The 57,671-nt window shown below is 55.2% G+C and carries 50 protein-coding genes (1 of these 50 only partly in view); 16 read left to right on the forward strand and 34 right to left on the reverse strand.

Going from position 1 to position 57,671, the window contains the following annotated elements:
• Window positions 1-70 precede the first annotated feature (70 nt).
• From AC58P5_RS23925 to AC58P5_RS23940, 4 genes are all read right to left on the reverse strand, one after another.
• Complete coding sequence (locus tag AC58P5_RS23925) at window positions 71-1,264, reverse strand: cytochrome P450 (RefSeq protein WP_497391073.1); 1,194 nt, start codon at window positions 1,262-1,264, stop codon at window positions 71-73.
• 159 nt (window positions 1,265-1,423) lie between these two features.
• Window positions 1,424-2,365 carry a LipP1 family hormone-sensitive lipase gene (gene lipP1, locus AC58P5_RS23930; protein WP_497391075.1) on the reverse strand — a complete coding sequence of 314 codons (942 nt, stop codon included), beginning with the start codon at window positions 2,363-2,365 and terminating at the stop codon, window positions 1,424-1,426.
• 397 nt (window positions 2,366-2,762) lie between these two features.
• Window positions 2,763-3,314 (reverse strand): DNA-3-methyladenine glycosylase, encoded by a 552-nt coding sequence (locus tag AC58P5_RS23935; RefSeq protein WP_497391077.1) that lies wholly within the window; start codon window positions 3,312-3,314, stop codon window positions 2,763-2,765.
• 14 nt (window positions 3,315-3,328) lie between these two features.
• Window positions 3,329-3,805: a hypothetical protein gene (locus AC58P5_RS23940; protein WP_497391079.1), complete on the reverse strand. Its 477-nt coding sequence runs from the start codon at window positions 3,803-3,805 to the stop codon at window positions 3,329-3,331.
• 179 nt (window positions 3,806-3,984) lie between these two features.
• Between AC58P5_RS23940 and AC58P5_RS23945 the strand changes: the two genes are divergently transcribed.
• Window positions 3,985-4,383, forward strand: a complete 399-nt coding sequence (locus AC58P5_RS23945; RefSeq protein WP_497391081.1) for a DUF4183 domain-containing protein — start codon at window positions 3,985-3,987, stop codon at window positions 4,381-4,383.
• A gap of 47 nt (window positions 4,384-4,430) precedes the next feature.
• Here the strand turns inward: AC58P5_RS23945 and AC58P5_RS23950 are convergent, their stop codons facing one another.
• Window positions 4,431-5,336: a polysaccharide deacetylase family protein gene (locus tag AC58P5_RS23950; RefSeq protein ID WP_497391083.1), complete on the reverse strand. Its 906-nt coding sequence runs from the start codon at window positions 5,334-5,336 to the stop codon at window positions 4,431-4,433.
• Between the two features lie 64 nt (window positions 5,337-5,400).
• On the opposite strand from AC58P5_RS23950, the gene AC58P5_RS23955 reads away from it, so the two are divergent.
• Window positions 5,401-5,982, forward strand: coding sequence for a TetR/AcrR family transcriptional regulator (locus AC58P5_RS23955; protein WP_497391085.1), 582 nt, complete (start codon window positions 5,401-5,403; stop codon window positions 5,980-5,982).
• A 61-nt stretch (window positions 5,983-6,043) separates the two neighbouring features.
• Entirely contained in the window at window positions 6,044-7,915 is a 1,872-nt protein-coding gene (locus tag AC58P5_RS23960) for an alpha/beta fold hydrolase (RefSeq protein WP_497391087.1), read from the forward strand.
• A gap of 203 nt (window positions 7,916-8,118) precedes the next feature.
• On the opposite strand, the gene AC58P5_RS23965 is transcribed toward AC58P5_RS23960, so the two are convergent.
• From AC58P5_RS23965 to AC58P5_RS23975, 3 genes are all read right to left on the reverse strand, one after another.
• Window positions 8,119-11,064, reverse strand: a complete 2,946-nt coding sequence (locus AC58P5_RS23965; protein ID WP_497391089.1) for a hypothetical protein — start codon at window positions 11,062-11,064, stop codon at window positions 8,119-8,121.
• Window positions 11,065-11,599: 535 nt separating this feature from the next.
• Window positions 11,600-13,615, reverse strand: coding sequence for a glycoside hydrolase family 35 protein (locus AC58P5_RS23970; protein ID WP_497391091.1), 2,016 nt, complete (start codon window positions 13,613-13,615; stop codon window positions 11,600-11,602).
• A 44-nt stretch (window positions 13,616-13,659) separates the two neighbouring features.
• The gene (locus AC58P5_RS23975) at window positions 13,660-13,833 is read right to left on the reverse strand and encodes a hypothetical protein (protein WP_497391093.1); all 174 of its coding nucleotides are present in this window, start codon (window positions 13,831-13,833) and stop codon (window positions 13,660-13,662) included.
• Window positions 13,834-14,387: 554 nt separating this feature from the next.
• Here AC58P5_RS23975 and AC58P5_RS23980 point away from each other — a divergent pair.
• Both AC58P5_RS23980 and AC58P5_RS23985 read left to right on the forward strand, forming a co-directional pair.
• Window positions 14,388-14,519 carry a hypothetical protein gene (locus AC58P5_RS23980; protein WP_497391095.1) on the forward strand — a complete coding sequence of 44 codons (132 nt, stop codon included), beginning with the start codon at window positions 14,388-14,390 and terminating at the stop codon, window positions 14,517-14,519.
• 18 nt (window positions 14,520-14,537) lie between these two features.
• Entirely contained in the window at window positions 14,538-14,864 is a 327-nt protein-coding gene (locus AC58P5_RS23985; protein WP_497391097.1) for a hypothetical protein, read from the forward strand.
• A gap of 68 nt (window positions 14,865-14,932) precedes the next feature.
• Here AC58P5_RS23985 and AC58P5_RS23990 read toward each other — a convergent pair whose 3' ends face one another.
• The 8 genes from AC58P5_RS23990 to AC58P5_RS24025 form a co-directional block, all read right to left on the reverse strand.
• Window positions 14,933-15,238, reverse strand: a complete 306-nt coding sequence (locus AC58P5_RS23990) for a hypothetical protein (RefSeq protein WP_497391099.1) — start codon at window positions 15,236-15,238, stop codon at window positions 14,933-14,935.
• Between the two features lie 149 nt (window positions 15,239-15,387).
• Window positions 15,388-16,149 (reverse strand): MerR family transcriptional regulator, encoded by a 762-nt coding sequence (locus tag AC58P5_RS23995; RefSeq protein WP_497391101.1) that lies wholly within the window; start codon window positions 16,147-16,149, stop codon window positions 15,388-15,390.
• A 237-nt stretch (window positions 16,150-16,386) separates the two neighbouring features.
• Complete coding sequence (locus AC58P5_RS24000) at window positions 16,387-16,977, reverse strand: DedA family protein (protein WP_497391103.1); 591 nt, start codon at window positions 16,975-16,977, stop codon at window positions 16,387-16,389.
• 344 nt (window positions 16,978-17,321) lie between these two features.
• Window positions 17,322-18,320 carry a zinc-dependent alcohol dehydrogenase gene (locus AC58P5_RS24005; RefSeq protein ID WP_497391105.1) on the reverse strand — a complete coding sequence of 333 codons (999 nt, stop codon included), beginning with the start codon at window positions 18,318-18,320 and terminating at the stop codon, window positions 17,322-17,324.
• A gap of 502 nt (window positions 18,321-18,822) precedes the next feature.
• Complete coding sequence (locus tag AC58P5_RS24010; protein ID WP_497391107.1) at window positions 18,823-21,102, reverse strand: helix-turn-helix transcriptional regulator; 2,280 nt, start codon at window positions 21,100-21,102, stop codon at window positions 18,823-18,825.
• 77 nt (window positions 21,103-21,179) lie between these two features.
• The gene (locus AC58P5_RS24015; protein WP_497391109.1) at window positions 21,180-22,058 is read right to left on the reverse strand and encodes a carbohydrate ABC transporter permease; all 879 of its coding nucleotides are present in this window, start codon (window positions 22,056-22,058) and stop codon (window positions 21,180-21,182) included.
• Window positions 22,052-23,017 carry an ABC transporter permease gene (locus AC58P5_RS24020; RefSeq protein WP_497391111.1) on the reverse strand — a complete coding sequence of 322 codons (966 nt, stop codon included), beginning with the start codon at window positions 23,015-23,017 and terminating at the stop codon, window positions 22,052-22,054. Before AC58P5_RS24020 ends, AC58P5_RS24015 begins: the two co-directional genes overlap by 7 nt.
• A gap of 88 nt (window positions 23,018-23,105) precedes the next feature.
• Complete coding sequence (locus AC58P5_RS24025) at window positions 23,106-24,698, reverse strand: extracellular solute-binding protein (RefSeq protein ID WP_497391113.1); 1,593 nt, start codon at window positions 24,696-24,698, stop codon at window positions 23,106-23,108.
• A gap of 635 nt (window positions 24,699-25,333) precedes the next feature.
• Between AC58P5_RS24025 and AC58P5_RS24030 the strand changes: the two genes are divergently transcribed.
• The 4 genes from AC58P5_RS24030 (at window position 25,334) to AC58P5_RS24045 (ending at window position 29,597) form a co-directional block, all read left to right on the forward strand.
• A complete protein-coding gene (locus AC58P5_RS24030; RefSeq protein WP_497391115.1) occupies window positions 25,334-27,088 on the forward strand; it encodes an ABC transporter ATP-binding protein in 1,755 nt (584 codons plus the stop codon).
• A 51-nt stretch (window positions 27,089-27,139) separates the two neighbouring features.
• On the forward strand, window positions 27,140-27,817 hold the full coding sequence (locus AC58P5_RS24035) for a response regulator transcription factor (RefSeq protein WP_497391117.1): 678 nt from the start codon (window positions 27,140-27,142) through the stop codon (window positions 27,815-27,817).
• Window positions 27,814-28,887: a HAMP domain-containing sensor histidine kinase gene (locus AC58P5_RS24040; RefSeq protein ID WP_497391119.1), complete on the forward strand. Its 1,074-nt coding sequence runs from the start codon at window positions 27,814-27,816 to the stop codon at window positions 28,885-28,887. Before AC58P5_RS24035 ends, AC58P5_RS24040 begins: the two co-directional genes overlap by 4 nt.
• A 380-nt stretch (window positions 28,888-29,267) precedes the next feature.
• Window positions 29,268-29,597, forward strand: coding sequence for a hypothetical protein (locus AC58P5_RS24045; RefSeq protein WP_497391121.1), 330 nt, complete (start codon window positions 29,268-29,270; stop codon window positions 29,595-29,597).
• A gap of 224 nt (window positions 29,598-29,821) precedes the next feature.
• On the opposite strand, the gene AC58P5_RS24050 is transcribed toward AC58P5_RS24045, so the two are convergent.
• The 9 genes from AC58P5_RS24050 to AC58P5_RS24090 all read right to left on the reverse strand — a co-directional run bounded on the left by AC58P5_RS24050 (window position 29,822) and on the right by AC58P5_RS24090 (window position 39,571).
• Window positions 29,822-30,733 carry an ArsR/SmtB family transcription factor gene (locus tag AC58P5_RS24050; RefSeq protein ID WP_497391123.1) on the reverse strand — a complete coding sequence of 304 codons (912 nt, stop codon included), beginning with the start codon at window positions 30,731-30,733 and terminating at the stop codon, window positions 29,822-29,824.
• Between the two features lie 156 nt (window positions 30,734-30,889).
• The gene (locus AC58P5_RS24055) at window positions 30,890-31,855 is read right to left on the reverse strand and encodes an ABC transporter ATP-binding protein (RefSeq protein WP_497391125.1); all 966 of its coding nucleotides are present in this window, start codon (window positions 31,853-31,855) and stop codon (window positions 30,890-30,892) included.
• Window positions 31,852-32,832 (reverse strand): ABC transporter ATP-binding protein, encoded by a 981-nt coding sequence (locus AC58P5_RS24060; RefSeq protein WP_497391127.1) that lies wholly within the window; start codon window positions 32,830-32,832, stop codon window positions 31,852-31,854. The genes AC58P5_RS24055 and AC58P5_RS24060 overlap by 4 nt, the downstream gene beginning before the upstream one ends.
• A gap of 5 nt (window positions 32,833-32,837) precedes the next feature.
• Window positions 32,838-33,767 carry an oligopeptide ABC transporter permease gene (opp4C, locus tag AC58P5_RS24065; protein WP_497391129.1) on the reverse strand — a complete coding sequence of 310 codons (930 nt, stop codon included), beginning with the start codon at window positions 33,765-33,767 and terminating at the stop codon, window positions 32,838-32,840.
• Between the two features lie 12 nt (window positions 33,768-33,779).
• On the reverse strand, window positions 33,780-34,736 hold the full coding sequence (locus tag AC58P5_RS24070; RefSeq protein WP_497391130.1) for an ABC transporter permease: 957 nt from the start codon (window positions 34,734-34,736) through the stop codon (window positions 33,780-33,782).
• A 75-nt stretch (window positions 34,737-34,811) separates the two neighbouring features.
• A complete protein-coding gene (locus tag AC58P5_RS24075) occupies window positions 34,812-36,536 on the reverse strand; it encodes an ABC transporter substrate-binding protein (protein WP_497391132.1) in 1,725 nt (574 codons plus the stop codon).
• A 1,158-nt stretch (window positions 36,537-37,694) separates the two neighbouring features.
• The gene (locus AC58P5_RS24080) at window positions 37,695-38,174 is read right to left on the reverse strand and encodes a hypothetical protein (RefSeq protein ID WP_497391133.1); all 480 of its coding nucleotides are present in this window, start codon (window positions 38,172-38,174) and stop codon (window positions 37,695-37,697) included.
• 100 nt (window positions 38,175-38,274) lie between these two features.
• Window positions 38,275-38,445 (reverse strand): hypothetical protein, encoded by a 171-nt coding sequence (locus tag AC58P5_RS24085; protein ID WP_326052232.1) that lies wholly within the window; start codon window positions 38,443-38,445, stop codon window positions 38,275-38,277.
• A 223-nt stretch (window positions 38,446-38,668) separates the two neighbouring features.
• Window positions 38,669-39,571 carry a LysR family transcriptional regulator gene (locus AC58P5_RS24090; RefSeq protein ID WP_497391135.1) on the reverse strand — a complete coding sequence of 301 codons (903 nt, stop codon included), beginning with the start codon at window positions 39,569-39,571 and terminating at the stop codon, window positions 38,669-38,671.
• 175 nt (window positions 39,572-39,746) lie between these two features.
• Between AC58P5_RS24090 and AC58P5_RS24095 the strand changes: the two genes are divergently transcribed.
• Window positions 39,747-40,490, forward strand: a complete 744-nt coding sequence (locus AC58P5_RS24095; protein WP_497391137.1) for an SDR family NAD(P)-dependent oxidoreductase — start codon at window positions 39,747-39,749, stop codon at window positions 40,488-40,490.
• A gap of 425 nt (window positions 40,491-40,915) precedes the next feature.
• Here AC58P5_RS24095 and AC58P5_RS24100 read toward each other — a convergent pair whose 3' ends face one another.
• Together AC58P5_RS24100 and AC58P5_RS24105 are read right to left on the reverse strand one after the other, a co-directional pair.
• Window positions 40,916-41,707, reverse strand: coding sequence for a formate/nitrite transporter family protein (locus AC58P5_RS24100; RefSeq protein WP_497391139.1), 792 nt, complete (start codon window positions 41,705-41,707; stop codon window positions 40,916-40,918).
• 116 nt (window positions 41,708-41,823) lie between these two features.
• Window positions 41,824-42,375: a helix-turn-helix domain-containing protein gene (locus AC58P5_RS24105; protein WP_497391141.1), complete on the reverse strand. Its 552-nt coding sequence runs from the start codon at window positions 42,373-42,375 to the stop codon at window positions 41,824-41,826.
• Between the two features lie 79 nt (window positions 42,376-42,454).
• On the opposite strand from AC58P5_RS24105, the gene AC58P5_RS24110 reads away from it, so the two are divergent.
• Both AC58P5_RS24110 and AC58P5_RS24115 read left to right on the forward strand, forming a co-directional pair.
• Window positions 42,455-43,180, forward strand: a complete 726-nt coding sequence (locus tag AC58P5_RS24110) for an AzlC family ABC transporter permease (RefSeq protein WP_497391305.1) — start codon at window positions 42,455-42,457, stop codon at window positions 43,178-43,180.
• On the forward strand, window positions 43,177-43,503 hold the full coding sequence (locus tag AC58P5_RS24115; RefSeq protein ID WP_497391143.1) for an AzlD domain-containing protein: 327 nt from the start codon (window positions 43,177-43,179) through the stop codon (window positions 43,501-43,503). Before AC58P5_RS24110 ends, AC58P5_RS24115 begins: the two co-directional genes overlap by 4 nt.
• Before the next feature lie 330 nt (window positions 43,504-43,833).
• Here the strand turns inward: AC58P5_RS24115 and AC58P5_RS24120 are convergent, their stop codons facing one another.
• The 6 genes from AC58P5_RS24120 to AC58P5_RS24145 form a co-directional block, all read right to left on the reverse strand.
• A complete protein-coding gene (locus AC58P5_RS24120) occupies window positions 43,834-44,865 on the reverse strand; it encodes a Gfo/Idh/MocA family protein (RefSeq protein WP_497391145.1) in 1,032 nt (343 codons plus the stop codon).
• A gap of 28 nt (window positions 44,866-44,893) precedes the next feature.
• Entirely contained in the window at window positions 44,894-46,000 is a 1,107-nt protein-coding gene (locus AC58P5_RS24125; RefSeq protein WP_497391147.1) for a sugar phosphate isomerase/epimerase family protein, read from the reverse strand.
• Between the two features lie 17 nt (window positions 46,001-46,017).
• Window positions 46,018-46,842 (reverse strand): carbohydrate ABC transporter permease, encoded by an 825-nt coding sequence (locus tag AC58P5_RS24130; protein ID WP_497391149.1) that lies wholly within the window; start codon window positions 46,840-46,842, stop codon window positions 46,018-46,020.
• 57 nt (window positions 46,843-46,899) lie between these two features.
• Window positions 46,900-47,853, reverse strand: coding sequence for a carbohydrate ABC transporter permease (locus AC58P5_RS24135; protein WP_497391151.1), 954 nt, complete (start codon window positions 47,851-47,853; stop codon window positions 46,900-46,902).
• Window positions 47,854-47,886: 33 nt separating this feature from the next.
• A complete protein-coding gene (locus AC58P5_RS24140) occupies window positions 47,887-49,242 on the reverse strand; it encodes an ABC transporter substrate-binding protein (RefSeq protein ID WP_497391153.1) in 1,356 nt (451 codons plus the stop codon).
• Window positions 49,243-49,512: 270 nt separating this feature from the next.
• On the reverse strand, window positions 49,513-51,786 hold the full coding sequence (locus AC58P5_RS24145; protein WP_497391155.1) for an Ig-like domain-containing protein: 2,274 nt from the start codon (window positions 51,784-51,786) through the stop codon (window positions 49,513-49,515).
• Between the two features lie 236 nt (window positions 51,787-52,022).
• On the opposite strand from AC58P5_RS24145, the gene AC58P5_RS24150 reads away from it, so the two are divergent.
• The 4 genes from AC58P5_RS24150 to AC58P5_RS24165 all read left to right on the forward strand — a co-directional run bounded on the left by AC58P5_RS24150 (window position 52,023) and on the right by AC58P5_RS24165 (window position 57,117).
• Complete coding sequence (locus AC58P5_RS24150; RefSeq protein WP_497391157.1) at window positions 52,023-53,897, forward strand: cache domain-containing sensor histidine kinase; 1,875 nt, start codon at window positions 52,023-52,025, stop codon at window positions 53,895-53,897.
• A gap of 15 nt (window positions 53,898-53,912) precedes the next feature.
• Window positions 53,913-54,971, forward strand: coding sequence for a helix-turn-helix domain-containing protein (locus AC58P5_RS24155; RefSeq protein WP_497391159.1), 1,059 nt, complete (start codon window positions 53,913-53,915; stop codon window positions 54,969-54,971).
• 235 nt (window positions 54,972-55,206) lie between these two features.
• Window positions 55,207-56,235 (forward strand): hypothetical protein, encoded by a 1,029-nt coding sequence (locus tag AC58P5_RS24160; protein ID WP_497391307.1) that lies wholly within the window; start codon window positions 55,207-55,209, stop codon window positions 56,233-56,235.
• Between the two features lie 417 nt (window positions 56,236-56,652).
• Window positions 56,653-57,117, forward strand: a complete 465-nt coding sequence (locus tag AC58P5_RS24165; RefSeq protein ID WP_497391161.1) for a hypothetical protein — start codon at window positions 56,653-56,655, stop codon at window positions 57,115-57,117.
• Between the two features lie 122 nt (window positions 57,118-57,239).
• Here AC58P5_RS24165 and AC58P5_RS24170 read toward each other — a convergent pair whose 3' ends face one another.
• Window positions 57,240-57,671 carry the 3' portion of a DUF6630 family protein gene (locus AC58P5_RS24170; RefSeq protein ID WP_497391163.1) on the reverse strand. It continues 24 nt past the right edge of the window, so only the last 432 of its 456 coding nucleotides appear in the window; its start codon lies beyond the right edge, outside the window; it ends in the stop codon at window positions 57,240-57,242.

Genomic DNA, 57,671 nt, shown 5'->3' on the forward strand with positions numbered 1-57,671 from the left:
ACGGTACCAAGCCTCCGCATCCCGGCCGGCCCGGTCTTGCGGCCAGCTGCGATGAGCCCTCCCAGCCGTGCTAGCCGAGCCGCTTCGTCGGCGTAAACGTGAGCGGCAGGCTGCTCACGCCGTGGACGATAAACCCGCGGGCGGGCGTCAGCGGCTCCTGGTCCGCCCGTGCCGGATCCGGCAGGCGCTCCAGAATAGCCTGAAGCGCTACACGCGCTTCCAGGCGGGCCAGCGGAGCGCCGAGGCAGAAGTGCATGCCGTGGCCGAAGGCGATGTGCGGGTTCGATTCGCGCGCGATATCGAACTTGTCGGCATCGGCGAATTTGCCGGCGTCGCGGTTCGCCGAGCCCATCCAGGCCACGACACGGCTGCCGGCCGGGATCACCTGCCCGCCGATCTCCACGTCCCGCGCAGCGGTACGGAACATAGCCTGCAGCGGCGACCGGAAGCGGAGCACTTCCTCGATAGCGGACGGCAGCAGTTCCGGCTGCGTGCGCAGTTTCGCCAGCTGCTCAGGGTGTTCCAGCAGCGACAGCACGGCGTTGCCGATCAGGTTCGTCGTCGTTTCGTTGCCGGCCACCAGCAGAAGCGCGCAGAAGGAGAGAATATCTCCTTCGGACAAATGCGTGTTGGACTCTTCGGCGGCAAGCAGCGCGCTGATCAGATCGTCCCGGGGTTCCTCGCGCCGGAGGGCGATGATTTTGCGGAAATAAGCGTTCATTTCCTCATGCGCTTTCTGGGATTCGCTGTTAGTCGCTCCGACGACGGAGTCTGCCGACGCCACAACCTCATCCGACCAGTGCTTGAACTGCTCGCGGTCCTCGCTCGGGATACCGAGCATTTCCGCAATGACAATGACGGGCAGCGGGTACGAGAAATCTCGGATCAGATCGATGCGGCCCGTTTCCGATACCTCATCGAGCAGCTCATGGGTAATCGCGGCAATACGCGATTCCAGCGCGGCGACCGCCTTAGGCGTAAACGCCTTGCTCACCAGGGTCCGCAGCTGAGTATGCCGGGGAGGGTCCATCGTAATGAGGCTGAATCCGCCTTCCCGGCTCTCCTGCTCCGTACCTTCCTCAAACTTCGGGGGATGCTCGGAAGAAAACCGGGCATGGTCGAACAGCACTTGCTTGACGTGTTCATAGTCGAAAACCGACCAGATCCCAAGCGGTTCCATAAACATAACCGGCTGATTTTGACGAAGCTGAGCGTACAAAGGATAAGGATTTCTCAAAAAGTCGGGCGAAAAGAGCGTATTCATGTTATACCGCCTCCAGATAGGGTTTAAAGAGAGTTGTCCGCTCTCTCGAAAGGGAATGGGGAACGAACCGGCCGGACTTTATCAGACTTTATCAGACTTTCCCGGGCTTTACCGGGATGCTTTTGCTTGCTGTCTTCTTATCTACGACTTCTTAGCTTGCTATCGGATATCCGTGCCCAGGGCAAGCCGCAGCTGCGAGGCCATTTCATCCAGCGCTTCCTGTGCGGCAGGGACGAACTTATGAAAGTTGGCAAAACCGTGAATCAGGGTTTCGTAATTCTTGTACACCACTTCGACTCCCGCCTGAACCAGCTTGTCCGCATAAGCCTTGCCGCTGTCCCGCAGCGGGTCGTACTCGGCGGTTACAATCATCGCGGGCGGCAGTCCGCTAAGATCTTTATAGTGAATAGGGTATGCATACGGATTCTTAAGTTCTTCCTCCGTGTTCAAATACTGCTTCGAAAACCATTCCATCATCCCCGCCGTCAGCAGGTAACCTTCCTTGTTCTCGCGCAGTGAAGCCGGGTCCTCTTCGAGGAAGCCTGCGGCCGGATAACAAAGCAGCTGGTAGACGATTTCCGGGCCGCCCGCTTCCTTCGCCTTGATGCAGGTTACGGCCGCAAGCGTTCCTCCCGCGCTGTCGCCGCCGACGGCAATTCGCGCAGGATCGATGTCGAACTCTTCCGGGTGGGAAGCGATCCACTGAAATGCCTCGTAAGCGTCGTCCACCGCGGCCGGAAACTTGTTTTCCGGTGCAAGGCGGTAATCCACGGAAATGACCCGGGCATGAACCGAGTTCGCCAAGTTCCGGCAGATGGAGTCATGCGATTCCAGGTCCCCGACTACAAAGCCGCCACCATGAAAAAAGACGAACACCGGCCAGGGACCCTGACCTTCAGGCGTATAAATCCGGACGGGAATATCCCGCCCCTTCAGCGGAAGCTTCCGGTCCTCTACCCGCTTGACCTCCTCCACCCCGAAGGTGAAGGCGGCATTTCCCGTGCCTTTGCGGAGGTCCTCCGGCTTCAAGTCCTCCAAAGACGGCATCGGATACGAATTCATCTGTTTAAGCATCATGGCAATACGCGGTTCTACCGGCATAACACTTCTTCCTTTCGAATTAAGCGTTCCCCCGCGCAAATGAGGGGGACAAAAAGGAACGGGAGACATTCACATTCGCACTCGCAAGCTCGGATATGGACTCGGATATTTGGTTTCATAGTGAAATATTTAAACACAGAACATTTCACTTATCTAAATGTTAAATGCCGGGGAACCGAAAGTCAAATTTCGCCGGTTTTCCTAGTTTTTAAAGGGCTGTACCTGTTCTGTTCCCTACAAAAAAACAGCCCGCCTGTGCTTGTCCGAGGCGGGCTGTTTATATATCGGCGTGCTCCGGGTGAGGATGCTTGCCGGGTAGAAAAGAAGTTTGCCGTGACGATCCGGTGCGGAGCAGACGCGATTCCCCCGTCCCCTCTCCGGCCCTTGGCCGGATGCCTCACTCCGCGACAAAACGCCACGGATAGTCCACCGCTTTGGTGATGCCGATCCGCGGCGTGACGAGAATCGGGCCCCCAGGAAGGGCCCCACGCTCCAGCGCCAGTCCCTCCTGCGGAACCGCAAGCAGATCGCAGCCGTTCAGGTCGCGTGTGATCCCGAGCCCTTGGGCCAGCTTGCCGGGACCGTTCAGCAGGTTCCGGTCGGGGGCGCCCCCGCGGTTGCCGCGGATCAGCTCCAGCCCCTCCAGGGGCCTGGCCGCACGCAGCAGCACCGCGCCCACTCCGCCCGGCTCATGGGCGACGACGTTGATGCACAGGTGCATCCCGTAAATGAGGTACACATACAGACGGCCTACCTCGCCGAACATAAGCCGGTTGCGCGGGGTGACGGCCCGGCTGGCATGGCTGGCCGGATCATCGGAGCCTCTGTAGGCTTCCGTTTCCGTAATCGCGACGCGGATCAGGCCTGCCTCCGTCTGCCGGACAAGCTCGCATCCGAGCAGTTCTTTCGCTACCGTAACGGTATCGCGTTCCAGAAATGACGCGTCCAATTTTCCGCCCCCTTTTAATTGCCGTATTTCTCCCGCCACGCTTCGCTCCAATCCGGATAAGAAACGGAATGGACTTCTTGCAGCGTTTTACCGTCCAGCGACCAGTAGCCGCCGACCGCACCGTATTGATCCTGAGGAAACGAGGTCCCGCCGAACGGCTCCCCCTCATTTTCGTACACATAAACGTCGACCTTTCCTTTGGAAAGCGGATGGCCTTTGACGACAAACTTTTGGACCCGGATCGTTTTGCCCAAATACCGATCAGGGTCTACGGACTGAAGGCCCCAGTACATCATCCCGGGCAATTGACTAAGCACATCCTTCGTCAGTTCATAGCTTTGGACTTCGCCCTCGTAAGACAAAATGCGGTAGCCTTTATCCTCCAGATAACTTTTGGCCAAACTGTGCTCCCGGGGAACATCAACTTCCCCGCTGTCTTTACATGCTGCCATCAAAAGGAGAATGAGGAGCGCGGCCCATCCCGCTTTCATAGGAATCCCTCCTTCCGGCGCTTGAATAAGCTTACCGGCATTCTTATTAACGCTGTAAAAGTCCGGCCGATGCACGTCGACGGCTCGGGACCCGGCAGACGCCCGGTTTACGGCGGGCCTCTCTTTTGCATATATAAACAGGAAGAAAAGTTTTTCCGCTTAGGAAGGAGGCCGGTGTAGTGCCGCTTAGACGGAAGAAACGAATCCGTAAAACGGAGCATTCGGGATCCCTGCGCGTCCTTCAGGCAAAAACGGCCGTTTTTGTCACGTTTTCCGATGGAATTCGGCGCATATACAGAAATTGCGATCAGGATCTCTCCTACGGCCGGGTACGAATTCCGGATCCCCGCACCGTGTCCTATACTAACCTGTTCGTAAACGCGGTCCTCCAGCCGTCCAGCGTCTACCGGGTAAGCCGGGGGAAATTGAAACTCCGCTCGCCTGAAGTTCCGGAAAAAGGCGTGCCGATCATTTTGCAGTTCGTCACGATTCTGGGAAAGCACTCCCGCGGATGCCGGGGGCGAAAGACCGCGACACGCCGCCGTTTACCGCATAAGGCAAACAAGCAAAAGAGGTGATCGCACATGCCCTCATCTTCAGGAAGGCGACCTCTCAGGGGGTATTTTTAATGGGCCGCTCTCTGCAAACTTTGAAGCTCCGACCAGCCGATGAGCCGGATTCCTTCGGCGGCAACCAGCTCTTTTATCTCCGGATCGCGGAAAATGCGGAGTTCCCACTCGCGCTTTTGCCAATGAGGGTTGATCGCCTTTAGTTCCTCGGCGGGCAAAGCCGGGTGAAGAATGAGTTCCGAGACCCCGGGCTTCAGTGCCTTCAGAAGCCGCGTGACGCTTCCCCGGAAGCTCTCGTAGGTCTCCCCTTTTTCCGTATGAAAAGGTAGGCCCAGCAAATAATCCAGAATCACCACGCCTTTGGCATCGGCCTGTGCCGCGCGCAGCCCGGCCATCTTGGCCGCTTCGGCCGGCACCTCCAGCCCCATGTCCACATAACGGGGAATGCGGAAAGGAAGCCCGTAGGACGCGCAGATGTCAAACACGATGCCGAGAAAATCACGTCCGGTGGCGAGGCCGTACAAGCTGCCCATGTGATTGTCCAGATGAGTCGGCATAATGCCCATCCGCATGGCCAACTCGATCTGGCTCACGATCTCCGTCCGCACCTCTTCGGGGTGGGCTCTCCGCTCGAATGCCGCGCAATCCGCAGGGAAGAAACCTTCCTGCGTAACGAGTGACGCGACGCTTCCATGCCGGGTAACCGGCCCCCATTTGTACGGCGTCCATTCGCTCGTAAACGTCAGGTGGACCCCCACATCCGTCTGGGGATGGGCCGCCGCCCATTCCGCGGCTTCTTTCGCCCAGCCGCACGGCATCATGACGGTCGCCGAAGAGACCGCGCCCTCGGACAGGAGCTGCGCGATGCCTTCATTCGCGGCATGACACATGCCGTAATCGTCCGCGTTGACGATAAGCAGTTTTTCGTCCGGGCGGTAGCCCAGCGCTCCCGCAAGACTCATCTTTTCCCCTTCTTTCCGAAAGTAAAGGTTGACGAAACCGTTTTTAGTACTATATAGTAGTAATATGAAAACGACTAAACGACCTTCCAACCGGGATAAAGCCCTGAATACCGCCGAGCACCTTTTTCTGACAAAAGGGTTTCTCCTTACCAGTATGGACGAAATTGTAGCCGAGAGCAAAGTATCCAAAACGAATATTTACTATCATTTCAAAAGCAAGGAGGAGCTGCTCGGGGCCATTACGGAAAGACTCGTCGGACGGTACGAGGCGCTTATCCGCGAGGCCGGTTCCCGAAGCGAACTGACTATCCTGCAGAGAATAGCGGCAATCGGCGATTTGCTGATGCGGAGAGAGGACGATTTCCTCGGAGGCTGCCCGTTCCTGACGCTGTACGTACAGACCTCCCGTGAGGCCGGATTCGTGAGGGAGCGGATCGGACTTTTTTTCCGGGAACAGACCTTGTACCTCGAAGAGCTTCTCGCGGAAGGCATCCGAAACGGAGAGCTCAGAGCCGGTTTGGACCCGGGCTCCGCTGCCGCCCTCATCATTTCCAGTATAGAAGGCGCGCTTTTCCTCCAGCATGCCAGCCCTGATACTACTTATATGCACAAAGTGCTGCCTGCTTTAGCCCAGCTGCTAAAGTAATTTTTTTAATCATTTTTAGTACTGATTAGGAGTATATTTTCAGAAAAAGAGGTGTTTATGCATGGCTCATATTTTTATCACCGGCGGAACCGGCTTTATCGGCCGGCACGTTCTCCGGGCTTTATCCCTTCCGGGGTCGGGGGAACCCCATCAGCTTACCGTCCTTGTCCGGTCTTTAACCCGCTTCGATTCTATTCTGCAAAAGGAGGGACTGGTGCATTCCGCTTATATCCGTCCCGTGAAAGGTGACCTGTCTCTGCCCTCGCTCGGTCTGGACGATACCGGACTGGAGCTTGCCGGACAGGCGGATATTCTCTTGCATATGGGCGGGCCTATGGACATCGGGCTGGGGCAAGAGGAAGCCGAGAGCGTGTTTTTCCGCTCCGGCGAAGAGATGGTGTCTCTGGCGAAACGTATCGGCCGCAAGACCCGGGGACTGAAGCATTTTATTCATCTGGTGGGATTTAAGAGTCCTTATCACGAAAAAAACACCGATATCCCCGGACACGTCGGGCATCCCGGCGAGCCTCCTTACGAGAACAGAAAGCTGGCCGCAGACCTGTATATCCGCCGCGAGCTGTACCGGGAAGGAATTCCGCTCTCCGTCGTGAATCCCAGTGTCGTGATCGGAGATTCTGTCACCGGCGTCACGGAGCAGACGGGAGGCCTCGGCATTCTCGTCGACTCGGTCCGGCGCGGTCTGATGCCCCTCTCTCCCGGCGGTTCCGGGCACTGGCTGCCCATGGTGCACGCCGACCATGCCGCCGCATTCATCGCAGCGCTGGTCCGGGAAGAAGAGCCGGAGAACGGCACGTATTTTCTGCTGGACGAAAAAACCGGCAGCCCCGATATGCGCGAGTTGGCAGGAAGCATCGCCAAAGAAGTGCGTGTCCGGGGCCCCTTCGGCACGATGCCTCTTCCTTTGCTGATCAAGGCTCTGGGGACAAAATGGGGCCGGAAAACCGGCATTCCGGCGGAATCCATAAATTTTATCGCGGATGCCGATTTTCCTCTTGCCTCCAAGCAAGCCGTGGAACGGAAATACAAGCTGGATGCGGGGCTGAACAGGAAGATACTGCCCCACACTATCGCCGATCTGGATTACCGCCTCTCTCACGGGGATGCGGGACTTCCGGATGCGGAATTTAAACCGGGCAGGCTGGGCAAGCTCGCCGTATGGTCCCGCCCGGACGGCTCCGGCATCCCCGTTGTGCTTCTGCACGGGGCTTTCGGCGGGGCTTTTCCGCTGCTCCCGGCCGCTTCACGGCTGACCGGCCATCCTGTATATGCCGTGGATTTACCCGGATTCGGACGATCCCCCTACCACCATGGCCGCGATGTAGTGGCCGGTTATGTCGAGGCGGTCACGAGTGCACTGAAGGAGCTTGGACAGCCGGTTGTACTGGTCGGGCACTCCTTCGGAGGGCTGATCGCCGCCAAGGTCATGGAACAGCTGCCCGGTTACGTCCGCAGAGCGGTGCTTCTGCAGCCGGCCCTGCATGCGGCTCATGCGGCTGCACCCGCCTGGCTCGCCGGGGCCTATATGAAGCGGATGACAGAGCGGTCGTTGGTCCGGAAGCTGCTGGAATCCGGCAGCTTTGCGGACGGGGAGGACATCCCGCAGGACTACGTGCGCTATGTGCTCCGGGATTTAGCCTCGTCCCGGGTCCGCAAAACGAACGCGGACGTATTCACCGCGCTCGGTAATGCCGGAGCGTTCGACCTGAGTCCCGGAAAGTGGGACGCGGGCAAAGTCAGCCTCGTCTGGGGAGAGCTGGACCGGCAGTACCGCATTCCGCAGGCTTTCCGGCACCTGCCCGTAACGGAAATCCGCGCCGGGCACCAGTTTCCGATCTCCCATCCGGACCGGACGGCCGGGCTGATTCTGGAGCATACGGGAAATAGCGGATCCGATCGGACGGTAAACGATTAGGCCAGCCGGAAAGGAAACTTTTAAAACAGATGGGAACCCGGCAAACTTACAGGTAAGAATAGCAGCCGCTTTTCAGACAACCCGCAGCTTGTTTACTAACCTCAAACGGATTGCTGCACCATAAAGGCAAAGTGCCCCAAATACAAGGATCATAGCTTATCGATGAGCTATGATCCTTGTAGGGTTTCCTTTTATTTTGCGAGCTACGGACTTGTCATTATTCTAAATTGTTTCGCAGCCTCAACCTTTCCGAAATAAGGTGCGGTCGCAGCCGTGTAGATCGTACGCGTTCCCCCGCTCAATTCCTGCAAGGTAAGCGTACGCCGGAGCACGAGGCCCGGCGGTCTTCCTTGAATCCCTCCGTTATCGTTCCATATCGTTTGAAAGGTATCAAGCGGCAGTTGACAATTATCCAGAACGACTGAAATTTGAGGATAGGTCCCGATTATGCCGGGAGTAGGCTCCCTTAAGCCGGAAAAGTGCACAAGAATTTCAAAAACAGGATGATTTCTCTGTCCCGTAAGAGGCCTCAGCAAAATCAGAGCATCTGTATAAACGATACCAAGCGATCTTTCAGAAGAGCGGTTAATTTGAAAATCGGCGACAATACGCGGGATGGCCGCCTGGAATTCGGCTACCTGCTGCATTTTTTGAAGAGCGGGGACCGCTCGCGAACGCAAACTCCTGTATTGTACCTGCAAAGTTCTTACTGGCACGGCTTCCCGAATGGCACGGACAATGTGCTCCGGTGTCAGGGTAATCCCGAGCGGAATTTGCGGATTGCCGCCCGGGATCGGAATGAGATCCCCGAGACCGGCATTATTCAGAATTTTATCCAGGGCTTCACCGAGGCTTTCATCCCCTTTTAAGATTCCGCCTAAGTCGCCTACCACATCGCCCAACCCTCCTATCGCATCCCCTAAGCCCCCTATGTTTCCTACTCCTCCGCCCAAATCGCCTATGCCGCCGATTCCGCCGTATCCTGCCGGCCCTCCTCCCGTAAAAGCCGGACCACTGAGCGGCCCGGGAAGTTTAATCGGCACTTTAATACTCAGGTTCAGATTTAGATTCGAACGCTGGAGCTGCTGCAGAATCTCTTGATACAGATAATCCGTGAAAGCGGGGAAGTTTCCTTGACCCGCCATCGTATCCAGTACCTTTTTAGGATCTAAGGTTACTTTGCTGAGTCCGTTCATGATCGGATCTAATACCGCATCGGGAAGCAAACTATTGATGGCAGCGTCTACTCCGTCCGTTACAAGGGATTGAATGCGTGGAGGTAATTTGCTTATTACTTGACCCACGAGTTCGCGGATAACACGTCTGAGAGGCTCTGTCAGTACGGTCCGAATAAAATTTCGGAGGGCTTCCCAGGCTTCGTTGAGAATAAGGCCAAATTTATCGATCAGGTCCTGAAGCTCCTGCAAAAGAACTTCAAGGAAAGCCTGGAGCACGACTGCGATGATTTTTGAAGTAAATGTCGTTGCTCTAGTCAAAAGGATGCCCAGCAATGTATTGGCGACATCCGACAGATTGCCGGCTCTCGGCGTCCAATCCGTCTTCCGCAAATTCTCGACAAACGAAGCAGTAGACCCGGCATCTATCGGAGTAAAAATAACCAGCATCTGATCGAATGCCTGCTGTGGTATAAAATCCGCTACCTGTACAGCCGCCTCTCTGAATCCTGCCTGTAAAGGTCGGATGAGATAACGGTTAGTCGGCCCGGTTAGCTCAAGCAGCTGCACGACAGCAGGGTTGGACAATTGATTGGCCGCGCCATTGAGCAGTTCGCCGAGCTGCCCCTGGATCCGCATGGTAATCCCGTTAAATATACGGACAAGACCTCTTCCGACAACGGCCAGCAGCGCGGAGGAAAGCGCCTCTCGGACGAATGTCCGGTCATAACCGCCTTGATTCATAACATAGGGAAGTCCGACACTGGCCGCAATCTCCAGAGCGGGAATCAGACCGTTCTGGAGAATAACGCCCATTTCCCTGCTGCCCGAAGCGACTTGCTGAATAGCTTGTTTAAAAGCCGGTGTGTTTAACTGCTGCCCTGCATAGGTTTGGAGGCCGGAGGCTAATCCTGCCAAGAGGCCGGCCGGGTCCGTATTGCTGCCGGTGTAAGCAAAGATTGCTCCTGCGCTTGTTTGCGGATTGCCCGGAAAAGCCGTTTGGAAGATGTTCAGAATGAGACGCGTCTCTTCCGATTGGGAAAGCAGTGCCTGAAGCGGCTTTGCGGTTAAGTAGGCTAACAAGTCTGTTTGGGAAAGCGGGGTGCCCGGATTTCGGCCTAATTCAGTGTTTATGTCATTCGCTATGTTTGACGGCACTTGAACTTCCAAGGGTCCGCTGAATGGATAGGGAGACACCTTACTCTCCATATGTTTGTTTAACGAAGTTAACAGAGTATTGGCGATCCATTGTACGGTGCCGTTCGAACCTGTCTCCAGAAATCGTTTCAGCAGCCACCGCTGCCCTTCCAGGATAATGATCGCGACACTCCGTTCACCGGCCTGTTCTCTTGGCAGCTCACCGATTTCATAAGCAAGCCGCGCACCGATGATTACAGGTGCTTCGAGAGAACGAATCAGAGCGAATTGTTCCGGGGATATACTCTGACCGGCAGAAGCAATCATTTTGGTGATAGCGGCTTCTGCGTAACGATTAATAAGCCTGCGCGGATTATCAAAATTCACCTCAACGAAAGCACGGTACCCGCCGCCCACCTCAAAGCCGTAACCCGCTTCAAAAATATACTGGAACCCGGGCTTGCTGAATCCGTCATTCCCCAGAAAAGTTCCGGAAGCTACGAAATTGGCGTAGGCCATTATTGCAACGGCCGCTTGGGCATGCATCTCCCCTTGTATCGTAATTTCTTCCAGCAGAAGCCGGAACATCTCCATCGGAGCCCCCTTCATATCGGGCAATCCTCCGACGGCGTCCGTAAGTTCTCCGATAGACATCCTCGGTCGCAGTCCAATTCCCGCAGCAAGACGGGCGATGGCTTGAAGCCGTACCGCTAATCCGGCCTCTTCGAATAGATCCAGCGGTGCTTGCGCTTGCGCGCGGAAGGTTACTTCACCACCAACTTGGGCAAACACAGGCACGTTTTTCATTTTGGCGATGAACGTTTCCGCAGCGCTCACATTTAAGTCCACCCCCCTCCGACGGGTTGCGGAGTATTCGACTTTCTGGCTGCCTTTTACTTGGCTCCACGGGATAACGGAACCAGATTGATCACTAAAGATTTGCCGGTTGGGTTGATTCTCTGGCAATAGATGACCACTCCTTTCTATTTTACTCATTCCAGTATATGGATATTGGAGTCATTCATGTTTCCAAGTGAGTGCCGGGTTTGACCGCAGGTTAAAAGGACAAGAAGGCGAACATACTCTTTGCCCGTCAAAAAAAATACAATCTTTACCCTAGAACTGTCCGGAACGACCTGCTATGTAAATCATCCGTCCAGTAAATAATCCATCCACTGACGAAAAAAAACCTGCATCCCCACATCAGTGGGCTGCAGGGCTTAAGCACGGTCAGCATCAGATCGCGCAGCTCGGCCGCCAAACCTCGTCCAAACGAGCCGCCTCCGTGCAAGCTATATCGCTCCGCATGCACCGCATAACGGCATGCAAGCGTCTAAAAACGGAGCGCGGACTATTCATCCGCGCCCCTCCGTTACTCTCCCGTGAAATTCAGGATGCTCTGATCCACGGCGGCCTCCGTCCCCAAATCCGGCTTATCTTCCAGCCGGACGGAAAGCCGTGCCGTGCCGTGAAGCTCGAACAGGACGATCTCGTTCGTCCCTTTGCGCAGCAATGGCCCCGGCACATACAGCGATTTCTGCGGGCCGCGTTCCCAGTAGCGTCCCAGGTTGAAGCCGTTGACATACGCGACGCCTTTGGTCCATCCCTCCAGCCGGAGGAACGTGTCGGCCGCCTCCTCCACTTCGAAGAAGCCCCGGTAGAACGCGGGCCTCTCGCCTGCCGCGTCCGCATGATGAGCAGCAATGGCCGGCATCCGGTCATCCTCGCTGGAAACGACCGTCTCTTCCGCGCTGCCTGAACCTGCCGCTTCCTCCGAAGAAGCTGAGGCTTTACCGGCTTCCATGGCTGCGTTTGCAGACTCCGAAGCAAAGCCGGCCGCCGCTTCGGTCCCATCTGCCGCCTTCACCCGAGCAGCCCCAGCTCCTGCTTCCGCGTCCGCGTCATCCGGCCATGCGGCCGTCCCGAACTCAAGCCCGTCCAGCGAATCCAGCGGAAGCGGATAAATGTCCCAGCCGTACTGGAACTGGTTATCGATCCGCACGCCTTCCGTGATTCCCTTATGGTCGCGCAGCAGCGGGCCGTAGTTGACGCGCCCCATATTCTCGACGAGAATATCGAGACGCGCTCCTCCGGCCGGCACATCAAGCTTGAGCGGCCGGACGTCCCACCGCTCGACGGCGCCGATATAGCTGCCGTCCAGGAACACTAGGGCGCGGTCCCGCACCTCCTGGATGTTCAGCTCCTGGCCCCGGCGCGGTCCCGTCACGAACGCCGAGTACAGAATGAAACCGTAATTCTGGCCCAGCTTCTCCATCGGTTCCGGCGTTACCCGCCGGACCGGCTGCGACAGCTTGCCCAGCTGCGCAAACAGATCCGCGCGCCCGGTCATTCTCACCTCTCCGTAGCTTCTTATAGGAAGAGGTTCGGGCAGCGCGCAGCCTGATTCGCCTTCGTGCTTGGAGATGACTTCACGGAACGCTTCGTACTTCGCCGTCAAATCCCCTCGCTCCGTCAAAGGCGCATCATAGTCGTAGCTCGTCACCGTAGGCTCGTACGTCTTAATATGATTCGCTCCGCTGTAGAAGCCGAAGTTCGTTCCGCCGTGGAACATATAAAAATTGACGGAAGCGCCGGCGCCGAGCATCTCGTCCAGAACCCGGGCGGCGTCTTCTCCGTCGCGCGTGTGGTGTTCTTCCATCCAATGGTCGAACCAGCCGTTCCAGAACTCCATACACATCAGCGGCTCATCCGGTCGGTATTCTCTGAACTTGGCGAACGATTCTTCCGGCCTGGAACCGAAATTCACCGTAGCGAGGACGTCAGGCAGCGTTCCGCCCTGCAGCATCTCGTCGGTCGGCCCGTCCGAAGTGAACAGGAGCACGTCGATGCCCCGGGCAATCATGCCATCCCGGAGATAGCGCAAATACGCTTGGTCATTGCCGTAGCTGCCATACTCGTTCTCCACCTGCATGGCAATGATCGGGCCTCCGTTCGTGCACAGAAGCGGAACGAACTTCGGCAGCAGGACGTCGTAATAGGCGTCGACCTTCGCCAGAAATTTCGGATCGGAACAGCGCAGCTTCATCTCCGCATCCTTGAGAAGCCAGGCGGGCAGGCCGCCGAATTCCCATTCGGCGCAAATATACGGACTCGGGCGCACGATGACATGGAGGCCCAGCTCCCCGGCAAGCTCCACAAACGCGGTCACATCCGCGATCCCGTCGAACTCGAATTTGCCTTCCTCCGGCTCGTGAACGTTCCATGCCACGTAGGTTTCCACCGTATTGCAGCCGCAGGCTTTCATCTTCAACAGCCGGTCGCGCCAATATTCGGGGACAACCCGGAAATAGTGAAGAGCTCCGGAGATAATCCGGAGCGGTTTATCGTTCAAAAGAAATTGGCTGCCCTGTACCTTAAAGCTTGTCATAGGCTTTATCTATCCTTTCAAGCCGCCCACATTGATGCCGGCGGTTATTTTACGATTTTGGACTCCATGGCTTCGGAAGACGGTTTGTAGGAGAAATACCCTGAAATCACGAACGGGACCAGAAAAAGCAGCAGGAACGATACGTCGCCGGACATCCGTTTAACGTGCAAGCGATCCGGCCCGGTTACGGGCTGACTCAACTGAGCGCTGATCATCATACGGCCTCTGCATGTTTCATTGATAACGCTTACTTCTTTGTCGGCTGTTCTATGTCTCTATCCCTGTCCACTTTACCATACTGAATATTTCCGCGCCTGAACATGAACAAAAATGACCGATGCGTGCACTTTTATTACTTCTTTCGCCGTAAAGCCAAAAAAGAAGCTCAGCAGCGGTTGAGCTTCTTTTACTGCGTTTGTATAAACCGGAATACTTCTTTGCGGCTATTTGTTTTTCGCGTAAAGCCAGTTGTAATAGCCCGCATGTTTGATTTCATCCGTCATAATTTCAAATATCCAGTCGCGGTATTCTGGACGAATGTTTAAGTAGATTTTCCTGTATTTTTCGAATGCCATGAGCTCCCCGAGCAAAGCCTTCTCAATTCCTTCCAGATAATTCGTCGGCAGGGCCTCCCCCGTTCCCGTTCAGCCGGGCCGTATAGGTGAAGGCCCTCTCCTTTATCGGGAAGCGGTCAGAAACCTGACCCGTCCGATTTTGGAACGCCTGCGCCGGAGGAACATATGCTGTACAATAATGGCTTTGAGGGATAAGGGTGAAAAAAATGGACAATGAAGACGGTAAACGTATTGTCACGTTTATCATCGTGATTATTGTTGCCTCTGCCTTTATAGCAGGGTTCGGAAAAGGAGAGGGTGGAGGTGTTACCGGCACGGTTATAGTATAAAACGGATGGTGACGATCCATGAAAAGAGGGAATGGAGCTGCGGGCGGGAACGGCGGTGTATTCGGCGGCAGAAACGGAAACGGCACTAAAAACGGCAGCCAAAACGGCAACGGCAATGGCAAGAAGAAAAAAGAAAGCAGGCTTACTCCGCAGCAGCTCGCGGTCGTGGTCGGACTGCTTACGAATTCCCTCGAAGTGTTATCCGTGCTGATAGACAAGGATCAGAGAATTGAAATCGTGCTGGAGGGTTCGATCCGGAAAAGAACCGAAGCGGACCGGGTTGCGGAGGAGCTGGAGAATATCAGTGTGGCTGAGCTCATAGAAGCGCTGATAAGGAGAGGTTAAAGAATCCGCGTGAAGAAGCTCCCGGCGCACGGTGTTTGTCACCGCATGAAGGCGGTGGAGACGCCGCTTCAATCAAGCAGCCTGAACCGTCTCAGCTGATCGTGAATGCCTTCTTTCCATAAAATTTCTTTCTGCTTGGGGCCGATCAGGTCAAAATGCGGAAACGGGGCCCGGTTATGAATGTACCCGGGATTCAGTCCGTGAGAGGCGCACCAGTCGGACAAGCGGCCGAGGTCGGAACAGCCGACTTTCGTAACCGTCGTAATGCCGGGAAAGCGCGGGTCCAGCCAGTAATGCGTCAGATACGCGATGTCTCCTCTTGATACCGCCGCTTTCCAGCGCTGCAGTTCCTCTCTTTTCACTCCGAAAGCCAACCGATTCTCCCCCTTTCCGGGCATAATTATGCATGTCATACGGGCTGTAAAGGCCCGGCGCGCGAGTCAGCCGAGAAGCTAATTATACCGCAAAAAACCGCCGGGCAACATACGCCCGGCGGTTATCCGCGATACGCTTCGCTTCGCCGTCACTTGGCGGCCGCCCAAGATTCCGCGGCGGCGCGCAAATAATAAGCCAGACCGGTCTGCTGGCTTTCCAGCATGTGCCGGTGGAAATCGTCTTCCATAAAAAACTTCGTCTGGTCGACGTAGTCTTGGGGCCCGAACATATTCCCCGCTTTGTTCAGGAAATCCAGATGGTCCCGGAGCAGCGTCCGCACGTCCTCGTGGTCGAACTTCACTCCGCTTTTGAGTGCGGCGGCCATTCCGTCCGTAAACCGTTTTGCCTCCGCCGCCTGCTCGTTCAAAGCCTCCACGTTGATGGTTCCCTTCTCCAGAAGGTCGTACCCGTACGTTTCTTTCAAATACTCGCTTTGCTCCGTCAGCGCCTCTTTCCATTCCTCTTCTCTGCCGAATCCCTTAAACATGTCTGCCATTTCCATCCCTTCTCCTTCCGAGGCATGCCGGATAGACTGCCGAAGCGTCCGAAGAAGCTGGTCCAATCGCGTTTTCCGCGCCGAAAGCAGCTCCTCCTGCTCCGATAAAATAGCCGCCCGCTGCGGCTTTTCTTCCAGCACCCTCCTGATTTTTTCCAGCGGAAAATCCAGTTCCCTGTAAAACAAAATCTCCTGCAGCCGCTGAAGCTCCTCCATCCCGTACAGCCGGTAGCCCGCTTCACTGATTTCCCGGGGCGGCAGAAGACCGATTTTGTGGTAATGGTGCAGAGCCTTTACCGTTACACCCGACACCTGTGCGGTTTCCTTAACGGTCAAGAGTTTGTCGCTGCGCATGGTATTCCTCCTTTCCTGTCAAAGTCTAAAGGCTCCTCCAAGAGGAGGGTCAAGACGAATCCGCAAAAAAATTTTACATTTTAACGGTAACCGGGTATTAGTAGGGGATACTGATCAAAACGGAAAGAAAGGCGGCTTATCCACCATTTTAACGAAATTTCCATCCGAATTCTTGTCCCGCTTTTGCTAATTATAAATCCCGGCGCATGCAAAAAAGCCGCCCTTCCACGGGCGGCTCTAGGTTTGTGACTTCTTGGCTCTGTTCCTCCAGAAGAGGAATAAAACCGCCGCGGCGAAGCCGATAGCCAGGACGAGCTTCGTTTCCGGAACGATCAGAAGCTGGGACATATTGTAACCCCACTGCCGCCCGATTGCGTAAAAAATGAGCGTCCATACCCAGGCTCCGCTGTAAGCGTACAGAGCGAATTTGGCATAGCGTTTGCCGTAGGCGCCCATAAAAATCGGCACGATATACCGGACACACGGGATAAAACAGCTGATGCAGAGCGCTGCCGTGCCGTATTTATCGAGAAGCTGCTCGGAAGACGAGAAATACCGCGCGAATCTTTCCTTCCCTTGCAGCCGGTGAATCAGACGTTTGCCGAATACCCGGCCGATTACAAACCCCATCGTGACTGCGGTGATCAACCCCAGAAAAATGCATACATAAACGAGCCAGGGATTAAGCAGCCCTTCGGCTCCGATAACGCCGCCTGTCATCACGGTCACTTCATTGGGTACCGGAATGCCGAAAGGTCCCAGCGCCAGGGCCGCGTAAAAAAACGTATACCCGTACTGGTCCACCAGCTCCAGGATGAGATCCCCCATCACCCTCCGACCTCCTTCGTGTATATATAGGTACCTTTCCGACTCCAATCTTAAACTAAAATTGTTACGTTTTTTTGATGGAGAACTTGAGAAATACCGGAAATGCCGGTGCCCGCAAAAAAGAGGATACAAATAAGCGAAACGTCACCTTGGGACAAGGATCGGTTTCGCTTTGCTGACGTTATGATTTGCCGGAAAAGGGCCTGCTCCCGGAAATACCGTCCGAGCGGTTCCGCATTGGCCGTCTTCCGCCGCCGTAGTCGGGGCGCTTCGCGTTGACAGGCCTTAAACCGCCGATCAAGGGGGCGGGCCGAACGGCCAGCGGCGGCTAAGCTGCCCCGCCCTTAATCCGCGCCATACCGGAGCAGCACTCCGAGCGCCGGTTCGCCGCCGCGGAAGCTTTCGTACGCTTCCGCGGCCCGGCCGAACGGAAGCGAGGTCAGCAGCGGGGCCACCGAGATGCGGCCTTCCGCGAGCAGACGGATGTACTCCGCGGTATTGCGGCCTTCCGTCCAGCGGACGTAACCGACGGGGTAATCCCGGTTGTCGCGCTCGTACATCGGGTCGTAGCGCCCGGGCCCGCCCGCCCGGGAGATCAGCACGCGGGCCTCCTTGCCGAACATCTGCCCGCGCGAGAAATTCGCGCTCACGTCGCCGACAAGGACGACCGAACCGCGGTCCCGCAGCCAGCCGAACGCGCGGTTGATGAGCGGCTCGCCGTCGCCGCCCACGCAGAGCAGCACGCTGTCGGCGCCGAGGCCGCCGGTCACCCGGGCCAGCTGCGCCTCCAGCTCCTCGGCGCCGGCGAACGCCTCGACGCCGCCGGTGCGCAGCCGCTCCGCGCGTCCCGCGTCGAGGTCCAGCCCCGCCGTCCGGAAGGCGGCGGCGGAGGCGATCTGCGCCGTCAGGTTGCCGAGGATGCCGAGCCCGACCACGATGACGGACTCGCCGAACCGCAGTTCGGCCGTACGCAGCGCGTGGATCGCGATGGCGCCCAGCCCGGCGAACGCCGCTTCCTCCGGCCGGACGTGATCCGGCACCGGGGCGGCCAGGTTCGCCGGGACGGCCAGCGTCTCGGCGTGCCGGACGTAAGGGGCGCCGTAGCAGGCGACGCGCTGTCCCGGCTCCAGGCCGCGGACGCCCTCGCCGATCTGCTCGACGATGCCGACCGCGCTGTAGCCCAGCTCGACCGGCGTATCGCCGGACCGGCGGAGCATCGACAGCTCCGTTCCGGGGCTGATCGCGGAATATTCGGTACGGATCAGAATATGCCCCGGCAGGAGCGGCGGTTCCTCCAGTTCACGCAGAACGATTTTTCCATGTTGTGCCGCAACGCATTTCATTGTTTTTCCCTCCATACCCTTCGTCAGCTTCCCGTATGCCCGCCCTATTGCAGCCTAGTGATGGAGAGAGTATTATTCGGGCGGGGTATCCCGGGAACAAGTGCTGTTTCGTTAATCGATGTCTCATTATTCGATGTCTCATTATTCGATGTGTCGTTATTCGCAGTGCTTGTAGTTCCGTTATTCATGTTCTCGCTACTCTTTATGAACTTTCGTTAGGGCGTTTTTAATTACGCTTCATTAATTATTGCGCCCTTAGTCATTGTGCCGCGTTACTGTTTGGGTAGTTGTTCTATCCGGATGACGTAAGTTGGGTCCCATTAAACTTAATGAGGAGAATAGGCTTACTGCCTTTAATCCGGACGCGTTAATCTTCATTCAGCTATCTTATACACTTTCATCTTAACGCCGCTCATTATCGACCCGGTCAACCTTTCGCCAGGCAACTTTCGTTCCTCGCTTCAAGCGATCCTTGGCCGCCTGAACCACTTTTGGCATCCAGTCAGGAAATCGACTTTCTTCTGTATTCGCTGGGCGAAATGCCGTTGTATTTTTTAAACGTGCTCGTAAAAGTGGACGAATTCAGATACCCCGACTTCTCGCCGATTTCCGCCACCGACCAGTCGGTCGTCTTCAGCCATTCCTTGGCGTGAGCCATCCGGACCTTGTTGAGATATTCCACGAAATTGATGCCGAACGCTTTCTTAAAGTAGTTCGAGAAATATTTCGGGGTTGTTCCCAGCAATTCGGCCATATGATCCAGGTGCAGGTTTTCCTTGTAGTGCGTGTTGATATACTGGGCGATAAATTCCGCTTCCAGTTTCGTGTCGCCGGCCGGTTTCCGCCATTCCGCAAAGCGGCGCGCGGCATATTCCAGCGCGGTTTCGATTTCACGGTAGTCCACCGCGTGATGAACCGACCGGATAAAGCCGTCCTGCAGCCGGATCAGCTCCTGCTGATCGACTTTGCCCGGCTCCACGTACTGCTGCATGTGATAGTACATGCACTCGGCGACGGGAACGAGCTGGTGATGGTGGACATGCCGCTCGGCGTTCTTCGCCAGAATGGCGCGGATCATCGCTAGGCATGCCTCCACGTTCCCTCCCGCAAGGTGGTTGGACAGCTTCTCGATTTCATGCAGCGGGAAGTACACCTTCCACGTATACCGGATCGCCTGCGTATCCGTGACCGGGCTTGCCTCCGAGAGATCCCGGTACATCAGGCCCCGCTTGACCTCGCGGTAAGCGTCCTGGCAGTACTGGATCTTCGAGGCGTAGAGCCTGCTGACGGCCGCCATGACAGTGACGTCCTTCAGCGGTCCGCTCCCGGCTTGCTTCAGCACCTGCCCCATACGCCGGATGACCGGCTCGCGGTCCGAAGGCCGGTCGAGGCCGATCAGCGCCAGGAACTGCAGGCTTCCCGCGTGGAAGACGGCGCAGTGGCTGTTGGCCTCTCCGGCCGCTTCACGCAGCACGGCCTGCAGCGTCTGCTCCAGGGAAGCGGCCCGCAGCGGCGCCGGCGGTTCGCCTCCGGCATCCGGGCTTTCCTTTGGCCGCAGATGAATGGCGGCCATCATGAACTGGCCCGTCTGGAAGAAATCCGCGAAGATGTGCTGCATCCGGTTCTCGAATTCGCGCGAATGCGAGAATTCGTCAAGGGCATGCAGGAACACGCCGCGCCGGATTTCGGAATGCACCGTCTCCATCTGAATTTTGACGGAGGCATTCTCCAGCTGGATCTGCTCGATGCCGCTGCGGATGCGGCTGTAATCCGCCTGCCGTTCCGCCGTTTTTCCGCCCAGCAGGCGGACCAGATCCCCGATCGGCCGGTACAGGTAGTAGCTGAGGAGGATGGAGAGGCCCACCGCCGACAGAATGGCGATAATCATGATCATCCGGTTCCAGGCGACTACCGGCGCGGTGCCCGCGAGTTCCACCGGCATTTTATCAATATAAATAAAATCGTTATAGTCGGATTTATAAAACAGATACTCGTAATCCCGGCTTTTGACCGTCGCTTCCTGCCCCGGGTTAAAATACACCTCGTTCAGCATTTCCACGAGATCCCACTCCGGGTCCGTACTCAGAATACGGTTGCGCTCGGCATCCATCACCATCAGGGAAGTGCCCTGCATCATCGCGGTCTGGTTGACGTGCTTCAGCAGCTTATCCACGTCGATCAGCAGCATAATGTTGTACGTCGAAATCTGGTTGCTTCCCATCAGCACGATGAGATTGCGGCTTTGGACAAGCCGGTCCGCGACCCTCACTTTGAATACGCTTGCAGGAAACACTTTCTGCGTCCGGTTCGTCTCGGCAAAAGACTTCCAGTACTCCGCGTTGTACGTATCGTGCCGGTACTGCTCGTTGAAGAGCGCCTCCAGGCTCGAAGTCCCTTGCGAAGTAATCGCGAAGGCGGACCCTTTCTCGAACAGAACGACCTCTTCCAGATAATCCATGGAGGACACCAGGGTCGTCATGTTTTTCTGCATCAGATACACGTCGTTCATGTTGATCCGGTCATCCTCCATCACCTCCCAAGACTTGTAGGGCAGGGCGTGGATCGAATAGATGAGGTCGTTCATCTCTTTGAAAGCCTGATCGAACGACCGGATGACATGCTTCACAACCAGTTTGTTATTCTCGCTGACTTGACGATAAATACCCGAAATCGAATTCTCGAAGACCAAGTAATTGGATGCGAACATGACAACGGCCACGAGCAGAAGCGACAAGAAAATCTTCAGCAGCCCCATGTTCACTTTCCAGCGGATCCTCGGCATATTCCGTCCCCCTCGCTCTATAACGGAAATGACGCTGTTAGTTCCCTTAATCTTCGACACCCGGCCGGGCATCCCTTCTAGCCTTTTTCGGAACCGAGCATAATGCCCTTGGCGAAATATTTCTGGGCGAACGGATAAATAAGCAGCACCGGAATCATCGAAATGAAGATGGTGGCGTTCTTCATCGCCTCCGGCGTCAGCGCGGCCTGGTCCACAAGCCCCGATTCCTTGGCCTGATCGAAAATAAGCATATCCCGGAGCACCACCTGAAGCGGATAAAGGTTGGCGTCGTTGAGATAAATCAGCGGCAGGAAAAAGCTGTTCCAGTGTCCCATGAAGTAGAACAGGCCGATGGAAGCGAGCGCCGGTTTGGACAGCGGGAGGATGATGCTGAACAGAATCCGGTACTCCGACGCGCCGTCGATCAGGGCGGATTCACGCAAGGACGAGGACATCGACTCGTAGAAGCTTTTGAGAATGAGCAGCTCGATCGTCCAGATCGCGTTGGGCAGCACCAAAGCCCAGATGGAATCCAGCAGGTGAAGCTTTTGCACGACGATGTAAGTCGGGATGATGCCCCCGTTCAGGAACATGGTGATGACGATGGCGATCATAAAATATTTCCGCCCGAAGAACGTTTTCCGGGAAAGCGGATAAGCGGCCACGGCCGTCATTAGCAGATTGATAAGAGTGCCCACGCCCGTATACAGAATCGTATTGAGATAGGCGCGCGGAATACGCGGATTTTGCAAAATTTCCTTGTAAGCGTCCAGGTTAAAGCCCCGGGGCCAGAGAAACACTTTATTCTGCACGATATAAGCCGAATCGCTGAACGAAACCGCGATGATGTACAGCACCGGGTAGACGGTTGCGGCCGCGACCAAACTGAGAATGATCACATTCATCAGATCGAAAAGACCGAATTTGCGGAGGTTCCTCCCCTTTGCGGTTACCATAAGCTGCTGCCTCCCGCTCTCCGGCTGATCATATTGCTGACCAGCAGCATCACGAGCGCGACCAGCGCCTCGAACAATCCTACGGCAGCGGCATAGCTGTAGTTCGTTTCAAGCAGACCTTTGCGGTAGACATAAGTCGAGAACACGTCCGCCACGTCGTAGGTCATCGGGTTGTAGAGCAGAAGCACCTTCTCGTAGCCGATCCGGAACATCGCGCCCGTTTTCAGAATGAACATGATCGTGATCGTCGGCAGAATGCTCGGAATCGTGATGTAGCGCATCATCTGGAATCGCGTACAGCCATCCACGCGCGCCGCTTCGTACAAGGTCGGACTGACGCCTGCGATTGCGGCCAGATAAATGATGGCGTCGTACCCGATCGTCGCCCAGATATCCGAGGACACGTAAATGGTACGGAACCATTCCGGGTCGATCAGGAAATAGGTCCGGGTAAAGCCGAGCGCCTCGATAATCGTATTGAGCAGCCCCCGGGTCGGCGACAGGAAATCGATAATCATGGACGAGATAATGACGACGGACAGGAACGCAGGCAGATAGCTTAACGTCTGCACCGTCTTTTTGAAAACTTGCAGGCGCACTTCGTTGAGCAGCAGGGCGAACAAGATGGGAAACGGAAAGCCCCACAAGAGAGTAAACAAGCCGAGCAGGATCGTGTTGCGGAACAGCATCCAGAAATCTTGGCTGGAGAAAAACGCTTTGAAATGCTCCAGTCCCACCCATTCGCTGCCCAGGATGCCTTCATAGACGTTGTAATTTTTAAACGCGATAATCAGCCCGTACAAGGGGCCGTAGCGGAACAGGATAAAGAAGACGATACATGGGATGAACAAAAGCAGGAGCTGGCGGTCCCTCTTGATGTGCCGCAAAATTTCCGCTCCTTTGGAACGCTTCGGTTGGCTGACCGCCGTTGGGGCCAGCTCGGGTTGTGCCGGTTGCATGCAGGGTACCTCCTTCAAGGCGGAAGGGGCACCCGCCAAAAACGCGGATGCCGTCCGTCTTTGCTCTGTTTCTTGCGGAAAAGCGCGCTTATTTGCTGTCGAACCGTTTCTGCGCGTTGTTGTAGGCTTCGATATAGGCGGAAGCGCCCATTTTCTCGGCGGTTTGCAGCCATTCATTCCACTGCGCGTCGCCGTAGCTCTTGTTCAGAATGTACTTGGTGCTGAACTCGTTGGCGGATTTCTGCAGAGATGTCAGCACATCGGCGATTTTCTTCGTTTCGGGGTCGGTAAATTTCAGAACGGGGTCCAGCACGTCGATCTTGTTGTTTTTGGCCATCTTGTCCTGGGCCTCTTGCTCCTTCTCCGTAAAGTTGTAGTACACGCTGCGGCTGTCCGCACGGACGTACATCCCTTCCAGCCAGAGCCCGTAGCGGTCCTTGAGGACGCCGATGTCGACGTTAGGCACGTCTTTCAGCTCGGGATAGACGGCCTTACCGCCTTCCATCTTGAAGGTCTCTCCTTCGACGCCCATCGTGACCAATGCCGCCCCGGACGGGCTGGACAAGTAATCGAGCAGCTTGAGCGCCACTTCCTTGTTCTTGTTGTTGGATACGACGATCCCGTAGTTGTCGATCTTGGAGAGCTGCTTGATTTTACCCGTCGGTCCTACCGGATTCCCGTAGCGCAAGTTGTAGTCCGGATTCTGGGACTTGACCTGGTTATGGAATAGATCCAGACGGCCGATCCAGTCGAACGTGACGAAAGACTTGTTGTTCGTCGTCATTTTGGCGGTCCAGGACGCATCCGTATCCGTGACGAATTCGGGATCGAGCAGCCCCTCGTTGTACAGCTTCTTCATGAAATCGAGCATTTGCTTATATTCCGGCTGGATAAAAGCAAGCTTCCACGTCTTCGCATTCTCGTCATAGACCGCCGGATAACTCGCTCCGCCAATCCCCCAGCCCGGCGCCCAGTCCCGGAAAATATAATCTTTCGTTTTGGACGCGTACGGATAAGAAGTCGGGTACGCTTCTTTCAATTTTTTCAGCGCCTGATAGAATTCTTCGGTAGTGTTCCATTCCTGGATGCCCAGCTTGTCGAAAATATCTTTGCGGTACAGGAAGCCGTGGTTGACATCCCGGTTGATGTTGTAAATCGGCCAGGTGTAGAGGTTCTCTTTGTCGTCGGACCAGGACTTCATCACCCAGCTGCTGTCTTTGTTATCTACATAAAGGCTTTTGAAGTTAGGCAGCTTGTCGAGATAGGAATTGATCGGAGTCAGGGCCCCCTGCGAACCTAATTTGTTGGCTTCCGCCGGTGTAAGTCCGTGAAAAACGTCCGGCAGCTTGCCCGAGGCCATCACCACTTTTAACTTATCTTTGTAGTTGGCGGTGGAATAGGCCTGGATATTCAGCTTGATGCCGGTTCTTTTCTCGATTTCCTTCACGATGAGCTTGTTGCTCAGATCCGGATTGTCGCTGACCAGCATCCAGTTCAAGGTAACGGGTTCGTCTACCAGCGGAAGCTTGAGCCCGCCCGTGTCCCCGTAGTCTGCCGCGGCGGCGGTGCTCGGTTTCGTATTTGCAGAAGATGCCCCCTCCTGCTTGCCCCCGGCGCACGCCGATGCGATCGATGCAAACAGCGTCAGGGATAAAAACGTCGATAGAAGCTTACGGGTCATACTTGTGCCTCCTTGACCTCAATGATGGATTTGCGCTAGAGGCGTTCCGGTGTTCGGCTTCTGGCGCCCTCCGCACACCCCCAGTATAGAAAGCCCGGAGAGATTCCGTAAATAAAGCGTTTTCACAAAACTGCGGATTTTTCTCTACTCCTCCCCGAAAAATGATCAAAGTCCTTGACAGGCAAGGGACGGAGACGATGTAGAAAATGATAAAGCGGTAGAAAATAATAAAATTCCGGCTCTTTGTGCGGCTGCCGCGGGCGTACAAAAAAAGCACCCTCAACGGATGCTTCTGGTACCAGACGCCGGTATGGAGCGTGGACCAGCCCGTTGCGCTCCACGTATAGTTGGAGTTGGCTTTCGTCGTTCAGCTGTAAGCGCCGTTTGCGGCGAGCGCGTCCAGATTGACCGTGTTGGCGCCTTGCAGAGCGTCCGGACGCGTGCCGTCAGTGTATGGTCTTATTGTTAGCCCCATGTTAGGCGGGTTTTAATCTTTCATGCAGGTGAGCGGTTGCGTCCATTCCATTTCCAGTTAATATGGAGTTCATAAATGCATGATAAATTTACGGCATAGAACATAAACCACAGAAAAAGATTGTGTGGCCACACAGTTTTACGGGAGGAGAACATTTAAGATGAAAGAAACTATACAAGACAAGAAAAAAACGGGGAATTGGCGGCTTTTCCTCCGCATGATTCAGGATACCCATCCTTCGAAGCTGCTTTTAATCGCCGCCCTTGTGATGAGCGTGGCAACGACCGGGGTCGGCTTTGTCGTCCCCCTCTTTACGAAGAAGCTCGTGGACGGCTTCTCGATTCAAGCGATGGATCCGTGGCAGATCGGCCTGCTGGCGCTGGCGTTCATTCTGCAGGCGGTGGCCAGCGGCTTGTCCATTTACCTGCTCAACCGGGTCGGCCATCATGTGGTAGGGAGCCTGCGCGACCGCTTGTGGAAGAAGCTGCTTCACCTGCCGATTTCTTTCTATGATAAAAATGAATCCGGCGAGATGTTAAGCCGGGTAACTAACGACACCGCGCTCGTCAAAGAAGTGATCACCGAGCATCTGGCCAACTGCATCACCGGTGTGCTGTCCATTACCGGTTCGGTCATTATCCTGTTGTTCCTCGATTGGAAAATGACGCTGGTCATGCTGCTCGCGGTCCCGGTCGCCATGGTGGTGCTTATGCTGCTCGGTAAAAAAATGTTTGCCATTTCGCGGGGCATGCAGGAGGAAACCGCCAAGTTTACGGCGGTACTCAATCAGGTTCTGCCCGAGACACGTCTGGTCAAAGCGTCCAATGCCGAAGAAATCGAGTACGAGCGGGGAAAAACCGGCATCACGAACCTGTTCCGGTTCGGCCTGCGCGAAGCGAAAATCCATGCGCTGATCAGTCCGCTCATCTCGTTCGTCCTGATGGCCGTGCTTGTCGCCATTATCGGTTACGGCGGCGTCCGCGTATCGTCCGGAGCGCTGACTGCGGGCGACATGGTCGCCTTCATTTTGTATCTGATCCAGATCATAATTCCGGTCACCCAGTTGACCATGTTCTTTACTCATCTCCAGAAAGCGATGGGTGCGACGGAAAGAATGATGACCGTCCTCGAAGAGGAGGAAGAACACCTGTACGAGGGAACGAAACTGGACAGCGTCTCCCGCCCGATTCATGTCAAGGACGTCGACTTCGCTTACGAGAACGAACACATATTGTCGCACCTTAACTTTACGATCGAGCCGGGCAAAGTAACGGCCATCGTCGGTCCGAGCGGCGGCGGCAAAACCACGACGTTCTCGCTGCTGGAGCGCTACTATAAGCCGACGGGCGGCACGATTACGCTCGGGGATACGCCGATCGAGCAGTTCTCGCTGCATTCCTGGAGAAGCCATATCGGCTACGTCGCCCAGGAAAGCGCCCTGATCTCGGGAACGATCCGTGATAATATCTGCTACGGGGTCGAACGGGAAGTGACCGATGCCGAGCTGCACAAGGTCGTAGAAATGGCTTACGCGGGCGAATTTATCGCCGAGCTGCCGCAGAAATTCGACACCGAAGTCGGCGAACGGGGAATCAAGCTCTCCGGCGGACAGCGCCAGCGGATCGCTATCGCCCGGGCTCTGCTCCGGGACCCGCAGATTCTGATGCTGGACGAAGCGACATCGAGCCTGGACAGCCAGTCCGAGATTTACGTCCAGAAAGCGCTGGACAATCTGATGAAAGGCCGGACGACACTGGTCATCGCCCACCGCCTCTCCACCGTCGTGGACGCCGACAATATCCTTTTTATCGAAAAAGGACATATTACGGGAAGCGGCACGCATGAGCAGTTGTTCCAGACCCATTCCATGTACAAGGAGTTCGCCTCCCAGCAGCTGAGGCTTCAAGAAGCGTAACTTTTCGCAAAGCAATGAGGATGAAAGACTATTAAAAAGGGGGCACAGCCGATGGCGAACATTCTGGTTGTCGACGATGATGCGCATATCCGGGAGCTTGTGCTGATCTTTTTGCAAGCGGAGGGACTTCAGGTGTTCGAGGCCGTCGACGGGATCGACGCTCTCTCCAAGCTCGAAACTCACAAGATCGACATGGTCATTCTCGATATTATGATGCCGAAGATGGACGGATGGCAGCTGTGCCGCGAAATCCGCGCCCATTACGGCGATCTTCCCCTGCTTATGCTGACCGCCAAGGGCGAAACGAGCCAGAAGGTCAAAGGCTTCAATCTGGGGACGGACGACTATCTCGTCAAGCCGTTCGAGCCGGCCGAGCTGGTTGTCCGGGTAAAATCGCTGCTGAAGCGGTACCGGATTTCGGTCTCGCAGGCGGTGGAAGTCGGGTCGGTGACCATGAGGCGCAGTACGTACGAGCTGCTGTGGAACAACGAGAGCCTGACGCTGCCCTTGAAAGAGTTCGAGCTGCTGTTCAAATTGGGAAGCTATCCGGGCAAAACCTTCTCGCGCGACCAGCTTATCGAGGAGATTTGGGGCTACGATTACGCGGGCGACGAGCGGACCGTCGATGTGCATATCCGGCGGCTCCGGGAGCGGTTTCCCGAGGAAGACTGCGGCTTCAGAATCCGCACCATACGGGGGCTGGGCTACCGCCTGGAAACGGCGGAATGAGGAAAAGCCTCCTTGCCCGGGCCCGCACGGCCGTTCTTATTCTGCTTGCCGCCGCAGCTATTATGCTGCTCTGCACCTACGTGGCGTACACCGGCTTGCCTTTCCTGTATTCCCTGCTCGGCGCGGAGCCGGTTCCCTACTGGAAGCAGGCGATTTTCGCCACCGTCGTCTTCATTCTTTTCGTCGGCTGTGTCGGCGCGATCTCTTCCTTAATGAGCAAAAGGCACATGCTCGTCTGGGATATGATCCAGGACGCCATGCGGCGCATCGCCAAGGGTGACTTCTCCGTCAGCATCGATATCCCGCTGGATGAGAAGGACCGGCTCGGCACAATCGTTTCCAACGTGAATCAGATGGCCGTGGAACTTGGAGCGCTGGAAAAAATGCGGCAGGAGTTCATCTCCAACGTGTCGCACGAAATCCAGTCTCCCCTGACTTCTATCCAGGGCTTCGCCAAGGCGATCAAGCAGGAAAATCTCTCGCCGGAAGCGCGGCTTCGCTATATTACGATCATTGAGACGGAGAGCGAGCGCTTATCCAAAATCAGCGACAATCTGCTCAAGCTGACTTCGCTGGAATCGAAGCATCACCCGTTCGAACAGGTTACGTACAGGCTGGATAAGCAGCTTCGCAATGTCGTGCTGGCCAATGAACCGAAATGGCTGGAAAAGAAGCTCGACATGGAAGTCGAGCTGGAGCCGGTCACATGCCGGGCCGACCGGGATCTGATGAGCCAGGTATGGATCAACCTCCTGTCTAACGCCATCAAATTCACGCCGGAGGGCGGCACGATCCGCATCATGCTAGTCACCCTGGAAGACCGTGCCCGCGTGACCGTAGCCGACACCGGGATCGGGCTGACGGAGGAAGACCGCCAGCATGTGTTCGAGCGCTTTTACAAAGCGGACAAATCCAGAACCTCTTCCGGCGGAGGAAGCGGGCTGGGGCTGTCGATCGTGCAGAAGATCATCGAGATGCACGGCGGCGAAATTTCCGTTGAGAGCCGGCCGGGCGAAGGCACCGTTTTCCATGTGACATTGCCATTGGAGGCTCAGGAGCCGAACGCGTGAAACCCCGTTTTCCGCTTGTTCCCCCTTGGAAGTACAGGGATCCGATGAGGCATAAGCTCCTCTTTTAAAAGCATACCTGTGCCGGGATAGAATCGGTGATAGAACCGGCGCCCGAAGCCGTGTGTGCCATTTTTTCCATGCTACAAAAAGACTCCCGCCAAGAAAACCGTTGTTCAATTCTTCCGATTCCACTACAATATTGAAAGCATTCCGGGACCGCTTTTCCTTCCTCGCGGAAACCCTGGACAAGAAAAAGGAAATGGAAGATTGGAGCAGCCGGTACGAAGCGAAAAGCCGTAAGATAAAGGAGCAAATCACGAAGCTTACGGGTCGCGAAACCTTTGCCGTGATCGAAGCGACGCAGAAAGAAATCCGCGTCTATGCCGAGACCGGCATTGCCGATATGCTTTACCGCGATCTCGGGCTGTCCAAGGCTCCAGGCTCAGCACCTTCCCGACCCTTGGGGCGGGAAGGTGCTGAGCCCGGAGGCACTGCCCGCCATCGATGCGGATCATATCGTCCTTTTGGCGGACAACGAGCAGAACGCGCTGGAGCAGAGCCGGCTGTGGGGCGGGCTGCGTGCCGTAAAAGCGGGCCATGTCTACCGGGTGACGAGCAGGCAAAGTTACAACGAGGCGTTTTTCGCACTCGGCAAAGAAAATCTGATCGGACAAATCGCCGAAGATATTCTGCAAAAAAATAAGCGTTAAGTACCCTGCTGACGCCGAGAACGTAAAAAAGCCGGATCTCTGAAAAAGAGAAAATCCGGCTTTTTGCATACTTACTGGCTTTGGGCTTTGGCCTCTGGCTTCTGGCTTAACTTTTGCTCGGCTTCAATCCGCGCTCTATGCCTTCGCCTCTAGCGGGTTTTGCCGTGTGCTCCCCCGCCTTTCAGCTCGCCCTGTACCGGGCAAGCGGCCTCCAGCAGCTTCGGCTAGTCTTCGAGGTAGTCCAGCAGCAGCGCCTGCAGCTCGCCCACGGCCGATGTCCGCAGGCTGTACCCCGTGACGGTTTCCCCTGTCACATGGGCCTTGAGCAGACCTGCGCACCGCAGGCTGAACAGATGCTCGTGGGTAATCCCTTTCGATATGCCCAGGTACCGCACCACCTCGATAAAGCTATGGGGTTCGCTGCGCAAAAACCGAAGGATCCGCAGGCGGCTTTTCTCGCTCAGGCTGCGGAGCATCCGGTACAATTTCGGCGACGGCCCCTCCTCATGGTCGTGACCGGGCATAACGGCCGGGTACTGACAGAGTGTAACGGGCCCGAAGTTGTAAAACACATTCCCCGGCACAAAGTGGTATTGCGGCGTCAAAACAACCTTTTCCAGGCTTCCGCCCGGCTCGAAATACATGCCCCCTGTCGTCTGCTCCGTCAGTTCGACGGCAGGCATCCGTCCGATGAGGGCGCGGTTTTTCTCCGCGTCCTCATCGAGGGCGGTTAGGATGCCGGGGTCAACCTTCGCGAAGTACTGGCTGTTCCACTCCGACAGGAGGTGGACAAACTTGTCCCGCACCGCCTGCATGTCGGCAGGAAAATTCTGGACGTACGGCGACAGGAGAACGTACAGGTCCCCGAGGGACAAGTTTTCAAGCCACCGCAGGAAGCCGGGCACGCTTTTCTTTTCGGGAGACAAGTAGGCAATAAGAAAAATCAGCCGCCATTCGGGCGACAATTCCATCGAATCGAGTTCCTGCCGGAAATCGCCGGTCAGTCCCGTACGGATTTCGGGGGCCCAGTCGGGGCCTAGATCGATTCTTTTATACCAGATCTTGCACAGATACGTATGCAGACTGACGATCAGTTCGTTCGCAGGCTGAAACGAAAATTCAACTTCATAAGCCATTGCCGTTCACGCTTCCCTTCGAACCCAGGCTATAGTTGTCTGGTTGCCTGTCCTGTATGCGCCCGTTCAATGGAGGGCGGTCAAACAGCTTGCACGAGATACCCGGGCGGATATTCTGCTCAAGTATACGGACTGCTAGAAGAAGTGTACATGGCGTCAAACCAAATGGCAAGCGACATAATGCTCGCCCCCTACGCTGCGGTATTCGGGAACGGCTTCCCTGCACACCGGCTTGGCGAACGGACACCGGGTGTGGAATTTGCAGCCGGAGGGCGGATCCACCGGACTCGGGATATCTCCGGTCAGCACGATTCTCTCCCGGCGGATTTCCGGATCGGGGATCGGAATGGCCGAAAGCAGCGCCCGCGTATACGGGTGAAGCGGATTGGCAAACAGCTCGTCGCGCGGAGCCAGCTCCATCAGGGAGCCGAGGTACATGACGCCGATGCGGTTGCACAAATGCTCCACGACACTGAGATCGTGAGAAATAAACAGATAGGTCAGATTTTTCTGGTCCCTCAGATCGCTGAACAGGTTAATAATCTGAGCCTGAATGGACACGTCCAGAGCGGATACCGGCTCATCGGCGACGATGAAATCCGGGCCCAGAATAAGCGCCCGCGCAATGCCGATCCGCTGTCTCTGTCCGCCCGAGAACTCGTGCGGAAACCGGTCGATATGATGCGGAGCCAGTCCGCACACCGACATGATCTCCAGCACCCGTTCCCGGATCTCCGCCTTGGAGGCGAGCCCGTGGTCCAGCACGGCCTCCCCGATGGCGTCCCCTACCCGGATGCGCGGATTAAGGGAGCTGTACGGGTCCTGGAAAATGATCTGCATGTCGGTGCGGAGCGTGCGCAGCTCCGGTTTGGACAACGAGAAAATATCGCGGTCCTTGTAGATCACTTCACCGTCCGTTATATCCGTCAGACGGAGAATGGATCTCCCGGTCGTACTCTTGCCGCTTCCCGATTCCCCGACCAGGCCGAAGGCGTCGCCCTTGTTGATCGTGAAGCTGATATCGTCGACCGCCTTGACGTGATTCACCGTCCGGTTCAGAAAGCCGCCGGAAACCGGGAAATATTTTTTCAAGCCTTTCACTTCAAGCAGTTTCGTACTCACCGGACTCCCTCCTCGTATAACCAGCAGGCCGTTCTATGGCCCGCGCCCGTCTCGAGCATCGGAGGCTGTTTCGTGCGGCAGATCTCCATGCAGTGCTCGCAGCGGTCGCTGAAATAGCACGATTCCTGCAGATCCACCAGCTTCGGCACCTGCCCCGGAATCGTGTACAGCCGTTCCTTGCGCTGGTTGACGACGGGCTTGGCCCGCAGAAGCCCCTGCGTGTACGGATGTTTCGGATTGCGGAACAGATCCAGCACCGGCGATTCCTCGATGACCTGGCCGGCGTACATCACGACGACATGGTCGGCCATCTCCGCCACGACCCCCAGATCGTGCGTGATCAGCAGGATCGAGGTGCGGCGCTCTTCCTTGATCTTGCGCAGCAGGTCGAGAATCTGCGCCTGGATCGTCACATCGAGCGCCGTAGTCGGCTCGTCGGCGACGAGCAGCCGCGGATTGCAGGAAAGCGCGATGGCGATCATGATGCGCTGCAGCATGCCGCCGCTAAGCTCATGCGGGTAGCTGTCGTAGATGGATTCGGCGCGTGCGATGCCGACCATCGTGATCAGCTCCAACGCCTGCTTCTTCGCCTCTTTCCGGGAGACGAGCCGGTGCTCGATAATAGGCTCGATCATCTGCTCGCCTATGGTGAGTACCGGGTTCAGCGACGTCATCGGCTCCTGGAAGATCATCGCGATCTCATTGCCGCGCAGATGGCGGATGTCTTTCGGCCCCGCCTTCAGCAGGTCCTTGTCGTCGAACCAGACCTCACCCGCGACCGTCTTCCCGCCCGGCTCCTGAACGAGCCTCATCAGTGACATGGCGGTTACGCTTTTGCCGCAGCCCGACTCGCCCACAATGCACAGCGTTTCTCCTTCTTTCAGGCTCAGACTGACGTTGTCTACGGCTTTCACCGTTCCTTCGTCGGTATAGAAATGCGTACTCATCTGTTTAATTTCAAGCAATGGTTTGTTCATTAGGCTCACCTGCTTTTCATTTTCGGATCCATGGCGTCTCTCAGTCCGTCACCCAGCAAATTCACGGCAATGACCGTGATAAAGATGGCGAAGCCCGGCGGCGCCCACAGCCACGGCCGCTTCTGGAAATCGATCAGCGAATTGGCCGCGTCGATCATGTTCCCCCAGGAGGCCGTCGGAGGCACGACGCCGAGCCCGAAGTAGCTCAGCGTCGACTCGCCGATGATGGCCCCGCCAACCCGCAGCGTCGCGACGACAATCAGCAGCGGAACCGTATTCGGCAGCAAATGGTTAAACAGTTTGCGCCGGTCCCTCAGGCCGAGGGCATCGGCGGCCTGGATGAATTCGCGTTCGCGCAGGCCCAGAATCTGGCTGCGCACCATCCGGGCGAGTCCCGGCCAGCCCACCAGGCTGAGCATGATCATGACGATATACAGCCGGTAATCGGACGGCACTTTCCATTCGGACAGGACGGCGCCCATAATGAACAGCATCGGCAGCTCGGGAATCGTCATCAGCACATCGGCAACGCGCATAATGACTTGATCGACGACTCCCCGGTAAAAGCCCGCGAGAATGCCGAGCACCGATCCGATCAGGACGGACAGTACCATGGATGCGAGGCCGACTGTAAGCGAGATGCGGCCCGCCTGCATAAGCCGGGTCAGAATGTCACGGCCCAGCTGGTCCGTACCGAGCCAGTGCTTCAGGCTCGGCGGCGCTTTGATCAGGCCGGCATCCACTTTACCCGAGCTGTACGGCGAGAACAACGGGCCGATGAAGCAGAGCAGAAATATAAAAATAAGAACCCCCAGACCAAGCATGGCCATCTTGTTCTTCCTGAGCCTCAGAAACGACTGTTTCCACAAAGAAGACTTAGGAGCCGACGGCTGTCCTGCGGCCGGGTTTATCGTATGTTGAGCGCTGACTGGCATGCAAGAGCCCTCCTATTTCAATCTTACGCGCGGGTCCGCCACGCGGTAGAGCAGATCGGCGATCAGGTTGCTGATCACGGTCAAGGTCGCGATAAAAATCGTGAACCCCATCAGAACCGGATAATCCCGTACGGAAAAAGCCTGCATGTACACCTGCCCGATCCCCGGCCAGTTAAAGATTTTCTCCGTGATGATCGCTCCTCCGAACAAGGAAGGGATCTCGAAACCGAGCAGGGTGATGGCGGGCAGCAGCGCATTGCGCAGCGCGTGCTTGTATACGACCGTCTTCTCCTTGAGCCCCTTGGCTCTTGCGGTCCGGATAAAATCCTGCTTGATGACCTCCAGCAGATTCGTCCGGAAATACCGGGTCAGCGAACCGACGCTCAGCATCGTCAATACGGCAACCGGTAGAGCCATGTGTCGAACGACCTCCCATGCATAAGCCAGACCCGTCGACGTGCTTCCGGTCGTGGTTTTGCCTCCCGGCGGAAACCAGCCGAGGTCGACCGCGAGCAGTTTAATAATGAGCAGCCCCACGAAAAAAGCCGGAAGCGACATGGCGGCGAAGACCAGAAACGTAATCAGGGCGTCAAACCAGGAATACTGCTTCGTAGCCGAGAAAACCCCGATCGCTATCGCGATCAGCCACGTGAAAATCATGGAGGTGAACGCAATCAGAAAAGAATTGCCGATAAAGCTGACGACCAGCGAGGTCACCGACTGCTGGTACTGCAGCGAGAAACCCAGATCGCCCTTGAGCAGATTGCCCAGCCAGATAAAATAACGCTCGACGACCGGCTTATCCAGTCCGTACAGCTCTTTCAGCTCGATCTTGCGCTCCATGGACAACTTCGGGTTGGAATCGACAAAGTCGCCGGGCGTCAGCGCATACAGCATAAAAATAAGCAAAGAGGCCCCGATCAGGGTGATCAGCATATAAATCAATCGTTTGATTACGTAAGACTTCATTGTGTACCTCCCAAGAAAGATGCCCAGCCTGTAAGCTGGGCATAACTCTTTCCGCTATTGATAGGATAGAAAAGACTACTCGATCTTCAGCTTAGACAGGCTGGAGGAAATGCCCGTGTAGCCGTTTGGTTTGAAGCCTTCGATTCTCGCGTTATGCGCGGAAATGATTTTCCGGTACGTCAGCAAAATAAACGGCGGATCGTCGGACAGTTCCTTATACAGCTCTTTATAAGTCGCTTTTCTCTGCTCGATGTCAAAGGAAGAGATTCCTTTCTCGATCAGCTCATCCACTTTCGGATTCGCATAGCCGTTCGTATCGGTGAAGCTGCTTTTGTTCTTGGAGTAGAAGCTGATAACACCGTCGGACGGATCGGGCAGCAGCGTGGTCGAGAAGGAAGCCAGATCGTGATCGCCTTTGCTTGTTCTTGCCAGCAGGGCGTTGTAGTCCATCAGTTCCGTTTCGAGCTGGATGCCGATGTCCTTGTAATTTTCTTTGGCAATCGGAACGAGCACGTCGCTGAGCGGGCCCTTCGTCGTGAAGTAATGGACTACCAGCTTCGCGCCGTCTTTCTCCCGGATGCCGCCCTCTCCCGGTTTCCAGCCCGCATCGTCGAGAAGCTTCTTCGCTTTTTCCTGATCGAACTTGAACGTATTGACGCCTTCTTCGGTATAAGCCCAGGAAGCGGGAGAAATCGGCACGTTCGCTACCTGGCCGTAGCCCTGGTAAGCGGCTGCGACTATTTTCTCGCGGTCCAGGCCGTAAATAAACGCCTGACGGACGTTTTTGTCTTTAAAAATCGGCTTGCTGTGGTTGAACTTGATAAAGCTGTAAGCCGTAGAAGTGTAGATGTTTACGTTCGCGTAGCCGAGACCTTTGAGAAGCTCCAGGCTGTCGTCGTTGGCCGGATAAGAGCTGTAATCCACTTCTCCGGTCTGGAAGAATTGGGTCGCGTCGCCGGAGGTCGTTTTATAAATAAAATGTTCCACGGACGGCTTGCCGCCGAAGTAGTTTTCGTTCGCGATGAAGCGGACTTCCTGTCCCGGAATGAATTTCTCCAGTTTGTACGGGCCCGTTCCTACCGGCTTGGAATGAAGCGTTTTTATGTATTCCAAATTGCCGGGCGTGTAGTTTTTGCCGTAGTAAGCTTTGGAAAGAACCTGGCCGCCCAGCAGTTGAAGCGCTCTGGCGTTAGCTTTCTCCGTCGTGATTTCGATCGTTTGCGGATCGGTAACCTTGATGCCTTCGATTGTGGAGGCTTTGCCCTCTTTATAAGCCTGGCCGCCTTTAACGACCGTTTCCGTAATATCCGTTTCGCCGTCGTAAGCTTTGTCGTAGAGCACGCTCAGGGTGAACGCTACGTCATCCGCGGTCAACGGGGAACCGTCGCTGAATTTCAGGTCTTTTCTAAGATGGAACGTATACTTCAGCCCGTCCTGGGAGATGTCCCATTTCTCGGCCAAAGCCGGGATCGGCTTACCGGTTTCGTCGATGTCGACCAGCGGCGTGAACATGACCGAAGTTACGTTGCCGTCGTAGCCGTTGTGATAGAAATAAGGATTGAACACTCCGCCGGGTTCCGTGAGAGTAACCACGACCGTATCCTTCCTTGCGGTAGCGGCGGCCGGCGACTTGGATTTGTCGGTAGCGGCAATAAACTGATCCGCGCCCGTCTGCTGTTTGGCCTGGTCGTCCGTTTTCGGCGCTTCCGATGCGCCAGGTGTCCCGGAGCTGCTGCAAGCCGACAAGGCCAGTGAAGCGGCCAAAATCAGACTAACAGCATATGAAGCTCTTTTTTTCATGGTAGTTCCTCCCCGTTTTTAAGCTGCATCCCATCCGAATGCCAATTTCTTAATATCCCATTGGTAAAGTAGGAATTAATCTATCGCCATTATAGGAGGATTTTTCAGTTCTGTAAATAGGGAACTTAAAAAAAATTCTCCGAAAACAGTACCGATAAACACTTGATAAGTATTGTCCGCCAACAAAAGCATTTTAAATATATTTTTCTTTTTAATGGTTTATGATACAATTAGTACCTGTTAAGGAGTTGAACCATGAAAAGAAGGTAAAACATTCAAAGCAATCCTTCTCATCCCATAAAAAGTGCTATCCACATAAATAGCTGATGCTCATTCTTGAGCACCAGCTATTTTGATACATCCGAGTAAATGCATGAGTTCTCATCCATATATATTTTCTATTTTTTTTTAGTTTGAAGGTATTATTTATATCCCTTATAGTTTCTTCATCGTCAAGTTTAAATGATAACTGAAAAGGAGGAGCTGTATCTAAATGGAATTCATAGAAACAGGACTAAAACTATTTGTGTTTATAATAGTTATTTCACTATTCTTTACTTTGGTAGGGTTCCTAGTTAAAAGATATCTAAGTGACTTCTTTCAAGATGTTTCTAAAATAATAATAAAAATATTTAGTTCAATTAAAGAAGTTTTTAGAAAAACGGGCTGACCCTATTGTTAGCCCGTTGAACCTGTTGAGAAACCTCGCTACTCTAAGCAAACGTCCTCTCAGACTGATGATTCTGGGGACGCTCATTACGGCGACATATCCCTCAGCGCGGGCTGTTTCAATCAGTTCAGTAAAGGTCGATTTTTCTCCTCCTTTTTGTACTATTGCAACATAATGGTTATGAGCAATACGCTTTGTTTAAATTCTCTATGCGTCTATTTTTTCTTTAATACGTTCCTGACAGTTAAGACAATATGCAGGCGTTCCTTTAAACCGTTTTCACATTTTATGACCGCTTACGCCGAATGATAACCGAATAAAAGCGGCACAAAAAAGACGCCCGGCCGTAAAAGCGGGGGTCTTTGTTTCGTGGGCGGGCGGCCTTCGAAGAGGGCGCCTGTTTATTTAATTTGCGGCTTCGGGCGTGTCTGGGTATACGTTCGGGCCGGTATTCCTCTCGGGTTTCCGGCCCTGCCCCCGGTCAGCCGTTATCCCGCACCCTCTTCCGAACCGGGCGCAAGCTTGCTCCCGCCGCGGAAAAAGGCCGGCAGCCGCACGTGAACGAACTCGGCCGCCAGCAGCGTCACCGTCAGCCCTGCCAGAGACAACGCGACGGCGAGCGGTACGTCCCAGATGCGGGGAGTCTCCGTAAAAAAGGGGATCAGGGAAACGGCGAGAATCGGAGGCGCGTTCCATTTGACCTTGTTCAGCCAAATGATGATAAGCGTATTGACGAAAAGCGCCAAAATGCCGGGAACGAGGTAATAAATCAGGGTGCCAATGACCGTGGCCAGCACAGCTCCCGCCGAAATGGAACTCATCGCTTTCGCGTTGAACGGACGGGAAATAAACAGGAAGCTGAATGCCCCCAGCGCGGGGAAGAACAGTCCGTGCATGGCCGGGTAGTGCTTCGAGGCCCCGTAAACGAGCATGATGTAGAGCGCTACACCGATTATTTTCACATTCATGACGAGCTGTTCCTTTCTCAAGCGAAAGACACCAAGTCCCGGAAGCGGGCTTGGTGTCTTCCTCTCCTTTATTGACCATTTACAAGGATTTGTGGAAGGTTCACGAGTTTCTTTGAAGTTCATATTCATTCTGATGCAGCTCTTTAATCATGGTTCTCAGAAAGCTGCTTTCCTGCATACCGAGACCTTTCGTATTGTCTTTTGCAATCATGTCTCCGATGGTACGCTTTAAAATCTCACTGCGTCTTCCCAACATTTTCGCATACGTCAATCCAAGTCAACTCCCGGTTCGTTTATTTCGTGTGTAGAACACTCTTATAAGTATAAAGAAGGAAGCCGACTTTGGAAAACGGACTCAGCCCTCCTGACGGAGGCTCACCCGCGCTCACCCCCGACGAGGCGTACTGAGCCGTGACGTTCGGAAACATCCTCCGGTATCCTCCCTTATCCTGCCAAGAATCCCGAAGGGGCCAGACGCAAGGCGAGCCGGGACCCTACTGAAGCCCGCTTCTCAGCCGCTCAACAAACGTCTTGGAAATCCGCGAGAAATGGCGCCCTTCCGAGCGTACCCAGCCCAGGTAAACCGGCGGGCCCGCGTTGAATTCCAGCTCCGCCGTCATCATGTTGACTTCCGTGAACATGGGAGCCCATTCCCGCCGGAAGGAATAATCCATCCCCACGGTGACCGCATTCTGCTCTTCAACCGCCTTGCGGATGGCGTCCGTGTTGTTGGTCGTGAATAAAATGTCCACCTCGCCGTGCTCCGCGGCGAACCGGTTCATAAACCACCGAACGTACTCGTCGTTATACAGCACGACGGGCTGGGTACGGAGCATCTCGGGCGTAACGGCTCCCCGGTAAGCCAGCGGAGACTTATCGCTCATACCCACGACCATTCTTCCTTCCAGCAGCCGTTCGAAGGTCAGGCCCTCCCTTTTTTTGAGCAGACTCTCGAAGAAAATGATGAATCCGATGTCCAGCCTGTTATGGCGGATATCATCGAGAATTTCCTGCGAGCCTTTCTCCGTGATTTCCATCCGCACCAGCGGGTAGTCTTTCTTAAACCCCGCGACGGCATCGACCAGAAGGGACATCGGCCCCGGAATGGTGCCTATCCGAAGCTCTCCGCTCAGCGTCTCGCTCCAGCCCCGCGCCGCTTCTTTAAGCTCGTCCAGCTTGCTCAGCACTTCGAACGCTTTGCGGATGATCACCTGGCCTTCGGCTGTCGGAACCGCGCCCATCCGCGAGCGCGCGAACAGAACAACTCCGAGTTCGCCTTCCAGGTGAGTAATGGACTGGCTGACCGCGGATAAGGACACGTGCAGATTGCGTGCGGCGCTAGTGATCGATCCCGTTTTCGCCACTTCGACGATATATTCCAACTGCTCCAGATGCAAAATTCCGCCCCCTTCCTTAAGTGTGGCTTAAGTATAGCTTATTAAGTTTAAATAGTTCTATAGGAATAAAAGCGATACAATAAAAGCAAGATGATGAGGACTTGCCCTATGGCAGGGCCTGGATTACAGAGCCGTAACGACCGTTCACCCTATTTATGAAACGGAGAGATGCCTCATGAGATTTACGGACAAAGTAGCCATCGTAACCGGCGGTGCCAGCGGAATCGGAGAAGCGACAGTCCGACTGTTCGCCCAGGAAGGCGCAAAAGTCGTCATCGCGGACTTTTCCGACCGCGGTCAGACCGTAGCGGACGAGCTTAAAGCGGAGGGCCGCGATGCCCTGTTCGTTAAAACCGACGTCACCAAGGAAGACGACGTTAAACATATGGTTGCCGAAACGGTCAAACAATACGGCAAGCTGGATATTTTATTCGCCAATGCGGGCATTGCCAAAGACGGCCCCGCCGACAAGCTGAGCTGGGAATCCTGGCAGAAGACTATCGACATCAACCTGTCGGGCGTCTTCCTCAGCGACAAATACGCGCTGGAGCAGATGCTTGCCCAGGGCACCGGAGGCGCGATCGTGAACTGCGGCTCGATTCACAGCCACGTCGGCAAAGCCGGCGTCACCGCGTACGCTTCCGCGAAAGGCGGCGTTAAGCTGCTTACGCAAACGCTGGGCATCGACTATGCGCAGCACGGCATCCGCGTGAACGCCGTATGCCCCGGCTATATCGACACGCCGCTGATCGCCGGACGCACCCAGGCCATCACGGACCACCTCGTGGCCCTGCATCCGATGGGGCGTCTCGGCAAGCCGGAAGAGGTCGCGAAAGCCGTGCTGTTCCTCGCCAGCGACGACGCCTCCTTCGTGACCGGCACGACGCTGCTCGTGGACGGCGGATACACCGCCCAGTAACGCGACGCACGATTCGCCGGATTGATATTTCCTGCCGGGGAATATCAATCCGGCTTAATAAACCTTAAACCTCCTTAACCGTTTAGCCGGTTAAGGAGGTTTTTTGCTGCCCGCGGGAGCGAGACCCGTACGCCCGTCGCGGGCAAGCTCTCCGGCGCAGTCGAGGCTGCCGGTACGCGGGCCAGCCGGCGCGGCCGACGTAGCCGGGGCAGCCGCGCCAAAAAGGCTCATCCCGCTTGGCAGGATGAGCCCGGCAAAGCGCCGGACGGACGGCCGACGCACAAGAGCCCCGGGGCAGCCGCGTCCCGAGCTTGCGGTGAGGCGTCTGCTCCAGGCCCGCGGTAAGGCGTCACGTGACGGTGATCAGCCCCGGTCCCGCTATAAATCTTCGCATGAAGGCGGCAGCCCCCTGCTCTTTTTCCAGGCTAATCTTCTTCGTGCTCGTCCATAAACGGCTTGTTCACGTAATGGTACATAACCGCCATTAGGATACCGCCGCCGATAAGATTGCCGAACGTCACCGGAATCAGATTATGGAGAACCCCGCCCCAGGAAATCGTGTCTGGATGCTCGACCACCAGCGCAATCGCGAACGTACACATATTGGCAATGCTGTGCTCGTAACCGGAAATAAAAAAACAGAAGACGAACAGCATCATGGCGAACAGCTTCGCCCCGTCCCCTTTGAGCGACATCGGAATAAAAAAGGCCAGACACACGAGCCAGTTACAAAGAATCGCCCGAAAAAAAAGCTCAAACGAAGGCGCGTTCATCTTTTTTTCCGCTACGCTCAGCAGGAATCCGTTCACGTCGTGCTCCCTGAAAAGCCCCGTCGCCAGAATCAGCAGCGCGAACGCCACGGCTCCGAGAACATTGCCTCCGTAGCTTGTCAGCCATAACCGGATGACCTCCGGCCAGCGGAGCTTCCGCCTTAATGCGGCAAACGTATAATAAAACGTATTTCCCGTAAAAAGATCCCCGCCGCCGTACGAGATCAGAATGATCGCGGCACCGAAAGTGATCGCGGCCATCGGATAAGTGAACGGGGAATGCTCCAAATAGAAGAAGCTTCCCGTCTTGAAGGCGACGATCACCCCGAATCCGATAAACATGCTCGCCAGCGCGGAGCGGGATAAATAGCGGAGCTTGCTCTGCTTATAAATTTTCATTTTTTTCATAGCCAGTTTCTCAACTTGCAGCAGCGGCTGTACTTCCATAACCCGGTCTCTCCCTTTCCGGTGTCTTCACCTGTTGTTGATATTTTCCATTCCTATGTAGCTTATTATGAATCCCGTTTTTAATAAAGGGCTATATAAGAACTCGTGCCAGGCTATTAATCGGGATAAGAGATAATAATATAAAATCTAACCAGTTCATCCGTAGAATTGATATAAATATGTTCGGTATTCGCGTTAAATTTAATCGTTTCATCGGGGGTTAATTCAAACTTCTCCCCTTGAACATCGAGTGTAAGTACACCGCGTTGTATAAGTACATATTCCTCGCCTAGATGCTTTTCCGAAACATGACTAAAACCCGGTTTCAAGTCTACCGTGAAAACTTCAAACTTTTTGTCCGGATTAAAGGGGAACATAGAATACACGAGATAATTTCCGTCATCATCGATCAAGGGGTTCAGCTGGTTGATGTTTATTTTTTCGATTTGCGGCTTATCCGTTTCCTTTAAAAAAACGGAAAAAGATACGTGCAGCCCGTTGGCAATTTTCCAGAGAGTGGTGACAGTCGGATTCGATTTTCCGTTTTCAATTTGAGCCAGCATCGCTTTACTGACTCCCGTTAATTCCGCCACGGTGTCTAGGCTCAATCCTCTTTTTTTTCTCAACTGGGCAAGATTATGAGCGATAACCTTCTGAATAAACTCCATAAAACATCTCCTTGACTCTCTTTTTTGTTTAATATAGCATACAAATATACAATATAACATACAAAAAGGTGAGGAAATGATGCACGAATTAGCTCATGAAATGACTACCGAAGAAAATCTCCCTACCTTCTCCCAAGGCGTAAAAGATTGCATTCCGACTTTATTCGGCTATATCAGCATCGGAATTGCCATGGGCATTGTCGGGGTATCATCCAATCTAAGTATACTAGAAGTTACCCTTTTATCGGCATTGGTTTACGCCGGAGCGTCTCAATTCATTATTTGTGCATTACTTGTTTCGGGAAGTCCTGTTTCAGTCATTCTATTTACGACTTTCGTTGTAAATCTGCGGAATTTTTTATTGAGTATGGCGTTGGCTCCCCGCTTTGCGAAATATTCTTTATTAAAAAATATCGGGGTTGGAGCGTTTGTAACGGATGAATCGTTCGGTGTAGCCATGAACAAGATTGCCAAAAGAGAACCGATAAATGTCCAATGGATGAACGGACTGAATGTAACCGCGTATATCTTCTGGGTTTTATCTTGTATGGCGGGGGCTTTCTTCGGCAAATGGATTTCAAATCCCGAAGTATTCGGTTTAGATTTTTCTTTGACCGCTATGTTTTTGGCGCTGCTTGTTTTGCAATTACAAACTATTAACAATGGAAAGTTGAAGTTTTATTTAACCTTAATTATTTATGTCGTTATATTAATGCTGGTTCTATGTATGTTTGTTCCTTCTTATGTAGCCATCATTTTATCAACGATTATTGCTGCAACTATCGGGGTGGTAAAAGACAAATGAGTATTCAGATCTCCTTTTTATTCATCATTTTAGGGTGTACCGCCGTAACCTTCCTTCCAAGAATTATCCCGTTTATCGTTATAAGAAATATTAATCTTCCGAAAGTTGCAGTCAAATGGCTTTCGTATGTTCCCGTCTGTATTTTTACTGCGCTTATCGTCGAGAGTTTCATTAAGGAAGATGAATCCTTACTGGCGATTGACTGGAGTGTTCTCACGGCTATCGTACCGACTCTTGCTGCGGCCCTATGGACGAAAAGTCTATCCGTTACGGTTATAGTTGGAATAGTGTGTATGGCTGCTGTCAGGTTTTTGATTTCATGAAATCCGATTCTTCTATTTTTATATAACCTTCTTGTCATTTGCCGCACAAAAAAAAGGATAGGACAAACAAAATTTCTGTTTGTTCCTAATCCTCTTCTAAAAGTCTTTTCCCTTATTTCAAGTGTCTTAGTGCTGAATCAAGCTTCCGGCAAAATACCGGGCCGGGCCTCACGCTGACAGCGGCAGATCCGCTGATCCGCCGCCGCGCTGGATCATGAACGCTTTCTCGCTCTTCGTAAACGTATTGTCGGACAGAGCGGCATAGAGACAAAAGAGACCCCTCTTCCACCTCGTACAGCAGATATGAAGAGTCTCTTCTAAATAATAAAGCTATCTGGCCGGAGTGCCCTGGCACGCGATTTCCCTGCCGGACCGGGCGGATTCATAGGTGCCCAGTATGATCTCCAGTGAATGCCTTCCCTCCGTTCCGGGCACGAGGGGCTCTCTGCCCTCCCGGACTGCAAGAGCCATGTCCCGGATCTGGATCCGGTGTCCGTCGGGAATTACCTTGAACGGTTCGAATTCCGGGAGTTCCACAGGTTCACCGTCGATTTTAAGCGCCACGATATCGTCGTCTTCGATCACCAGGGAGCCCCTCTCCCCGTGAATTTCGACGCGGTGCACAGGCCCCAGGTGCGCGGTGGTCGTAATTTCGAGCAGGCCCAGCGCGCCGCTCTCGAACTGAAGCACCGATACCGCGGTATCCTCCACTTCAATATCCCTCAGGACGGCTTTGGCTTTGCCGTACAGGGAGGCGACGGGGCCCGCCAGCCACTGGAGGAGGTCCACCGTATGAATTCCCTGATTCATCATGGCCCCGCCCCCGTCCATCGCCCAGGTGCCGCGCCAGCCCGCGCTGTCGTAGTAATCCTGGCTGCGGTAAATGTTCACATAGCCTGAGCATAGGCTGAGCTTGCCCAGCCGGCCCTCCCGGATCAGCTCCCGGGCATAACGGGCCGCCGGGGACATCCGGCGGGGAAATACCGTCGAGAGAAGCACGCCGTTCTCGCGGCTAACCCGGATCATTTCGTCGAGGTCGGCCATGGTAATGGCCATCGGCTTTTCGACGAAGACATGCTTGCCCGCTTTGGCGGCCTGCACGGCCTGCCCGGCATGGAGCCCGCTCGGCGTGCAGATGCAGACCACGTCCAGATCGTCGAGGGCGAGCATCTCTTCGATGCTCTCGTAGACCGCTGCCGAGTAGGTCTGTCCGAAACGGACCGCGTTCTCCGGAACGAAGTCATATACCGCGGTCAATTCCGCTTCCGGCGTCTCTTGGATTCCCTTCGCATGGATGTCGGCGATGATGCCGCATCCGATAAGGCCGAACCGGACTGGCTGCGCCTTAACCGGTGTTGTCATAAGAAGTCACTTCCCTTTCGATAGTAGGCTAACTGCCGCCGGGTGCGGACACGGATGATGAGGATGGAGATGCCGGCGCCGCTGCAGATGCATTCGGGGATACCGGTGCCGTTGTTGTCGGCGCTGTTGCCGGTGCTGTCTTTGCCGATACCGGTGCTGTTGTCGGTGCCGGTGCTGTTGTTGTCGGCGCTGTTGCCGGTGCTGTCTTTGCCGATGTCGGTGCTGTTGTCGGTGCCGATGCTGTCGTTGTCGGTACCGTCGTGGGTGCCGCGGCCAATACCGTCTCCCGGATCAGCTGCCGGACCGCGTCGCGGTCATGGGCAAGCTGCTCCAGAGGCGGGTACGGGGCAAAGCATTCGAGCGTCACCCAGCCCCCGTATCCCGTCTCCCCCAGCGCCTGGAAGAGCTCGCGGTGGTCCACTTCCCCTTCGCCCAGGCGGCACTGGAGGAAATGCTCTTCTCCGAGGCGGGTGACGTTGCGGAACGTTCCCGTTCCCGGCCCGCCCGCTGCGGCGATTCTTTTCTCGTCCTTCACATGGACATGTTGCAGGCGGCTGCCCAGCACCGTCACGGAAGCGCGGCCGAAATCGGTGTCGCTGATGTACATGTTGCCCGCGTCGTGAATCAGCCCGACATTGTCTTCACCGATCATCTCCAGCAGACGGAGGGAGCTTTCCACGGTTTCGATCAGGCTCACATTGTGAATCTCCAGCAGGATCGTCTTCTCGTGTCTGCGGGCTTCCTCCGCGCATTTTCTGAGCCAGTGGGCCGCCTTCTCATAATGATAATCGGCAGCCAGGAAAGCGTTGGGCCCTCCCGGAAAAATACGGATCATGTCCGTTTCCAGATAATCCGCCCGCTCCAGCAAGCCGAGAAACTCGTCGTAAGCGGCTGCGCATTCGGAATCGCCCGATTCGGAAAACCGTCCCATATAGCCGCCCAGCACCGGGATATCCAGTACATGCTCATCGGCGAGCCTGCGGATCTCTTTCACCCTCGTCAGAGAAGTCTGGGGCGAGAGATGGGGCTCCCGGCACGCGATTTCAATCCCGTCGAAACCGAGATTCGCCGTGATTTTCATCGCTTCCTGAATGCTGTACTCCATGAGAGCGCCGCTAAATGCCGCGATTTTCATAAGAGAGCCGTCTCCTTTCATTTAATGCCCGAGGCACTGTGGTTCTGCACGAAATACTTTTCCGCGAACAGGAAAACAATCAGAATCGGCACCAGACTGAGCAGAGCGGCCGCAACCATCAACTGCTCGTTGCCGAACCACTGGCCCCCGAGGGAAAGAATCCCGATCGGAAGCGTAAACTTATCGTTCGAGGTCAAATAAATGACCGGCGTCAAAATTTCGTTCCATTTGCCCATAAACGTAAAGATCGCCAGCGTAGCCAGGGTCGGCCTCGCCATCGGCATGAAGATCCGCCAGTACACCTGGATCGGGTTGCAGCCCTCCAGTTTCGCGGACTCCTCGTACTCCTTCGGAATGTTCATGAACGCCTGTCTCATCAGGAAAATACCGAACGGCTGCGCGAGCCATTCTATGACCCATAGAGGCGTCAAAGTATCAAGCAGGTGCAGCTTATTGAAAATAATAAAATGCGGGATAATGATGACGACCGGCGGGATCATCATCGTTCCGAGCACCATGACGAACAGGGCGTTCTTCAGCGGAAACCGGAGTCTGGCGAACGCATAGCCGACCATGGAGCACGAAAGCAGCGCCCCGAACACCGATAAGAGGGCAACGGTAAAGCTGTTCAGCGTGTATCCGCCGATATTGCCGAGCTTCAGCACTTCCGCGTAATTCGACCACTGGAAAACTTCCGGTATCCATTTCGGAGGTACGGTCGTGTACTCCTTATACGTTTTGAGCGAGTTCATCAGGGCCGTCGCAAACGGGACGATCATCACCAGCGACGACAAGATAATGGCCGTATAGCGGAGAATCGTCGGCAGCCTTTTATGTTTCATACAGGGTTCTCCTTTCCGGCGGCGGAACCGCGCTAAAGTCCATCCCGGACGATACGGTCAATCGTAGTGGACCCATTTTTTCTGCACCTTCATTTGAATCAGAGTAAGTGTAAACAAGATCATAAACAGCACCCAGGCGATAGCCGAGGCATAGCCCATCCGCATGAAGGTGAAGCCCTCACGGTACAAATACAGCATCAGGACTAGGCTCGAATTGTTCGGGCCGCCCGCGGAACTGATATCGCCGCCCCCCGTCAGAACGTACACCTGCTCGAAAGCCTGGAACGTGCTGATCGTACTCAGAATGACGACCAGGAACGTGGTCGAGGAGATGAGCGGAAACGTAATCGACAGAAATTTGCGCAGCGTACCCGCTCCGTCTATTTCGGCCGCCTCGTACAAATCTTGGGGCACGCTCTGCAGACCGGCCAGATAAATGACCATGATGTAGCCGATCCCCTTCCAGACGGCAATCAGAACCAGCAGCGGGATCACGAGCTTCCCGTCCTGCAGCCAGCGCTGCGGATCGATTCCCAGCAAAGCCAGAATCGAGTTGGCGAAGCCGAAACGGGGATTGAAGATGGCGTCCGATACGTACAAAATGACCGTCCACGATGAAATCACGGGAATGAAATGGGCCATGCGGAACAGCTTCAGCCCTTTCAGCTTCTGGTTCAGCACAACAGCCAGGACCAGCGCCAGAATCGTCTGGGCCGGAACGAACAGAACCGCGAAATACAGCGTGTTCCACAGCGATTTCCAGAAGAGGGCGTCCCCGAACAGCCGCCCGTAGTTGTCCAGCCCCGTCCATTTGGGCGGGTTCATCATGTCGTACTGAGAGAAGCTGAAATAGAGCGAAGCGATAAGAGGTCCGGCGACGAACACGATAAAGTGAAGCAGGTAGGGGGAGACGAGCAGCAGTCCCCATTTCCCCTCCTGATCAAGCGGTTTGAGCTTTCTTGCCGGGGTCTGAGCTTTCGCATAGGCTTTGCCGTTCACGGTGTCGTTCATAGAAAGCCCGCCCTCCCTTCCGTAAATTGCGGTTTACTTCTTATAAAAATCATCCAGCACCTTCTGCACCGCCTTATCGGCATCCGCCAGCGCGGCGTCTATCGGAGCGTCTCCGAGGAAAGCCCGCTGGGCGTTCTCGTTGAACTTGCCGACCCACTCTTCCCACACGGCGTTGTTGTCGAGCGTCTTGGCGAATTCCAGGCTTTGAAGAAATGCTTTCCGGTTAGCCGGCTTCTCGCCCGCTTTCAGGAACACGTCGGAATTCGCGACGGATTTCTTCACCGGAATCGCTTCGCCGAGCGCCGCCCATTCCTTCTGGACGTCGTCCTCCGTGGCCCAATATTTGATCCATTCCCAAGCCGCCTGCGCCTTCGCGTCCGCCGACTTCTGGTTCACGACCCAGGAGTTCGCGATGACCGGCGACACCCGCTTGCCGTCAGGTCCTTTGGGCAGCAGCGTCACATCGTAGTTCAGCTTCGCTTCGTTGGCGGCCAGCACACGGGCGTAGATGCCGATGCGCATCGCCGCGGAGCCGCTCGGGAATACCGCCATGGAGCTCTGGAAGCTTTTCAGATCCACGGGGTCGGTAATAATGCCTCTCTTCATGCCGTCCACCATCCACTCGAACGCCTGCTTGTTCTGCGGGGTGTTGATGATGGATTTCTGGGCCGTTTCGTCCAGGACGCCGCCCCCGTAAGACTTCATCACGGAGAACCAGCCTTCCGTAATGCTGAAGAAGGTCAGCCCGAACTGGTTGACGTTCTTCGGATCGAAGCCGGATTCGTCCGCCTTCTTGCCCTTGGCGTCAAGCGTAAGCAGCGCCGCATTCTTCTTCACGTCTTCCCATGTCCAATTCTCATCGGGATAGGCAACACCGGCTTTGTCGAACAAGTCCTTGTTGTAGAAAAGCGCTCCCACCTGAATGCCCTGCGGCACGGCCCAGTACTTCCCTTTGGCGTCTTTGTTGAAATCCAGCCCGTAGTAGTCGTCCTTCTTCAAATCTTTGCCGATCCATTCGGTGAGGTCTTTAACCGCGCCCCGCTCGGCATACTTCATGACGTAAACCCCGTCCGAGAGCCACACGTCAGGCGCCTGGCCGGCCGCGATCTGCGTATCGAGCTTCTGGTAAAACTGCCCGTAAGGCGCGCTCTGGGTGTTTACTTTAATATCCGGGTGCTTCTTCATAAACTTATCGATCAGTTCTTTCATCTTCGCGTCCGACTTCCCGTCGGAATAATAGCCGAGCAGGATTTCGACCGGCTTGCCGCCGTTGTCTTTGGGACCGCCGCCCGTACCCGTCGTTTCCGTCGTCCCTTTCGAGCAGCCGGCGCCCACCACGGCCAGTGTCAATGCCGATAGGAGTACCGTCGTCCATGTTTTTCTTCTCATCTCTCTGTTCAGCCCCTTATCTCTTCAAAATGAAGTTGCTCATTCGGTGGTTGACCACCGTCGATTGTCGCAGCACCGCGGGCCGGAAGCCTCGCGCGGTGCTGCGACATTCGCGCGTTGAAACCATTTCTCATGAAGTCCGCTGCCCTCGCAGATGCGGTTCACCGGCTTAACCGGCCTTCGGGGTCCGGCAGGCCGCCGAAGAGTGCCGCAACGCACACCTGCGATTCGCGCACGCCGCTTAACGCCGGAAGCTTGGAATGCCCGCCCCTACTCCTGCGCACCGCCCCAGACGGCCGAAGCTTCCCGGGGCTTGTCGTAGGCATGCGCCCAGTAATAGCCGCCCGCCATCACCCGCCGCGGGGCGAAGCCGATCTCGCCGGACGCCGCCTGCACAAGCTCCGACACCGCGGCGAAAGTCCCGTCGCCGGCGGACCGGCCGTCCACGTACTTGCCGCCCATCCGGGTGAACCGCCCGTGGACCGCGGCCGCGACGGGCCCGCCCGTCCGCATGTCGGCCGTTTTCAGCCGGACGGTGGCTCTCGTGCCGTCATATGTCACCTGCATGCCGTCCACGATCATCGGCTTCAGGTCCGTGACGCCCGTCTTCGCGGATACTTCCGGCGAGGCCGGGCCTTCGTTCCCCGCCGCATCGAAAGCCGCTACACGGTAGTAGTACACCGTGTCCGGCAGGAGCCCGCCGTCCTTGAACGCCAGCCCGCGTGCCGTACCGGCCAGAAGCTCCCGCGTAGGCTTGAAGCCCCGCACGGTGCTCCGGTAGATCTTGTAGCCCTCGACTTCCATGTTATCGGAAGCCCGGCCGTAGGCCAGATCGATCCGCTGGTAGTCGAAAGCCGCCGCTTGTGGCTTGCCTTTCACTCCGGAAGGAGGCCGGTTGTCGGCCGGCGGCTGCCAGAAGCGGGCGCCGGGACCCCAGGCGGAAGGCAGCCCGCGCAGCGTATCGTAGTGATGCAGCGCGATTCCGCCGAATGCGGCGTTCCCCTCGAACGCGGCATACACTTTATCCAGCTCCCGCTCCATATAGGAGCGCCCTTCTTCGCTGAAGGAGATCGTTTCCGGATCGCCTCCGTCCGCGATGTCTTTGGTCTCTACGCCGAGGATGACGGAGTTCGGCTTTCCGATTTTGTTCGCGTAATCCATCTCTCCCTGCGCCTGCTGGATGATGCCGACACTGCCGTCGGCCTGGTCCCGGTAATCCATGATCGCGATATAATCCGCCGTATCCTGGATGTGTTCGGAAAGCCATTTCGTGGAACCGTTCCACGTAATACTTTTCGCCGTGTCCGACGAATCGTACCATCTCGGGATGGCGGGGCCGACCGGCAGGGACAAGCCCGACGCGTCTTTGCGCTCCATCAGCGCGGCCAGCATATCGAGATACTGGATCTGGACGTCCGGGTAGCCCGTTTTAAAATCCGGCAGCGAATACGGCTCCGTATCCACGTTCACTCCGTCAAACTGTTCTCCGGCTTCGGAAGCCAGGTTGTAGTTCAGCACTTTCTCGAATTCCCGGAGCGCCGCTTCCCTGTATCGCGGATAAGTTCCGAAGTACGGCGGAACCGTCCCTCCCGCTATCAGCGCCTGTACGCGGTATCCTTGGGCATGAGCCCATCGCACGAAATCCCGAACCTTGGGCCTCTCGTCCTCCAGCATGTCCGTGTCCCCTAATTTGTCGACCCCGAGATAAAGCGTCGTAACGGGGTCCTGCCCGAACGTCTTCGTATCCTTCGCCATCGCATCGAGTACTTTGCGGGAGCCCTGCGTCTGGATGAGGTTGTAGGACGCGTTCTCCCAGATCCACATGGAACGGTCCTGGCGGGGCAGCACGGTGACCGGCTTCGTTCCTCCCCCTCCGCCCGTCTGAACGTAGGTCGTCAGGCTCCGGCCCGTATGGCCCCGTACATCGGTCGCCCGGGCCTCGATGCTGTTCGTGCGGCTTCCCGTTTTCTTCGTCTCCCATTTGTAGGAATAGCCGCTTCCCTTCTTCTCGGCCCGCTTCCAGTTCCCGCCGTTTATGCGCACCTCCACGGATTTAACCGGACTCGCGCCGTAAACATTCACCGTTACGTCGGCAGTGCCGCTCACCTTGTCGCGATCCGCGGGACTCGTAATTGTTACCTGAGGCACGCCTGCGGCCGGATTATGCACCGTCAGGCGGGTGTAGGCCGACCAGGCGTTGTACCGGGTCGCCGTGTCCTTCGCCCTGGCGATCAGCTCGACTTCCCCGTCGTATGCGGTCGTATCCAGGTCATAATACCAGGTACCCGCATCATCGCCGTCGGGATCGTCTATATGCGCATCGGCCACTTTTTGACCGTTGATCACCAGCTCGACCTCGTAAGCTCCCGCATAAGAGCCGCCGATTCTTACCGTCCCGACCTCCAGCCGGCCTCCGTCCCTGTGGGAGTCGATCGTCAGCAGCGAAGCCGCATTCCCCCTGGACACCGGAAACGTCATTAAACCGAGCAGAAGAACCAGTGCGAGAAGAGAACCTTTTTTCCAGCCGTTCCATACGGATGTCACGGGATCATCCTCCTTGTCGGATTCATGTTTGTTTTGCGGCCCGGCAGGCGTAACGCCGTTTTTCCCCTTACCCGCGGGCGCTTTTTAACGAACCGATAAAAATAAAGCGTTTTCAATGTGTAGTTGTAGTATACGAGATGAAAAAGCGGCGCCGCATGGTTTTTTATTTACAATTGGTGTTTTTTTGCTACACTATTTTTAACTTGGACTATGAAGAACGGAAGAGGAGTGTGACGATGAAGACCCGGAATTCCCATCGCAAAATCATTTCGATCCACCGGCGGCTGTTTATTCTGATCATTTTCTTCATCGCTCTGCCCGTCCTGGTTATGGGGTGGCTCTGGTACGAATCCTCCACCCGTACGATCGAGCAGTCCGCCATCGAAACGAACCGGCGCTTTATCGAACAAACCGGTAAAAACCTGGACTTGTACATCTCCAACCTGGAAAACTCCACCTACCCCATTGTAACCAGTCCATTGACCCAGCAGTTTCTGGCGTCCGCTCTGCCTTCCGCTTACCCCTACTTCCAGCTTACGGAAAAAGTCGAAAACGATCTGTTCGCGCAAATGATTTACGGACGCTCCGATATTGTCGGTATTTCCCTGGTCGGCAAAAACAACCTGCAGATTAACGATTTCAGCAAGGCGAAAGAAATCCTGGATATGAACACGATCCGCAGCCGCAACGTCGAACTGCTGAAGCAGCTGGACACCCTCGACAATTTCGAGGTGCTCGGCTTAAACAGAGTCGGCTCCAGTCCCGTTCTGACCGTTGCCCGGAAGCTGCACAGCAGCTCGACCTATTTGTACGGGGGACTTCTGATCGTCGACCTTAACCTGCAGCAGATCGAAAATATATGCAAAGACGAATCGCAGGGGAGCTTCAATGCCTGGATCGCCTCCGCAGGCGGAGAGCTGGTCTACCATCCCGACGCCTGGAAAATCGGTACGCGCATTTCCGGGGAGCAGTTGAATCAGTTTCAGGGAGGGGAACCCGCTTCCGCTTCCTTCCGGATGGATACGCCTCAGGGAGAGGAAATCGTCATTTATGAAACCTCCCGGGTGACCGATTGGATCGTCGGGGCCAACATTCCGATGGAGACCATTATCGGGAATATGATCCGCTTGCGGAACATCTCTCTTGCCGCCGCGCTGCTGCTGTTCATGATCGCGCTTTCAATCGTAGGCGGCTATTCGCTCTCCATCACGCGTTCTCTGACCTATCTGCAAAGATTGATGGCGAAGGTCGAAAACGGAGATTTTAACGTCCGGCTCACCTCGACGCGGGAGCGCAAGGATGAGATCGGGCTCGTGTTCCGCAGCTTTTCCAAGATGGTCAGTGAACTGAACCGGCTTGTCAGGGAAGTTCATTCTTCCAAACTGAAAGAGCAGGAGCTCATTATCAAGCAGAAGGAATCGGCTCTGCAATCCATGCAAGCGCATATCAATCCGCATTTTCTGTACAATTCGCTGGAAATTATCAATTCTCATGCCATTCTCGAAAACAACCGCAGCATCAGCAAAATGACGGCGGCCCTGGCGCATATTTTCCGCTACAACACGGGGAACGCCGGACCTCTCGTGTCGCTCGGCGAGGAAACGGCGCATATCCGCTCCTATCTGGAAATCCAGACTTCCCGCTTCCGCAATCTCCAGGTGGAGATTGACGTCGAAGAACCGTGGCTCCATACCGTCTCGACCGTCCGGCTGACGCTGCAGCCCCTGGTGGAAAACGCGTTCATTCACGGGTACCGCGACAAAAAGCCCACGTATATCGGCATTATCGGCAAGCCCCGCGAAACGTACTACGCCGTCGAAATATCCGACCGCGGCAGGGGCATGAGCGCGGAGACGGCCGGGAGGCTGACCTCGCTGCTGCTTGCCGGGGTCACCGGGGAGGGGCCGGCGTATCCGGAACCGGGCGGCGCTGCTCTGGTAGGTCCGCGCGAAGCTCCGCCGGACGGCGACGTCCGCCAAGGCGGAATCGGCCTGCTCAATGTGCACCAGCGCATCCGGCTGACGTTCGGGAAGGAATACGGAGTCTTCCTCCTCTCATCCTCTCCCGGCGCCGGAACTTGTTTCGAGATCCGTCTGCCCTATACCAAATAATGAGGAGGTCTTGCCATGTACCGGATGATGATTGTCGATGACGAATACATGATCCATTTGAGCGTCCGCAAAATGGTGGAAACGTCCGGGCTGGACATTGTCATCGCGGGCGAAGCGGAGGACGGAGAGGAAGCGCTCCGGCTGCTCGGGAGCTGTTCCCCGGATATCGTCCTGACGGATATCCGCATGCCGGAGCTGGACGGGCTCTCTTTCATCGAAGCGGCGAAAAAGCGGAATGAACGGACCCAGTTCATTATTTTGTCGGGCTACAGCGATTTCGAGTACGCCCGGCAGGCGATCCGCTTCGGTGTCTCGGATTTTCTGCTGAAGCCCGTCGATCCCGACCAGTTCCGCGAAGCCCTCGGGCGGGTGTACGATCAGCTCGCCCGCAGCGAGACGAAGCTGTCCCGGCAGCATGATTGGCTGCTGACGCTGCAGGGGCTGATCGGGGAGCTGATCGAGCAGCTCTGGGCCGCCTGCGAGGACAAAGCGCAGCTTCTGGCCGGGGAGGCGCTCCGGCATTACATGAGCTCGGGCCCGGTCGAGCTCAGCCCTCCGCAGTTTGCCCAGCATTTCACGGGCATGCTGGAGACGGAGCTGGGCAAACGGGATTTCCGGTTTGCCCGCCCCTACGCAAGCCGCGAATGGCCGGCCCGTGCGGCGGATCTCGGGGAGGCCCTGCGCCAAGCCTTGAGCGCCATGATCCGCGAAATCAAAGGGACCCGCAACCTCGGGTCCCGGCAGAACATCCACAGGGCGATGCAGTACATGCAGGAGCACTTTGCCCGCGAAGATCTCTCGCTGAGCGTGGTGGCGGAGGCCATCGGCATGTCCGATGCGTATCTGAGCCGCATGTTCAAGGAGGAGACGAACGTGAACTTCGTGAAGTACCTCATCCGGTTGCGGATGGACAAAGCCAGAGACCTCCTGGAGCATACGGATTGTCCGACGACGGACGCCGCCTATCAGGTCGGCTTCTCCGATTACTCCCATTTCAGCAAAACGTTCAAAAAAACGTACGGACTTACGCCTTCCGAGCTTAGGAAGCAAAGCCGGCAGCAGCCGAACGGATAGTCCCGCATAAACAGAAGCCGCAACGGCCCCCGCCGCTTGCGGTTTTTTTGCATGGTGATCAGGTCGGAACGAGCAAAACAAACGCCCATTCTCTGGTAATTTGATTACATTTCTTGGTAACTTGATTATAACTTTTTAATTAAATAGATGAAATTATTTACATTTTTTCAAGAAGTGATAAGCTTTTTTTGTAAGAACCCAAAAAACTATAAAGGATGTGTGCCGTTTGAAGAAAATGAAGACCGCTCTCGCTTCCAGTCTCACTCTGCTGTCCCTTGTAGTCTCTCTCGCCCCTGTGTCCGCTTCGTCCAATAACCGGGAGCTGGAGAAAGAAGTCGCCGCCGGAATTACCGGTCAGGAGCGTCAGCTCATGATCGACGTCATGAAAAACCTTCCCAAAGAAGAGCGTGAAAATGTCATTTACATCGACGACAGCGGGCAAATTCATGCTAACAAAACAGAGTTGAAAGATGTCTTCGGCAAAGTAGCGGTATCGGAAGAGAATACCGTAACCGTCAGCAGTCATGAAACCTTCTCCCTGCCGAAAAACACCGACTCGCCGACACTGAACAAGAGCGCCTCCGTTACCCCGCTGGCGGGTTATGCCTGCGGAGAAGCGGGCGGCCCGTACAGACGCGTTTTCTCGAATCCCGGTTACTCTTGGTGGTCCGGCAATGTATACCTGCCTTCCAGCACCAACAATGAAGTCTACGTGAACAACGCTTCTTCCAACGATACTCCTTACATTTATACGGGTGGACACGCCAGCAACGGAGCCTCCGAAGTCGATGCCGGATTCCAGTACAGCAAAACGTACAACAACTGGGCCCACTCGATCTTTACCGGCGGTGTCTACTACCATAACAACTCGTTCCGCTTCAAGGCCGGACAAAATCTTACGTTCAAATTCTACGTACCGGCAGACGGACAAGTCGCTCTATATGCCGCAGGTATCCGGTATGACACGAATACGGCGGACAACTACACCGTTGTAACCAATGCGTCCGGCTGGAAAAAAAGCGGTGCCGGCAACGAGCTCAAACGAATCACGGCCATCGCGAGCAACGCCTCTAAGCCTTACAACACCGGCACCTACCTGAAAAACGTCAAATGGTCGAATTCTATGATCGGCACCAGCTCGACCAGCAATCATCAATGGCTTGCGTCAGATACGGGCGGCTACTGCACCTATCCGAACTCCACCCAAGTCAGCGTGAACTATGTCAACGCGGGTGAGGAGACCGTCAACATCAGCATGAACTAGCCGGGTCAGCTTTCGATTCCATTCGTTCCCGCACTCTTTCCATAAACTCATCCCTTCGGACAGGGCTTAAATAAGATAATCGGCCCTCCGTACGTAAACAGAAAAGGTATATCCCCCGTCTTGAGGAGGATATACCTTTTTACAATTTGGTTTACCCGAGCAGAGGAACGGATGCGGAAGCCCGGCCCCGCCGCCATCCATCCGCTTCTGACTGACTATCTGTCCGGTGTCCGGCATCGCGGGATAACCCTCCTGGCATAGCGGCCGCCTCCCTTTAATCAGCGAAAATGCCTCCGAAAAATTAATTCTCTATTTGAGACCAAGAAATGCCTCTCCGTAGAATACCGCCCCCCTTATCCCCATATAGTGTAAACGCAGCCTGATTTAAATCCAACTAAAAACAGAGGAGATGAGTTAATGAACGTAAAAAAATGGGTACTCGGCTTAATGACAGCCGCCCTGCTGTCGTTAACGCTGATGATCAGCGGAGCGGCCGCGGCGCCGGTAACGAGTGTACACAGCATCTGGTCGACGAAGCCTATTCAGGTGGTAGATAACGGTACCGCTTACAAAGCAAAAGCGGGGAATGTCATCATCAGTTGGACGAATCAGCCCCTGTCATCGGGTGACAGCGGTTTTTTCAACGCAATCGTTCAAGCCAACGGCAGCCAGTATGAGTTCCGGCTCGTATCGTTCGGCTCCAGCACAAACGATGAGATTATAGGCAAATTCGACATTTACAAAAACTCTACCCTGGTCGCGTCCTCCGTTGCCGGAACCGCTTACGGATTGAGCCAGCCGGTCGGCAGCTATTTCAAGTTCTACGACACAACCCAACAGTGGCATGTCTCGGCTTATATTACGAGCCGGTTCGATTATTAATCTTTAGGAAAAAGGAGATCGTGTAAATCCATACATCTTTCCCGAAAGCAAGGCTGCGAAAAAAAGGTACATTCTCCCTCCGGGAGATGTACCTTTTTTAAATCGCGACAACGTTCCTCATCTTAGAAATAATACTGTACATATCTTTCTTTTGAAGGAATTCTTTCATCATGCAGCAGATCTACTTGCAGCAATTTAGTTTTATTCTCTAGCTTGGCAATGAAAAGTGCATAAAAGTCACCAGAGGTCGGATAGCAAAATAACCCGTATCCCCTTTTCGATATGATTTTATTAGCTTCCTTTATCTTGTCAGGTAACAATTCATATTCAAACTCTCCAAGCTCCTCAAGTTCTTCTTGTGAAGCTAATTCAATGTTACGAGCAAACTCATAATCTAAAATGTAATTCACGATCTCGCGATCATGCTCACCTTTATAATCAAGATAGAGAAATTGCTTCGTAGACAGTCCATATTTTAATAGACCCTCGTGGATATCAAAAATTTCTGGGTCACCTAAAATCGCTTCTACATCTTTCCTATCATCAAATATGAG

The organism is Paenibacillus sp. JT31N7, from assembly GCF_059692095.1.

Bases quoted from the DNA above. Each gene is read 5' to 3' on its own strand.
- AC58P5_RS24075 (WP_497391132.1), bottom strand. From the start codon at position 36,536: ATGAAAAAAAGAGCTTCATATGCTGTTAGTCTGATTTTGGCCGCTTCA.
- AC58P5_RS24140 (WP_497391153.1), bottom strand. From the start codon at position 49,242: ATGAGAAGAAAAACATGGACGACGGTACTCCTATCGGCATTGACACTG.
- AC58P5_RS24130 (WP_497391149.1), bottom strand. From the start codon at position 46,842: ATGAAACATAAAAGGCTGCCGACGATTCTCCGCTATACGGCCATTATC.
- AC58P5_RS24025 (WP_497391113.1), bottom strand. From the start codon at position 24,698: ATGACCCGTAAGCTTCTATCGACGTTTTTATCCCTGACGCTGTTTGCA.
- AC58P5_RS24030 (WP_497391115.1), top strand. From the start codon at position 25,334: ATGAAAGAAACTATACAAGACAAGAAAAAAACGGGGAATTGGCGGCTT.
- AC58P5_RS23985 (WP_497391097.1), top strand. From the start codon at position 14,538: ATGAAAAGAGGGAATGGAGCTGCGGGCGGGAACGGCGGTGTATTCGGC.
- AC58P5_RS24120 (WP_497391145.1), bottom strand. From the start codon at position 44,865: ATGACAACACCGGTTAAGGCGCAGCCAGTCCGGTTCGGCCTTATCGGA.
- AC58P5_RS23960 (WP_497391087.1), top strand. From the start codon at position 6,044: ATGGCTCATATTTTTATCACCGGCGGAACCGGCTTTATCGGCCGGCAC.
- AC58P5_RS23950 (WP_497391083.1), bottom strand. From the start codon at position 5,336: ATGAGTCTTGCGGGAGCGCTGGGCTACCGCCCGGACGAAAAACTGCTT.
- AC58P5_RS24150 (WP_497391157.1), top strand. From the start codon at position 52,023: ATGAAGACCCGGAATTCCCATCGCAAAATCATTTCGATCCACCGGCGG.
- AC58P5_RS24125 (WP_497391147.1), bottom strand. From the start codon at position 46,000: ATGAAAATCGCGGCATTTAGCGGCGCTCTCATGGAGTACAGCATTCAG.
- AC58P5_RS24100 (WP_497391139.1), bottom strand. From the start codon at position 41,707: ATGGAAGTACAGCCGCTGCTGCAAGTTGAGAAACTGGCTATGAAAAAA.
- AC58P5_RS24010 (WP_497391107.1), bottom strand. From the start codon at position 21,102: ATGCCGAGGATCCGCTGGAAAGTGAACATGGGGCTGCTGAAGATTTTC.
- AC58P5_RS23970 (WP_497391091.1), bottom strand. From the start codon at position 13,615: ATGACAAGCTTTAAGGTACAGGGCAGCCAATTTCTTTTGAACGATAAA.
- AC58P5_RS24045 (WP_497391121.1), top strand. From the start codon at position 29,268: ATGCCGAGACCGGCATTGCCGATATGCTTTACCGCGATCTCGGGCTGT.
- opp4C (WP_497391129.1), bottom strand. From the start codon at position 33,767: ATGCCAGTCAGCGCTCAACATACGATAAACCCGGCCGCAGGACAGCCG.
- AC58P5_RS24035 (WP_497391117.1), top strand. From the start codon at position 27,140: ATGGCGAACATTCTGGTTGTCGACGATGATGCGCATATCCGGGAGCTT.
- AC58P5_RS24040 (WP_497391119.1), top strand. From the start codon at position 27,814: ATGAGGAAAAGCCTCCTTGCCCGGGCCCGCACGGCCGTTCTTATTCTG.
- AC58P5_RS24070 (WP_497391130.1), bottom strand. From the start codon at position 34,736: ATGAAGTCTTACGTAATCAAACGATTGATTTATATGCTGATCACCCTG.
- lipP1 (WP_497391075.1), bottom strand. From the start codon at position 2,365: ATGCCGGTAGAACCGCGTATTGCCATGATGCTTAAACAGATGAATTCG.
- AC58P5_RS24050 (WP_497391123.1), bottom strand. From the start codon at position 30,733: ATGGCTTATGAAGTTGAATTTTCGTTTCAGCCTGCGAACGAACTGATC.
- AC58P5_RS24060 (WP_497391127.1), bottom strand. From the start codon at position 32,832: ATGAACAAACCATTGCTTGAAATTAAACAGATGAGTACGCATTTCTAT.
- AC58P5_RS23925 (WP_497391073.1), bottom strand. From the start codon at position 1,264: ATGAATACGCTCTTTTCGCCCGACTTTTTGAGAAATCCTTATCCTTTG.
- AC58P5_RS24080 (WP_497391133.1), bottom strand. From the start codon at position 38,174: ATGAATGTGAAAATAATCGGTGTAGCGCTCTACATCATGCTCGTTTAC.
- AC58P5_RS24160 (WP_497391307.1), top strand. From the start codon at position 55,207: ATGAAGACCGCTCTCGCTTCCAGTCTCACTCTGCTGTCCCTTGTAGTC.
- AC58P5_RS24165 (WP_497391161.1), top strand. From the start codon at position 56,653: ATGAACGTAAAAAAATGGGTACTCGGCTTAATGACAGCCGCCCTGCTG.
- AC58P5_RS24015 (WP_497391109.1), bottom strand. From the start codon at position 22,058: ATGGTAACCGCAAAGGGGAGGAACCTCCGCAAATTCGGTCTTTTCGAT.
- AC58P5_RS23995 (WP_497391101.1), bottom strand. From the start codon at position 16,149: ATGCGCAGCGACAAACTCTTGACCGTTAAGGAAACCGCACAGGTGTCG.
- AC58P5_RS23955 (WP_497391085.1), top strand. From the start codon at position 5,401: ATGAAAACGACTAAACGACCTTCCAACCGGGATAAAGCCCTGAATACC.
- AC58P5_RS24020 (WP_497391111.1), bottom strand. From the start codon at position 23,017: ATGCAACCGGCACAACCCGAGCTGGCCCCAACGGCGGTCAGCCAACCG.
- AC58P5_RS23940 (WP_497391079.1), bottom strand. From the start codon at position 3,805: ATGAAAGCGGGATGGGCCGCGCTCCTCATTCTCCTTTTGATGGCAGCA.
- AC58P5_RS24135 (WP_497391151.1), bottom strand. From the start codon at position 47,853: ATGAACGACACCGTGAACGGCAAAGCCTATGCGAAAGCTCAGACCCCG.
- AC58P5_RS24105 (WP_497391141.1), bottom strand. From the start codon at position 42,375: ATGGAGTTTATTCAGAAGGTTATCGCTCATAATCTTGCCCAGTTGAGA.
- AC58P5_RS23975 (WP_497391093.1), bottom strand. From the start codon at position 13,833: ATGATGATCAGCGCTCAGTTGAGTCAGCCCGTAACCGGGCCGGATCGC.
- AC58P5_RS24005 (WP_497391105.1), bottom strand. From the start codon at position 18,320: ATGAAATGCGTTGCGGCACAACATGGAAAAATCGTTCTGCGTGAACTG.
- AC58P5_RS24110 (WP_497391305.1), top strand. From the start codon at position 42,455: ATGCACGAATTAGCTCATGAAATGACTACCGAAGAAAATCTCCCTACC.
- AC58P5_RS24155 (WP_497391159.1), top strand. From the start codon at position 53,913: ATGTACCGGATGATGATTGTCGATGACGAATACATGATCCATTTGAGC.
- AC58P5_RS24115 (WP_497391143.1), top strand. From the start codon at position 43,177: ATGAGTATTCAGATCTCCTTTTTATTCATCATTTTAGGGTGTACCGCC.
- AC58P5_RS24000 (WP_497391103.1), bottom strand. From the start codon at position 16,977: ATGGGGGATCTCATCCTGGAGCTGGTGGACCAGTACGGGTATACGTTT.
- AC58P5_RS24095 (WP_497391137.1), top strand. From the start codon at position 39,747: ATGAGATTTACGGACAAAGTAGCCATCGTAACCGGCGGTGCCAGCGGA.